This is a genomic window from Hymenobacter terricola (genome assembly GCF_017921975.2).
Classification (GTDB): Bacteria; Bacteroidota; Bacteroidia; order Cytophagales; family Hymenobacteraceae; genus Hymenobacter; species Hymenobacter terricola.
In genome coordinates this window covers 745,500-802,505 of the sequence record NZ_JAGEMO020000001.1, presented here as the reverse complement: position 1 = coordinate 802,505, position 57,006 = coordinate 745,500, and the positions used below count along the sequence as shown (strand labels likewise).

The following is a 57,006-nucleotide window of genomic DNA, read 5'->3' as shown; positions in this document are numbered from 1 at the left end:
GCCTGGGTAGGGGCCGCCCGGCAGCCGGCATTTGAGCAGCTGACCAACGTGCGCTTCAGCCGAAAAACCAGAACGAGCCAGCCCGAGGCGGAAATAGCTTTTTTGGAGCGCCCGCGCGGGTTCACGCAAAATATTGCCGACCCCGTGTACCAGCTGGAAGGGCCCGGCATTGAAAACGATAAAGTGGCGTTCCGGGCGTTTTTTGACCAGCGCAACGGCAAGGACGTGTACGGCAAAATCCGGCCGGCCCCGGTTCTGGAGCAGGTGGGCGTCATCGGCAGCTGGCACACGCTGCAACCCTGGGGCATGGACATTCTGCACACCGGCAGCTCGCTGGGGGCCGGGGCCCTGGCCGTGCGGGACGCCCACGGCCTGCACCGCCTGGCTGATGCCGACAAAACCACTTTCCAGGCCCTGTACGAGGGCCCGTTGCGGGCGGCGTTTGCCCTGCGCTTCACCAACCGGGACGGGGCCGGCGCTTCCCAGAACGGCCGCGAAACCATCGCCCTGGAAAAAGGGAACTACTACTACGCCAACCGCATCACTCTGAACCTGACCGAACGCCAGCAGCTGGTTTCCGGCCTGGCCAATTTCGACACGCTGCGGGTGGTCTACCAAAACCACAACGCACAGCTCAGCTCCATTTCTACCTACGGGGGCCAGGCCGAGGGCGACAAGGCGAAGCTGGGGCTGGCCATTCTGTTTCCGGCCCGGCAGTACGCGGCCTACGCCACGACCCGGGCCACCGCGGCCATTCCGAACACCTCCTACGTGGCCCTGAAGCCCGAAAAAAGCGGCGCGTACACGGTCTGGTTTTTTGCCTGCTGGGAAAAAACCGACGCGCGCTTTTCCACCCAGGCCGGCTTTGCGGCTTATGTACAGCAAGCGGCTGACCAGCTGGCCAATCCCATAACGGCCACTGTCGTTTACCCCAATTCGAAATAAGATGGAAAGAAGAGAATTTACCGGGTTGGTAGCGGCGTTGGCGGCCGGCAATCTGCTCGCACCGTTCGCGGGGGCGGCCGCGCCGGCGGTGGTCCCGGCGATGCCGGGGCCACCGCCGACCGGCGGGCTGCCCGATAAGCTGCCCGCCAACCTCAAGCAGCTGGTGAAAAACGTGCTGAAAGCAGAATTTCAAACCGTGAACACCGACTGGGACGGCACCATCCAAATCGAGGGCCTGCTGCGCTTTGCCCACCGGGGCTACCGGGAAGGGCTGGAATACGCCAAAAAGTGGTTTGCCTACCACGTCGAGCACGATGCCAGGCTGACCGACGAACAATACTACAAACAGTACGACGGCCCCAAGGCCCGGATACTGCGCGACGGCCCGCTGGCCTTCGTCATCTACTCGGCCAACCTGGGCGTGGCGTTTCCGGTGCACGAGCTGTACCGGCAAACCCACGACGCCACGGCCCGGCGGGTGTGCTTCGACGTGGCCGACGCCATTTTGCACTACGCCGCCCGCGACCGGTTCGGGATGCTGGGCCACGACGACTACAATTTCACGGCCTTTTCCATCCCGGACACCGCCTACTGGGCCACCCGCGCCAACGCCATTGCCGCTGCCCTGAGCCCCGACAAAGCCGTGGCCGACGTGTACTGGAAGCAAGCCATTTACCAGTTGAACCAAGGCATCCGGTATTTTCTGGACCGGGACAAAGGCCTGGTGCACACCGGCTTGTTCAAGGGCGAGCCGTCGCAAACCTACTGGTGCCGCTCGCAGGGCTGGCTGGCCTGGGCCATCAGCGGCTTGCTGCGCTACCTGCCCAAAACGCACCCGCAGTTCAAAATCGCCACGGGGGCCCTGGCGGTCATTGCCGACGGTGCCACCAAGTACCAAAGCAAAAACGGCGGCCTGCACGTGCTGGTCAACGACCCCACCACCCCCGAAGAAGTGACGGGCATCGCGATGGTGGTGGCTTCGGTAAAGGAAGCCATGCGCAACGGCTGGCTGCCGCCCACCTACCACGCGCTGTGCGACAAGGGCTGGGCGTTTATCCAAAAAAGCGTCGATGCCGACGGCAAAGTGCGCAACGCCTACACGGGCTGGGCCGTGACGGCGGAGGAGAAAAAAACTGACCTGATGGACCAGAATTTCCGGGGTTTCGTGCCGGGCATCCTCCTGCTGGCGGCCGACGAAATGACCCGCTAACCCCCTGACTTCATGCCCCTCCCCCTCCTTTCCCGCCCGCTGGCCGAGGCCCGGCACGTCGTCGGCCATCTCCTCGACCAGGCCCAGTGACCATGCGCGACGCCCTGAAAAAAGCCCCCTTGGCGGCCGCGCTGCTGGCGTTGGGCGCGGCCGGCTACTGGTTTGCCAGCGGCCGCCCGGTGGCCGGCGGCCTGGCGCTCACCGGCGGCTGGCTGCTGCTGGCCGCCGGCATGATGCAGCGGCCCCGGCTCCAAAGCTTCGCCTACCCGGTCGCCATCCTGGCCTCGGTCACGGTGGCGCTCACGTTCCCGCAGTACTTCGACCATGTGGGTAGCTTCCCGGTCAAGAACCTGATTGTGCCCCTGTTGCAGCTCATCACCTTCGGGGTGGGCTGCACCATGAGCTGGCGCGATTTGGCGGGCGTACTGAAAATGCCGCGGGCGGTGCTCATCGGGGTGCTGTGCCACTACACCATCATGCCCTTCGTGGGGTTCACCATCGCCAAAGTGTTCGGGTTTCCGCCCGAAATTGCGGCCGGCGTGGTGTTGGTGGGGTGCATGCCGAGCGGGCTGGCCAGCAACGTCATCGCCTTCATTGCCAAAGCCAACCTGGCGCTATCGGTTACCGTCACGGCGGTTTCTACCCTGCTGGCCCCGGTGATGACGCCCCTGCTGATGAACTACCTGGGCGGTCAGTTCGTCCCGGTGAGCTTCAGCGCCATGTTTGTCGACATCCTGAAGCTGGTCATTATCCCCATTTTCTTAGGGGTGTTTTTCCATCAATTCTTTCACCACAAGGCGAAGTGGCTGGACGTGGTGATGCCCAAGCTCTCGATGGTCGGCATTGCCGGCATCATCGTCATCATCACCGCCGCCGGGCGCGACAACTTGCTGCACGTGGGCCCGGCGCTGGTGGCGGCCATGTTTCTGCACATGACGGTGGGTGTGTTGCTGGGCTACTGGGGCGGGCGCCTGTTTGGCTTATCCAGGCTCAATAGCCGCACCATCGCCATTGAAGTAGGGATGCAAAATGGCGGCCTCGCCTCGGGCATCGCCGCTCAAATGGGCCTGATTGCCACCGTGGGCCTTGCCCCGGCCGTCAACGGCCCCATCATGAACACCACGTTCTCCCTGCTGGCCACCTGGTGGGGCCGCCGGGCTCCGGAAGGCGATACTCTTCCCGTAGGCAACCCGCTGCAAAAGGTGACCTAGGGGGTGTTCTCCACCTCAGTTTCCACCAATCTACGATTAGCCGGACAACTTCGTGGGTCCGAGCCGGCGAGCTACCCCTGGCCGTGGAACGGAACGGGGAACGGTAACTGCAACAGCGCCTCGCGCATCTGACCCAGCAAGAGGCGCTTTTGCCCTGCTTATTGCCGTTGGGATGGAAGCACATCAACCTGACGGGCGATTATTCGTGGCGCACAAAACGGGCACCCGGCAAATTTCAGCCCCTGCGGCCCCTTTCCAGGCCTTAACATGCTATATTTTCCGTTTTCTGAGAGGACCCCAATAAACGCATTCTCAACCCCAAAAAGTCAATGCACCCCAGGCTGTACCCTATTGATTAAAAAAGACCCTCCACAATACCGTAGAGGGCCTTTATTGTACCAGAGACGGGACTCGAACCCGTACGTCCGTGAAGACAAGGGATTTTAAGTCCCTCGTGGCTACCATTACACCACTCTGGCTCAGGAATTTAGCTTGCTTCTACCCCGATAAGAATTTGTCTGTGCGTGGCAATTGGGGCAAAGTAACTGCAAATTTATCAAGCGATGGTCATTGTTGACGCCGTTGCAGTGATGCAATTCTAATGGAATAAGCAAGCCGCGCCATTCGTTCAGGCCGCACTCCTCGCAACGATGCTCTTTCGCTTGCTCTTTTATCAGGCGTTTTTTCAACCCATGCGTGAAGTTATAGGTCGAGTTTTCAACCAGGATTTCCGCCAATGGCGCGCATTTACCGAACGCCTGATAACGCGGCCCTTTATTCCAGGCCGCCCCCGTAAAATGGCCGGTATCCAACCCGAGCTTAGCAATACGGCCGGGCACCGTTTTGTAATTACCACCGGCTGGCACCAGGCCAATGCGACCCAAAACCTGCCGCACCGACAGACTTGCCGCTACAGCTGCCCGGAATTCGTCGTCGGTACTTAGGCATTTGCGCAGAGCGGCCATTAGTAATGACTAATAAACAAAAAACGCTGCCCGAAGACAGCGTTTTTTTATTTTTGGAGCGGGAGACGAGGTTCGAACTCGCGACCTCGACCTTGGCAAGGTCGCGCTCTACCAACTGAGCTACTCTCGCGGGAGGTTCATTGCTACGGCGTATTATTCTGTAGCGCTGAATGGTTCGACAAAGGTAAGGGCCTTTTTTGGCGAAGCAAGTACCGGGCGTGGAAATTTTCACTGCCGGGGGCTTTTTGCTTCATTTTCAGGCCCAAAAATTTACATTTTACCCAGCGTCAGCTTCAGTTCGTTCAGCTTCATCAGCGCTTCGATGGGCGTCAGCGTATTTATATCGAGGTGCTGAAGCAGCTCGCGGATGCGTTCCAGGGCCGGGTCGGAAGGTTCGAACATGCTCAGCTGCACGGTGGGGCGCGGGGCAGTGGCCACGGCCGTGGTGGCGCGCGGTCGGGGCTGGGCCGGCTCGCGGGGCGGCGGCACGGCAACGCCCAGGCGCGTGCCATTCGGCTCAATGCCGGCCAGCACGTCGTCGAACTCGGTGGGCCCGTTGTCCTCGGCCCCGGCGCTGGTGCGTTCCACTTCGAGGTGGTGCATGATTTCATTGGCCCGCAGCACTACGCTGGTGGGCATGCCGGCCAGCCGCGCTACGTGGATGCCAAAGCTGTGCTCGGAGCCGCCGGGCTGCAGCTTGCGCAGGAACAGGATGCGGCCGTCGGCCTCCTTCACGGCCACGTTGTAGTTGCGCACGCGGGGGCAGTCGTCAGCTAGTTGGTTAAGCTCGTGGTAGTGGGTGGCGAAGAGGGTTTTGGCCTTGGCTTTGGGGTTGTTGTGCAGGTGCTCCACAATGGCCCAGGCGATGCTGATGCCGTCGTAGGTGCTGGTGCCGCGCCCGATTTCGTCCATCAGCACCAGGCTTCTATCCGAGAGATTATTCAGGATGGAAGCCGTTTCGGTCATCTCCACCATGAAGGTGCTTTCGCCCTTGCTCAGGTTGTCGGAGGCGCCCACACGGGTAAAAATCTTGTCGATAATGCCTACCGTGGCGGCATCAGCAGGCACGAATGACCCTATTTGGGCCAGCAGCACGATGAGGGCCGTCTGGCGCAGCAGGGCCGATTTGCCGGCCATGTTGGGGCCGGTTATCACCACAATCTGCTGCTCGTCCTGGTTCAGGCAGATGTCGTTCGGGATGTAGCTTTCGCCGGGTGGCAGCTGCCGCTCGATGACGGGGTGGCGGCCGGCGCGGATGTCGAGCACCGTGCCATCGTTCACGTCGGGCATCACGTAGCGCTGCTGCCGGGCGGTGAGCGCGAAGCTGGCCAGGCAGTCCATGATGCCAATGGCGCGGGCATTTTGCTGGATGTGGGGCACGAAATCGAGCGCGGCCAGCACCAGGTCGCTGTAAATCCGCTGCTCAATCACGAACAGCAGCTCCTCGGCGTTGAGGATTTTTTCCTCGTAGGTTTTCAGCTCCTCGGTCACGTAGCGCTCGGCGTTCACCAGCGTCTGCTTGCGAATCCACTCGGCGGGCACCTTGGTTTTGTGGGCGTTGCTGACCTCCAGGTAATAGCCAAAAACCTTGTTGTAGGCCACTTTCAGCGAGGTAATGCCGGTGTTGCGCTGTTCGCGCTGCTGGAGCTGCAACAGGTAGTCTTTGCCCGAGAAGGCCAGAGCGCGCAGTTCGTCCAGCTCGGGGTCGATGCCGGGGTTCAGCACGCCGCCCTGGTTGGTGAGCAGGGGCGCGTCGGGCTTGATTTTGGCGAAGATTTCCTGGCGCAGGTTGGTGCAGGGGTTGAGCTGGTCGGCCAGCTTCACGAGGGCCTTCACGCCGGACGCGGCCAGCCGCTCGCGCATCGGCGCAATGGCTTCGAGGGCGCGGGCCAGCTGGAGCAGCTCGCGCGGATTCACGCGGCGCACGGCCACCTTGGAAATCAGGCGCTCCAGGTCGTTAATCTGGCGCAGGTGCTGGGTGAGGTCGGCCAGCAGCTCTTCATCGGCCACAAGGGCGGCCACGGTATCCAGCCGGCGCTGAATCTGGCTTACTTCCTTGAGGGGCAGCACTATCCACTTGCGCAGCAGGCGGGCGCCCATGGGCGTCAGGGTCTGGTCGAGCACGTCGATGAGGGGCACGCCGCCGGGGTGCTGGGCGTGCACCAGCTCCAGGTTGCGCACCGTGAACCGGTCTAGCCAGACGTATTTGTCCTCCTCCAACCGGCCGAGGCTGGCCACGTGGCCCAGGTCGGAATGCTTGGTTTCGGCGAGGTAGTGCAGGATGCAGCCGGCGGCCACGATGCCGTCTTTCAGGCCATCGACCCCAAAGCCTTTCAGGGAGTTGGTTTTGAAGTGGCGGGTGAGGGTGTCGTAGGCGTAGTCGTTGCCAAAAACCCACTCATCGAGCGCGTAGGTGCAGTAATCGGGGCCAAAGTTCTGCTCGAATTCACCCCGGCTTTTCTTGCAGAAGAGCACCTCGGCGGGGCTGAAATTCTGGAGCAGCTTGCCCAGATAGTCCAGCGTGCCCTGGGCCACCAGGAACTCGCCGGTGCTGATGTCGAGGAACGAAATGCCGGCTTCGGTTTTGCCGAAATGAATGGCGGCGAGGTAGTTGTTGGCGCGGCGTTCGAGCACGTTGTCGTGCATGCTCACGCCGGGCGTCACCAGCTCCGTGATGCCGCGTTTCACGAGGCCTTTGGCCGCTTTGGGGTCTTCGAGCTGGTCGCAGATGGCCACGCGCTGGCCGGCGCGCACCAGCTTGGGCAGGTAGTTGTCGAGGGCGTGGTGGGGGAAGCCGGCCAGCGGAATCTCGTTGGGCGTGCCGCCGCCGCGCTTGGTGAGCGTGATGTCGAGAATGCGGCTGGCCGTGACGGCGTCCTCCCCAAACGTCTCGTAGAAGTCGCCCACCCGAAACAGCAGCACCGCGCCGGGATGCTGCTGCTTGAGCAGGTAGTACTGCTTCATCAGGGGCGTGTCGACGGGCGAACCGGGGGTGATGTGGTCGGGCCCGACGGACTTGATGACGAATTCTTTTTTGGCGGTGGTGGTCAAGGCAAGTAGCGCGAACTTTGCAGTTCGCGTTTGAGGCGAGTGAATTAACAAGAGAACCCGTGCGCCGACCGGTTGCGGGCAGCTGCGAACAGAACTAAACCAACCACGCGAACCACAAAGTTCGCGCTACTTACCATGCGAAAACTCACAATGGCCGAGCTTAATCGGGCCTCGTTGGCGGACTTCAAAAGTACGCCCAAAAGCCCGGTGGTTTTGGTGCTCGACAACGTGCGGAGCATGCACAATGTGGGCGCCATCTTCCGCACGGCCGATGCCTTCGCGCTGGAGAAAATCTGGCTCTGCGGCATCACGCCGCGCCCGCCGCACCGCGAAATCACCAAAACGGCCCTCGGCAGCGAAGAGTCCATGAGCTGGGAATACGCGGCCGAAACCGTGGCCGCCGTGGCCGCCCTCAAGCAGGCCGGCTACCAGGTAGTGGCCGTGGAGCAAACCACGGGCAGCGTCGCGCTGCCGGAATTTCAGCCCGAACCGGGCCGGCCGCTGGCGCTGGTGCTGGGCAACGAGGTGTTCGGGGTGGAAGACGCCGTGCTGGCCCTCTGCGACCTGGCGGTGGAAATCCCACAGTTCGGCACCAAGCACTCGCTGAACGTGGGCGTGGCGGCCGGCGTGGTGCTCTGGGATGCGCTGGTGAAGCTGGGCGTGGTGTAGCGCAACCAATGGCGCGCCACCCGGTTCCGTTGCTATGCTTTCAGAATCTATTGCCCGGCCCGATGCGGCCCTCGTTACCCTGCGTCCACTTGTGCCCGTTGCCCCCACCGAAACCGAAGCCCCGGCCACGGTCGGCGGATTTCTGCACGCCACGCTGCGTCCGGTGTTGAAGCTGCAAAACGACTTCCTGCTGGCCGTCGTGGCCGATTTCGTCCTCGACCACCACATTGCGCTGCTGCCCACCGACCAGCACCACCAACTGGCGGAACTCCTGAGCCGCAACACCAAACTGCGCTACACCGTGGTGGGCCTGATAACCGGCCTCTTCACTGCCGCTGAATACACCTTCTACCGCCAGCACCGCCCCGAGCTGAACCGCCGCCTGCTGGAACTGGCCCAGCGCCGCGTGCTCGACCAAACCGATAAGGTTGTTTCGCTGGCGGCCATCTAGCCCCTTATGCAAGAACGCCCCGCTGAGCGCGGCTCAGCAAGGCGTATTGTCCCTTCCCCCGCTCCCCGCGACAGAGCTTAGTCATATTTCGAGTCGCGCAAATGCACCGGCTTGACTTTTTTGCGCAGTCGCAGGTTCAGGATTTCCACGGTTAGCGAAAAGGCCATGGCGAAGTAGAGGTAGCCTTTTTCCACTTCCTTGTGGGCGGCTTCCATCACCAGCATGAAGCCAATCATGATGAGGAAGGACAGCGCCAGCATCTTGATGGTGGGGTTGTTGTTCACAAAATTGGCCACCACGCCGCTGAAGGCCAGCATGATGCACATGGCACAAATCACGGCCGCAATCATCACCAGCACGTTATCCACGAGGCCCACGGCGGTCAGAATCGAGTCGAAGCTGAACACGATGTCGATAACGACAATCTGCGCGATAATGCTCATCATCGACGCATTGCCGCCGCCCATGCTCTCGTCATCTTCCTCGCCCTGCAGCTTGGTATGAATCTCGGTGGTGCTCTTGTACATTAGAAACAAGCCGCCGGCCAGCAGAATCAGGTCGCGGCCGGTCACCCCAAAGTTGTTCACCATGTCCGGAATATTGATGGTGAACAACGGCGTGCGCAGGCTCGCAATCCAGGAAATACTCAGCAGCAGGCCGATGCGAAACAGCAGCGCCAGCAGCAGCCCGATGGTGCGCCCGCGGGCCTGCGACTCCTTGGCCAGCCGGTTGACGACGATGGAAATAAAAATGATGTTGTCAATCCCCAGCACGATTTCCATGAACGTGAGGGTCAGCAAGCTAACCCAGGTGGCAGCGTGGGCAAAGGCAGAAAAATCGTACACTACGGTGAGGTGCTAATTAGGAGATTGGTTGATGAGCTGATTAATGAAACGTATGAAACGCGCAGACTTGATAATCATTACAATCAGCACATCGGCACATCGGCACATCAATCAGCACATTAGCTTTTCATGTTCACAAATTGCAGCGGCAGGCCGATATCAGCCCGGCGCAGCACGGCGATGGCGGCCTGCAAATCGTCGATTTTCTTGGCCGTTACGCGCACCTGGTCGTCCTGCATCTGGGCTTCCACCTTCACCTTGGCGTCTTTGATGGCTTTGATGATTTTGCGGCCGAACTCCTTGTCCACCCCAGCGCGCACCTTGATGGTTTTCTTCACCAGGCTGCCGCTGGCCTGCTCCTCGGCCGAGAAGTCGAGGCTGGTGCCGTCGATGCCCTGCTTCACCACGCGGCCCAGCAGAATGTCCTCCAGCGCCTTCACGCGCATGGAATTTTCGGAGGACAACAAAATGGTGTTTTCCTTTTTATTCAGCTCGATGCCGCCTTTGGTGTCGCGCAGGTCGTAGCGGGTCTGGAGTTCTTTTTGGGCCGTGTTCACCGCGTTTTCCAGGGTTTGCGGGTCAACTTTGCTCACGATGTCGAAGGATGCCATAGCGGGGTGGGACGTAATTTTGAAGAGAGAAACCGGCTGCAGCCGGACCGTAAAGGTAACAGCCCGAACCGGCCGTAGTTGCGCTCCCACCTCCATCGCCCCGCTTATGCCTGACACGGCCCCCATCCACCCACCCCGCACGCCCGCCGAATGGGCTGCTTATTACCAGCTGCGCTACGCCGTGCTGCGCCAGCCCTGGCAGCAGCCCCTGGGCTCGGAGCGCAGCCCCGCCGATGAGGAACCCGGCACCATCCACGCCCTGCTGCTAGCCGATGAAGCCGGAGAAATTCCCACCGCCCTGGCCGTGGGCATGCTGCACCCTTCGGGCGCCCACCAGGGGCAAGTGCGCTTTATGGCCGTGGCACCGGCGGCCGCGGGCACGGGCCTGGGCCGCCAGATAATGGCGTATTTAGAAGCCCAGGCCCGAGCGGCCGGCCTCACCGAAATCATTCTGCATTCCCGTGAGGCGGCGGTGGGCTTTTATCAACGCCTCGGCTACGAAGTGGTAGAGCCGTCGCACCTGCTCTTTGGGGTGATTCCGCACTTTTTAATGCGAAAGCAGCTTTAGAATTTCTCCCGGCCGCGCCACAAATCGGCGTAAAGGCGGAAGTCGCCGAGCAGCGAAAACCACGGGTGCTGGAACGTGGCCGGCCGGTTGTGCTCCACGAAAAAATGGCCCACCCAGGCAAAGCCATACGCCGCCACAATGCCCGCCAGCAGCCACTGCCAGTTCCCCGTGGCGCTCAGCATCACCAGGCAGCCCAAAAACAGCGTTGTGCCCACAAAGTGCAGGACCCGCGTGCCCCGGCGGCTGTGCTCACGCAAGTAGCGCGGGTAAAATTCGGCAAAAGTGAGGGGCTGCAGAGTCATAGTAAGTCACGAAAACTGTGAAAATTGATGCTCCCTCCTACCGCTGACCGCCCGACCCTGGCAAATGAAGCAAATTTTTCCTCAAACTTGCCGCTGCAAACCCGCTTATTCTTGCTCACTTCCAATTCCCGCTCCGTGTCTGATACTCCCGCTGCCGCCCGCGCCCTCCCCGACCTCGCTACCATGGTGGCCGCCTACAACCACATGAACCACTACGGCCGCGCCAACGGCATGGCCCTCACCGTGCCCACGCCTGGCCAGGCCGAATACCGCATGACCGTCCGCGACGAGCATCTTTCTTCGCCCAATACCTGCCACGGCGGCGTGCTGGCCGGCCTGATGGATGCAGCATTGGGTGCCGCCGCGCTTTCCCTGGCCTTCACCAGCCTGGAATTTGTTTCCACCGTCGAGTTCAAGATGAACTACCTGCACGCCGTGCAGTTGCACGACGTATTGGTGGCCAAAGGCGTGGTCGACCACGCCGGCAACACCCTGGTGGTGAGTAGCTGCGTGATTTACCGGGTGGTGGCGGGCAAAGAAGATGTGGCCGTAGCCCGCGGCCTAGGCACATTCAACCGCTATCCGGCCAACAAGCGGGACTTCGCGCAGCTGGTGATGCAGTAGGGCACCACAAGCAAAAAGCCTCGACTCTGAACAGAGCCGGGGCTTTTCACATTGCTAAGTTAGCCGCGTTGAGTGGGAGGATTGCCGCGTTCCGCGGCGCTCTCCTCGCAATGACGGCGGGGTTGCTACAGCTCGGCCGTGGCGGCGTGCACGCCAACGGGCTCGTACTCGTCCTCGCCGTCGCTCATTTGCGGAGCGGGCACTTTGCGCACGTTGCGGGCGCAATCCTCGTCGCGGTGGTTGCGGCCCACGGTGAACTCCACCCAGTCGCCTTCGCGCAGGTCGTTGAAGTCGCCTTCAGTGAGGTCGGCGTAGCTGAAGAACAGGTTGTTGGGCGGCATCACGACGAAGCCAAAGCCGTTTTTCAGGTTTTTGATGGTGCTCATGCCCAGCGTGCCCACGGGGCCGGCGGCGGTGGGGCCGGTGGGGCGCACCAGCTTGGGCGCCGAGGCCGTGCTGGGAGCGAAAGCAGCCGGCTCGGATTGGCTCACGAACAGGGCTTCCACCACTTCGTCCTGCTGCTGCAGGCCGCGGTCAATCACGTCGTGCATGGCCACCGGGTAGGTAACCTGCTCCAGCAGCTGCTGCGAGGCGCGCGTCACGCGGGTTTCGCCCTTGAAATCTTCGTATTTGAAATCCCAGTTCAGCAGCATCACGCGGGTGCCCACGGTGTTGAGCTTGCGGATGAGGGGCACGTAATCCGAATCGCCAGCGATGAGCACCACCACGTCGAGGGTTTTGTGCAGGGCCAGTTCCAGGGCTTCGAGAGAGAGCCACACGTCGATACCTTTTTCCTGCAGGCGGCCGTCGCGGGTTTTTAGGGCCATGTAGTGCGTTTGCACGCCCAGGTTCATCAAAATGTCGTCGAGCAGGCGGTCGTGAAACAGCCGGTCTTTGTCGCGGGCTTCGGTGGCCGACAGGCGACCACGGAAAAAATGGGCGTCCGTGATTTGCGCCAGACGCACGTCTACATCTTCTTCCTCAGCTACTTGGTGGCGGATATATTCGTGCAATCCTTCCAGGCTAATGCGGGCCTTGCGCTCGTGCTGGAAATAATAATAGTCACTGATTTTTAAAAAATAGTTGCCGTCATAGAAGACACCAACCCGAATCAAGGGGCTGTTCATCTGGTTCATGGTAATGTGGTTAAGTAAAGTTAGAGAAGAGTGTCAGGTGGGATTAAGGTGCGGGATGAGGTAGAAGTGTCACGAAACTAAGGAATAATTGTACCCCGTGCAAATTCGTGACAGGTAGTATAGTGCTATTTAAGAAACAAAACCCGACGACGTAGCCCAGAGCGTAGCTAACCCCAAATGAAGTTGTCGTTAGTTAATTGATGTTAAGTTGAATACGGGAATTGCACAAACGATTGAAACCGCGGAATAATAATGCGAATCAATACCTTTTTTGCCCTATTTCCCCGGCATATCTGCTGCGAAGCTAGTGGTCTTGCCTGACTTATGCAACACACGGCCTCGCCGATACCGGCGCTGCTGGCACTTTGGCAGTTGGCAAGCGTGCCGAATGGGCTGTTAAAAGCCCATTCGGCCCACCACCAGGCCCAGCACCAGCAGTGCGTAGCCGACGCAAATGGCCACTTCCAGCATATTGCCGGACGCCGAACCAGTGCTGATAAGCGGGATTTTAAACGAGTAATCGGAGACCGGCAAAAACCATCTGACGCCGGCTTTGGTCAAACTATCGGCCACGTTATGAGAAGCATACCCAGCACCCGCGAACAGGGCCACCCCGTGCCAGCCAAGGTGCTGGTCGGCCAAATGGCCGATGTACGTCCAGAGGGCAGTGGCCCAGATGGTATGCGTCCAGGAACGGTGCGAAGTGAAGGGGGCCAGCGCCACAAACGTTCCCAGTAAACTAAGCCACAATTGTTCGGTGTAAAGGCCCGCTACTACGGTGGCCAACCCGGTGAACAGCAGCGCCAGCCGCCGCGCCGACCCACCCTGCATACCCACCCCAATCAGCCCAAACGCCAGCGCCACCGTGTAGTAGAGCCGTTGCTCGGAGCCGGGCGGCAATTGCAGGTAAGAATAGGCTGCGATGGCCAGGGCCCCGGCGGCAAAGGCCCAGCGCACGTAGTTCTGGGTGAAGCCCAGGCGCTTGCTCAGGCGGCTTTCGGGGTGGTCGAGGTCGGGGGCGAGGCTGGAAAAGCCGGCCAGGGCAATACCGGGCAGCGAAAATGGGATGCCGGGCACCAGCCCGGCAATGGCCACGCCGGTGATGAGGCCAATGGCCAGGTGAGAGGAGCCGCGCATTTTTTAGTTGTCAGTTATTCGTTGTCAGTTGTTAGTTTGCTGGCGGGCCGCGAACAGAGTCTTCTGACAACTGACAACGAGCAACTGACAACTAAAAACCGCCCACGAAGCTACGGGCGGCCCCGGAAACCTTCGCTCCCGTTCCCGTGTATTCACCCCGCAGCCCGACCGGAATTCCATCCGGCCGGGCTACTTCATTTGCCCTGTCCTAGCCTAATCATCTGTGCAAGTAGCCGATTTCCTTCGTTTATACCGCCTATCCCCGGAGCTGCAAACCCTGGCCGCCCGCCTGCGCGGCGCCGCCAAACCCAATCCCGGCAGCCTGCGCCTGCACCTGCGCGGCCTGGTAGGCAGCCAGGATGCCGTGGTGGCGGCCGCAACGGCCCACGCCCAGCACCCGCACGTTTTTATTCTGCACGACAAGGATGAAGCGGCGTATTTCCTGTCCGATTTGCAGCATTTGCTGCCCGAAGGGCCGGAGGTGCTGCTATTTCCCAGCTCGTATAAGCGGCCCTACCAGTTTGATGAAACGGAAAATGCCAACGTGTTGATGCGCGCCGAGGCACTGAATCGAATTAACACCACGCGGGCAGCTACTTCCGGCAATAGCGTATTTATCGTCACGTATCCCGAAGCGCTGACGGAGAAAGTAATTAACCGGCAAAGCCTGGTGAAGAATACGTTTAACGCGAAGGTGGGCGACAAGCTGGACGTGAATTTCCTGGGTGAATTACTGGGAGAATACGACTTTGAGAAAACGGATTTTGTATACGAAGCGGGCCAGTACGCGGTGCGCGGCGGCATTGTGGACGTGTTCAGCTACGCCAATGAATTGCCGTTTCGCCTGGAGTTATTTGGCAATGAAATAGAGAGTATTCGCACGTTCAATCCCGAGACGCAATTGTCGGTGGAAGCGCGGCCCGGCATCAGCATTATCCCGAATGTGCAGACCAAGATGCTGACCGAAACCCGAGAGGCTTTCTTCGATTTTCTGCCCCGCACGGCCTGTATTTGGGCCAAAGACGTGCGCCAGACGCTGGACGTGGTGACGGAATTATTCGAGAAAGCTGAAGCGAATTTTCAGCAGATGCTGAGCGAAGCCGGCGGCATGCAAATTGTGAGCAAGCCGGCTGATTTGTTTGAATCGGGCAGGAATTTCAAGAAGCTGCTCGATGAATTCGCGGTGGTGGAATTCGGTAAGCGGTTTCATTTTAAAACGGCCGAAACATTTCAATTTACCGCTAAGCCGCAGCCGAGTTTCAACAAGGAATTTGAGCGGATGGTGAAGAATTTACAGGAAAATCAACACCGCAATTTCACCACGATAATTACGGCGGATACCGTGCGGCAAGCCGACCGGCTGCGAACGATATTTGACGAGTTGGACAACAACGTGCAATTCCAGCATTTGCTGCTGGCGCTGCGCGAAGGCTTTATAGATGAGCAGCTTGAGCTGGCTGTTTATACCGACCACCAATTGTTTGAGCGGTATTACCGGGCGCAGGAAGCCCGGAAATTCTCGAAGAAAAAAGCACTGACGCTGCGCGAATTGAAAACGCTGCAACCGGGTGATTACGTCACGCACCAGGATTATGGAATTGCGCGGTTTGCGGGCCTGACGCAGGTGGAGATAAACGGGCAGATTCAGGAGGCTATTCGGTTGGTTTATCGGGACGATGACTTGCTGACGGTCAGCATTCACTCGCTGCACAAGATTGCGAAATACAGCGGCGCAGAAGGCTCGCCGCCCACGATGAGCAAGCTGGGCTCGCCGGAGTGGGAGAACAAGAAACGGTCGGTAAAGAAGAAAGTAAAGGACATTGCGGCCGACCTTATCCGGCTGTATGCCAAGCGGAAAACGGCACCGGGCTTTGCTTTTTCGGTCGATGGTTTCTTGCAGGCGGAACTGGAATCATCGTTTATTTACGAGGATACGCCCGACCAGGCCAAGGCCGTGGAAGACGTGAAGCAGGACATGCAGCAGCCCCACCCGATGGACCGGCTGATTTGCGGCGACGTGGGCTTTGGCAAGACGGAAGTGGCTATCCGGGCGGCGTTTAAGGCCGTGGTGGATGGCAAGCAGGCGGCCGTGCTGGTGCCCACCACCATCCTGGCAATGCAGCATTACAAGACGTTTCGGGACCGGCTGGCCACCATGCCGGTGACGGTGGAATACATCAACCGCTTCAAGTCGACGAAGCAGATAAAGGACACCTTGCAGCGCGTGGCGGAGGGCAAAACCGATATTTTAATTGGCACGCACCGACTCACGAATAAAGACATTAAATTCAAGGACCTTGGGCTGTTAATTATTGACGAAGAACAGAAATTCGGCGTCAAGACCAAGGACAAGCTCAAGGAGTTGAAGGTGAACGTGGACACGCTCACGCTCTCGGCCACGCCGATACCGCGCACGCTGCACTTCTCGCTGATGGGCGCCCGCGATTTGAGCGTGATTGCCACGCCGCCGCCCAACCGGCAGCCGGTGAGCACGGAGCTGCACGTGTATGATGAAATCCTGATTCGGGACGCGGTGGCGCGGGAATTGAAGCGCGGCGGGCAAGTATTTTTCGTGCACAACCGGGTGAAGGACATTGAGGAAATGGCCGCCACGATTCTGCGGCTGGTACCGGATGCGAAAATCACCTTCGCCCACGGACAGATGGACGGCGAGATGCTGGAAAAGCGGATGATGAAATTCGTGGAGGGCGAGTACGATGTGCTGGTTTCGACCAATATCATTGAGTCCGGACTTGACATTCCGAACGCTAACACCATCATTATCAACCGCGCCCACCTGGCAGGCCTGAGCGACCTGCACCAGATGCGGGGCCGCGTGGGCCGCTCTAATCGTAAGGCGTACTGCTACCTGTTAACGCCGCCGGTGGCGCAATTGCCGGCCGATGCGCGCAAGCGCCTGAGCACGCTGGAGGAGTTTTCGGACCTGGGGGCGGGCTTTAATGTGGCTATGCGTGACCTGGACATTCGTGGCGCGGGCAACCTGCTGGGCGGCGAACAAAGCGGCTTTATCAACGACCTCGGCTACGAGACTTACCACCAGATTCTGGACGAGGCGGTGACGGAATTGAAGGAAACGGAATTCCGCGACTTGTTTCTGGGCGACTCGAACCAGCGGCTGCAACTGGCGGCCGGCGCGGGCCGCAACCAGGAATGCAACGTGGAAACCGACCAGCAGGTGCTGATACCGGAGAAGTACGTGAGCAACGTGTCGGAGCGCCTGCAGCTCTACGCCAAGCTCGACCGCGCCCAAAAGCCGGAAGAGCTGCGCAAGCTGCTGGCCGGCATGGTGGACCGGTTCGGCCCGCTGCCGCCTGAAGTGGAGCAGCTGGCCGACATTGTGCGGCTGCGCTGGCAAGCCTGCAAGGTGGGGTTCACCAAAATCACGCTGAAGCGCGACACGCTGAAGGGCTTTTTACCCGCCGATGACGACCACAAGGCCTATTTCCAGGGCGAGCAGTTCGGCACCATCCTCAACTACGTGCAGACGCACTCGCGCACGGCCAACCTGAAGGAACGCAAGGAACAGCTGATTGTGACGTTTGAGGAGGTACGCTCCATTCAGCAGGCCAAGCGCGTGCTGAGTGAGCTGGGCAGCGAAGAGGCCGTGGCCGTGTAACTTGCCTGCATGAAATTCCTGTTTTTTGGCTTGCTGCTGGGGTTGCTGGCGCGGCCGGCAGCGGCTCAGACTACGCTCAACCAGCGCCTCAAGCAGGAGCTGGACAGCATTTACACCGTTGACCAGCGGTGGCGGAGCATGCTGTTTGACCCGCGCATCGCGCGCCGGCCTGACTCGCTGGCCCGGGCGCTGGGCGTGACCCGGGAGAGCTTACCCACCTACATTCCGCGCCGGATGATGCAGACCGACTCGGCCAATCAGGTGCGGCTGCGCGTGCTTCTGAAGCAGTACGGCTACCCCGGCAAGTCCTTGGTGGGCGAGCCCACGAACGAGGCCGCCTGGTACGTCATCCAGCATTCCGACGACATCAACCAGTACCTGCCGCTCGTCAAAAAAGCCGCCGACAAGCACGAATTGCCTTACCATCTCTACGCCCAGATGCTGGACCGCCAGCTGATGCGCGAGGGCCGGGAGCAGCGCTACGGCACGCAAGCCATGGGCTACAATGTGCTGAACCCCGCCACCGGCCGGCGCGAAGCGCAGCGCCCCTTCGTGTGGCCCATCAGGGATGCGGCGGGGGTAAACGAGCGCCGAAAAAAGGCCGGCTTTCCCACCACCGTGGAGCAGAATGCTGCTAATTTGGGCGTTCAATACCGCGTGCTGACGTTGCAAGACGTCGAAAAAATGCCCAAATAGCCCCCGTTTATGACCATTCGCTGGCATTGCATTCCCTTCGAATCTTTCCCGCCCCTGATTCTTTACGACGTGCTGCGCCTGCGCTCCGAAGTGTTTGTGGTGGAGCAAAACTGTGCTTTCCAGGACATCGACCGCCAGGATGTGGACGCCTATCACCTGCTGGGCTACAACGAGGCCGGCGAGCTGGTGGCCTACGCCCGCCTCTTCGGAGCTGGCAAGTGCTACGCGGAGGCCAGCATTGGGCGCGTCATCGTGGCGCAGCAGTTCCGGCAGTACGGGCTGGGACGCGAGCTGATGCGGCAGGCCCTGGCGCACTCCGATGCGCTGTTTGGTCCTCAGCCCAATAAGATTGGGGCCCAGCAGCACCTGGAGCCATTTTACAACACCTTCGGCTACGAGCAGTGCGGGCCGATGTACGTGGAGGACGGCATCCCGCACATTCCGATGCTACGAAACCTCACCCCCTGACCCCCTCTCCAAAGAAGATGGGGTCAGGTTTCGGTGCGTTATTCACAGCCTTCCGGGCCGCAGGCGGGGCCGTCGGCTACCATAGTGAGGGCCGGTTTGGCGGGCTTGAACTCGTCCCACACTTTCTCCAGCACTTCGGAGAACAGCTCGCTGGGCTGGGCACCGGACACGGCGTACTTGTCTTCAAACACGAAAAAGGGCACGCCGCGCACGCCGATTTGCTGGGCGTGGTATTCGTCGAGGCGCACGGCTTCGGCGTAGGTGCCGGCGGTGAGGGCGGTACGGATTTCGGCGGCATCAAGGCCTACTTCGGCTCCGAGCTTTACGAGCGTGTCGAGGTCGCCGATGTTCTGACCTTCGGTGTAATAGGCGGCCATGAGGCGCTCCTTGGTGGCGTCCTGGCGGCCGTGGTGGGCGCCGAGATGAATGAGCTGGTGCGCCAGAAAGGTGTTGGCCGGCACGGCGCGGTCGAAGTCGTAGGCCAGGCCCACTTCCCTGGCGGCGTTGGTCATGTAGTCGTTCATTTTCCGGCCTTCTTCGGCCGAAACGCCTTTTTTCTTGGCCAGCGACTCGTGGATGCTTTCGCCGGGAACGGGCTCAAAGTCGGGCGTCAGCTGGAAGCTGTGCCATACCACTTCCACGTCGTCGCGGTGAGCAAATTTTTGGAGCGCATTTTCAAATTTGCGCTTGCCGATGTAGCAGAACGGGCACACCACATCGGACCAGATTTCAACTTTCATATCGTTGGGGTTTTGAAGCTACGGAAGTGGCTACAAGAAGCTGGGGCGAGGAAAAGTTTCTGAGGCTGATACAACGGGAGCTGTTGAACGTCATGCTGAGCGCAGTCGAAGCATCTCGCCCGCATCATTGAACGGTTGGATTGCTACCCCACGCGAGATGCTTCGACTGCGCTCAGCATGACGGCCTGATAGCCGATGTTCTAAACTACCCCCGCCGCAACCTTCGCCCCCAAAGCCCGGTTAACAAACCCGGCCCCAGCCGGCCACTTTCCCCTAAACCAACCCTTCTCATGGAATACCAAAAACTAGGCTCCTCCGACGTTTCCGTTTCGCGCATCACCTTTGGCAGCTGGGCGGCGGGCGGCTGGATGTGGGGCGGCACCGAACAGAACGACGCCGTGGGCGCCATCCACGCCAGCTACGATTTGGGCGTGACCAGCATCGACACGGCCCCGGTGTACGGGATGGGCTTCAGCGAAAAAATAGTGGGCGAAGCCATCAAAACCCTGCCCCGCGACAAGGTGCAACTCCTCACCAAATTCGGCATGCGCTGGGATGTGGCCCAGGGCGATTTCGCCATGAAAACCAAGGACAACGACGGCCACGACCTCGACGTGTACAAGTACGCCAGCCGCGACAGCATCATCAAGGAGTGCGAGGACAGCCTGCGCCGCCTTGGCACCGACTACATCGACCTCTACCAGCAGCACTGGCCCGACGTGACCACGCCGATTGACGAGACGATGGAGGCCGTAGCCCGGCTCATCGAACAGGGAAAAGTGCGGGCGGGCGGCGTCAGCAACTACTCGGTGGCCCAAATGCAGGAAGCCGAAAAAACCGTGAAATTGGCTTCCAACCAGGTGCCCTACAGCATGCTGCGCCGCGATATTGAGAAGGACGTGGTGCCGTATTGCCTCGAAAACGATAAGGCCATTCTGGTCTACAGCCCCTTGCAACTGGGCCTGCTCACTGGCAAAATGAAGCCCGGCCAGCACTTCGATGACGGCGACCTGCGCAACGGCCACCGCCTGTTCACGCCCGAAAACGTGAGCCGCGTGAATGCCGTGCTGAACAAAATCCGCCCGCTGGCCGAAACCAAAAATGCCACCCTCGGCCAGCTGGTGCTGCGCTGGACACTGGCGCAGCCCGGCATCTCGGTGACGCTGGTGGGGGCCCGCAACCCCGAGCAAGCCGTGCAGAATGCCCGGGCCATGGATTTCCAGCTCACGTTTGAGGAAGTGGATTTCATCAACAAGCAGCTGAAGACGCTGGAGCCGGCGGCGGTGTAATTGGGGGACAGTTAGGCCGAAAGACCGTCGTGCTCGGCTGGCGTCCGCGCAGCCGAGCACGACGGTCTATTAATTTTGCCCAAAACCCAACAGGCGCTGCTAGCTTTGGCAGCGCCTTTTTTGCGCCCGTTCCGCTATGCCTCTCCCCTATCGCCGAATCGTCGTCAAAATCGGCTCCAACGTGCTCACCCAGGACAACGGCCTGCCCGACCTGACCCGCATGGCTCAGCTAGTCGACCAGATTGTCGCCCTCAAAGCCCAGGGCCGGGAAGTCATTGTCGTATCATCGGGCGCGGTGGCGGCGGGACGCAGCCTCATCACCATGCCCGCCCAGGCTGATGCCGTGCGCAGCCGCCAGCTCCTGGCCGCCGTGGGCCAGGTAAAGCTGCTGAGCACCTACGCCGAGCTGCTGGGCCGCCACGGCCTGCTCTGCGCCCAGGTGCTGGTGACCAAGGAAGATTTCCGCGACCGCCAGCACTACCTGAACATGAAAAACTGCTTCCAGGAATTGCTCCAGCAAGACGTGATTCCCATTGTGAATGAGAACGATGTGATTTCCGTCACGGAGCTGATGTTCACGGACAACGACGAGCTGGCCAGCCTCATTGCCGCCCAGCTCGATGCCGATGCGCTGATTATTCTCACCAACGTGGACGGCATTTTCACCGGCGACCCGCGCCTGCCGGAGTCGGAGCTGATTCGGGAAATTGCCCCGACCGATACGGGCTTCGACTCCTTCATCACGGCGCAACGCTCGCAGTTTGGGCGGGGCGGCATGCTCACCAAGTGCCACATGGCGCACAAGGTGGCCAAGCTGGGCATCAGCGTGCACATTGCCAACGGCAAAACGGCCGATATTCTGCCCGCCGTGGTGGCCGAAACGGCGGTAAATACCTGGTTCCGGCCCAGCAAAACGGCTTCGGGCAAGAAGAAGTGGCTGGCCCACGCCCAAGCGGCCGCCAAGGCCGTGGTGCGGGTGAACGCGGGGGCGCGGGCGGCCCTCAGCACGCCGGGCAAGGCCATCAGTTTGCTGCCCGTGGGCATTCTGAGCATTGAAGGCCAATTCCAAAAAGGCGATATTGTGCAGATTATCGACGAAGCCGGCCAGCCGCTGGGCCTCGGCATTGCCGAATACGGTGCCGATAAGGCCCTGGAGCGGCTGGGCCAGCAGCACCAGCGCCCGCTGGTGCACTACGATTACCTGTTCCTGAACCCTGACCTCGCCTAACGTGGACCTGCAAACCGTTTTTGAAGCCACCCGGCAAGCCAGCCGCGAGCTGGCCGCCGTGGCCCCCGCCGCCATCGATGCCCTGCTGCGCGACCTGGCCGACGCCACCGTGGCCGAAACCCCTTTCCTGCTGGCCGAAAATGCCCGGGACCTGGCCCTGATGCCGGAAACCAACCCCAACCACGACCGCCTGCGCCTCACCGCCGAGCGCCTCACAGGCATGGCCAACGACCTGCGCAACATAGCCGGCCTGCCCTCCCCGCTGGGCGAAATCCTTAGCCAGAAAGGCCTGCCGAACGGCCTGCACCTGAGCAAGGTGCGGGTGCCGCTGGGCGTCATCGGCATCATTTACGAAGCCCGGCCCAACGTGACGTTCGATAGCCTGGCGCTGTGCCTGAAAACCGGCAACGCCTGCCTGCTGAAGGGCGGCTCCGATGCCGCATTCTCCAACGCCGCGCTGCTGGCCGTGGCCGCGCCCGTACTGGCCCGCCACGAGCTGAACCCGGCCGTGGCCACGCTCCTGCCGCCCGACCGCGCCGCCACGGCGGCCCTGCTCGCGGCCGTGGGCTGCGTGGATGTGCTGATTCCGCGCGGCAGCCAGGCGCTCATCAACTACGTGCGGGAGAATGCCCGCGTGCCAGTCATCGAAACCGGAGCCGGCGTGGTGCATACGTTTTTTGACGAAACCGGGGATTTAGCGCAGGGCGCGGCTATCATTGCCAACGCCAAAACCCGGCGTGTGAGCGTGTGCAACTCACTGGACTGCCTGCTTATTCACGAAAGCCGGCTGGCCGATTTGCCCGCGCTGCTGGCCCCACTGGCCGAGGCAGAGGTGCAGCTTTTTGCCGATGCCCCGGCCCACGCCGCGCTGATGGGCCACTACCCGCCCCCGCTGCTGGCCCACGCCACGGAGGAGCATTTCGGCACCGAGTTTCTGTCGCTGCGCATGGCCGTGAAAACCGTGGCCTCGCTGCACGAAGCGCTGGAGCACATTGCGCAGTTCGGCTCCAGGCACAGCGAAGCCATTATTTCGGAGGATGCCGACCACCTCGAAACCTTCCTCAATGCGGTGGATGCTGCCGCTGTGTACGCCAACGCTTCCACCGCTTTCACCGATGGCGCGCAGTTTGGATTGGGAGCCGAAATCGGCATCAGCACCCAAAAGCTACACGCCCGCGGGCCCATGGGCCTGGAGGAGCTGACGAGCTACAAGTGGCTGGTGCGCGGCACTGGGCAAATCAGAACTTCGTGAACGAGGTAGAGACGCCTATTTGCGTCTCGGCGTCCGCCTTATTTGCCCGTCATCGTTCACCGATATGACGCAATTATGCGTCTCTACACCATGCCTCACCTCATTCATTTCCGCGCCGTGCTGGAGCCGGGCGGGCCCAGCTTCATGCCCACGCAAACCGTGGTGGTGCCGGCTGAGGTGCTGGCGGCGCTGGGCGGCAAAGCCACGAAGCGCGTTATCGTCACCATTCGGGGCCACGCGCTGCGGCTGGGCCTGCTGCTGCTGGAAGGTGGCGGGCGCTACCTGATGCTAAACAAGGACGTGTGCCGCGAGGCTGGCATTGAGCTGGGCCAGGAGCTGGAAATCGCCATCGAGCCCGACCCGAATCCCGACCACGTCGACCTGCCCGACGAGCTGGCCGAAGCCCTGGCCGCCTGGCCCGAAGCCGAAACGGCCTTCAACAACTACAGCGGCTCGCACCGCCGCTCCATGGCCCGCCTTGTGGCCGAGGGCAAGCAGCACGAAACCCGCGCCCGGCGCGCCGTGACGCTGGTGGAGCGGCTGGCGCGCGGCCTGCACCCGTTTCGCGGCGACTGACCGATTGGTCGGCTAACAATAAAAAAAGAACCTCATGCTTCGGCTCCGCTCAGCATGAGGTTCTTGTTACTTGACTGTTCTGAATCGGGCCGTTAGTCCTTCAGCACGATGCTCACGACTTTGCCGGGGCCGTCGACCATGAATTTGCACTCGTTGAAATCGGGCGCGGCAATGGTGGGACGAACGTTGTTGGAGAAAGCGTAGGGCTCGGTGGGAATGCCGAGGAAGTTCTTGTCAATTTTGTCGTTGTTGTTCATGTCCTGGGTGATGGCCACGGCCCATTCGCCCTTTGGCAAATCGACGGGCAGCGAAAATTCGCTCTTGCCCTCGGGCTTCACCGACTTCGAAAACGCCCACTGGCCGTGCTTCAGGAACCCGGCGCGGGTGTTGTAGAAATAGAGTTTGACGGTGGATGTGGTGGACACCAGCGCCGAGACCACGACCGTTACGGAAGCCGTTTCGGCGGGGGGCGGGGCCGGCGCGGCGGCGGCCAACACACTACTGCCAATCAACAACGGGCAAAGCGACAACACGTTCATAAGCGAAATTATTGATTACATGACGGATAGTGCAAGGTAGGAGCCCAACGCCTGCACTTACGGAAAGAGTTCGACAGTCACCGGTTTTGCCGGCCCCTCCATGCTTAAAGCGCCGCTTTTTGCGGGCCCATTCCGCCACCGGAATATTTCGCGGGCCGCCCTATATCCATTGTTTACCCCAAAGTGTTTGTACCGCGAGCGAGCTGCTTCGGCTGCGCGAACGCCAGATGAGCAGGACGTTTTTTAATTGGCTGAACGCCTTCGCATTTTCTTCTTATCATTACGTTCTCTACGCTCAACCGCTGTCCGATGAAACCCTGGCGCTTCCTGCTGCTGGCCCTGTTAGCCGTTATTTCCCTGGCTAGCTGCGAAAAAGAGAACGTGGCCTCTCCCACCGCCGCGCTGCTGGAAAACCGCTGGCTGCTGGCCCGCATCGATGACGCGCCGGTGGCGGTAGCCGGCTATTCGGGTGCCAGCAAGCCCTACCTCGAATTCGTGGACCTTGGCAAATGCACCGTGGGCCTGGGGCCGTGCAACAATTTCAGCGGGCGCTTCCGGCTCGGTGGCAACGGGCAGCTGCTCAGCATTTCGCCCCAGATTCCGACCCGCGTGGCCTGCCCCGTGCAAACGCTGGAAACCCGGTTCCTCGATAACCTGGCCCTGACTACTCGCTACGAAATCAGCGGCGAGGAGCTGCGGCTGTACGACGCCACGGCGGCCACTCCGCGGCTGGTGTTCCGGCGCGCCGGGAAGTAGGGCGCATCAATTCGGGGCGGTTTTTCGCAACCGGAACCGGCTTGTTGCAACTTCAGGCAACTCCCTGCCCCAAAACCCGGTAAGGAGCACAGTGGCAGGCCGCGCTTCAGGTGGCCCCGATATTTACTCCATGGAAGGCTTAGCAAAAATTGACGACCTCGGCAAACCGCGCGTGGTGATAGTAGGCGGCGGCTTCGGCGGCCTGGAACTGGCCAAATCCCTGGCCAATGCCCCGGTGCAGGTGGTGCTGATTGACAAGCAGAACTACCACACTTTCCAGCCGCTGCTGTACCAGGTGGCCACGGCCGGGCTGGACGAGGGCAACATTGTGTCGCCGTTCCGCAAAATTCTTAGCGAGCAGGCAAACTTTTATTTCCGGCTGGCCGAGGTCACGAGCGTCAATTCCACCGAGCAGGTGGTGGAAACGTCGATTGGCCTGCTGCGCTACGATTTCCTGGTGCTGGCCACCGGCGCCGAGCCCAACTACTTCGGCGATGCCGCGATGGCCAAGAACTCCATCGCCATCAAGAGCGTGGAAGAGGCCCTGGAGCTGCGCAACACCGTGCTTTCGAACTTTGAGCAGGCCCTGCAGCTCGGCGACTACGAGCAAATCAACAGCCTGCTGGATTTCGTGATTGTGGGCGGCGGCCCCACCGGCGTCGAAATCGCGGGCGCGCTCAGCGAGCTGCGCACCCACGTTTTCCCCAAGGACTACCGCGAGCTGGATTTCAAGGAAATGGACATCCACCTGATACAAAGCGGGCCGGCGCTGCTCAAGGGCATGTCGGCCAATGCCTCGCAAAAGGCGCTGGATTACCTGCACCAGCTCGGCGTGCAGGTGTGGCTCGAAGCGCGGGTGAAGTCCTACGACGGCTACACCGTGACGCTCAACTCGGGCCAGCAGTTCATCACCCGCACCCTGATTTGGGCGGCGGGCGTCACGGGCGCGCCCATTGCCGGCCTCGCCCCCGACTGCCTGCTGCCCGGCAACCGCTACGCCGTGGACGAGCAAAACCGCATTCAGGGCTACGACAACGTTTTTGCCCTCGGCGACATTGCCCTGATGAAGTGCCAGGCCTACCCCGAAGGCCACCCCATGGTGGCCCAGCCGGCCTTGCAGCAGGGCCGCCAGCTCGGCCAGAACATCACCCGCCAGCTGGCCGGCCAGGCCATGCAGCCTTTTGTGTACCACGACAAGGGCGCGATGGCCACCATCGGCCGCAACCACGCCGTGGCCGACATCAAGCTTTTTGGCCGCGAGTACCACCTCAGCGGCTTCATTGCCTGGCTGGCCTGGAGCTTCATTCACGTCATATCCTTGGTGGGCTTCCGCAACCGCATCGCGGTGTTCCTCACCTGGGGCTGGAATTATTTCACCCAGGACAAAGGCCTGCGCTACATCATCGGACAAGTAAAAAAACCGATGCTGGAAGCGGAGGTGGCCGAAAAAGCCATTGTGTGACGGGTAGATGCGGGAAATTCACCGGATGCCCCAAACAACCGGCACGCTGAGCACCGCCAACGCGCGTCAGTCATCGTGCAAACCAGTGCCATGCCGAACCTCTCCGACACGCTGACCATTCTTTCGGCCATGTTCACGCCGGCGGTGCTGGTGTCGGCCTGCGGCTCGCTGATTCTGACTACCTCGCAGCGCCTGAGCCGCAGCATTGAGCGGCAGCGCGACGTGGCCAAGCAGCTGCGCCACCAGCAGCGCCACGCCGCCGCGCCCGACCCCGCCGAGCACACCCACCTGCGGCTCCAGCTCTCGTTCGCCGCCCGCCGGGCCCGCCTGCTTCAGCAGTCCATGACCATCCTGCACCTCACGTTGGCGGTGTTCATCGCCAGCATCTGCACCATCGGCATCTTCGAGCTGGTGAACAGCTCGGCCACCTGGATAATTGCCGTGCTCAGTGTGCTCGGCTCCGGCCTGCTGCTCTACGCCAGCGTGCTGCTGATACGGGAATCGCGCCTTGCACTGTCCGACGTAGCCGAGGAAACCACGTATTTGACGAAGCCGGAGTAGCGGGTAGCGCGGACTACACCGTCCGCGCTACGGTACATAAACCAGCGAACCGCTCTAAATACCTCCCTACCGCAACGCCACCAGCCCCTGGCAGAAATACCGGAAACTGGCCGACTCGTTGCCATCCGGCCGCAAGTTCAGATGTTGGGCAATGTTCTCCGACCACTCCACCTTGGCTTTGCTGGCCGGGTAATAGCCGCCCTTTCGCAGCACCCGGTGCAGGGTTTCCCAGGTGTCCGGTACCGCGTCGGGGTCGCGGGGCAGGCCTTTGAAATGGTGGGCGCGCACCCGTGGGTAGGCGGCCTGAATAGCGGCCCGGTCGCCCAGAAACCAGGCTTCCAATTCCGAAACGGCCAGCCGTGTGAGCACCCGAAAGGGCTGGCCCGCCGGGGCCATGGCTTTGGTGAGCAGCTGCGCGGCAGCTACCAACGTTTCCAGCTGCTGCTTGGCTTTCCGGCAATCGGCGTCGGCGTCCATCAGCACCACTACCCGCAGGTTGGGTTCGTGAGCCATGCGCCGGGCATAGGTTTTCAGCAGGGCCGGCAGACGTAGGAACAAGGCGGCTTTGCCTTGGTGCGGCACACAATGCCAGGTATCATCGGGCAGCAAGCGGGGCAATAGTTGCGTGAGCGCCGCTTCGGCCGAAGGCTCTTCCAGCAAAAACTCAACGTGCATCGGGAGCCGCGTTACGGGGCGCCAGCGGGTTGCCGACGGTGAAGAAATTACTCGTCCACAGGTAGCCCAGCGGCGAGCCGTCTTCCACCAGCTGCGGCACGTTCGGAATATCGGCCGTGCGCGTGGCCTGGGTGTAGCCATCGGCCCCGCGATGCAGCACCCAGACCTGCTCCGGGGCCAGGGCATCGAGCAGCAGCGGCGAATGGGTAGCCACCAGCAGCTGCCGCGTCTCGCTGGCTTTGCCCAGCTCTTCGGCCAGCCGGTACAGCAGCTGCGGGTGCAGCTCGTTTTCGGGTTCCTCCAGGCCCAGCAGCCCCGTCGCATCCGGCTCGTAGAGCAGCGTGAGCAGCGCCGCCAGCCGCATGGTGCCGTCCGACATGTACTGGGCCGGCAGCGGCTTCTCAAACGGCGCATCCCGGAAGCGCAGCAGCAGCCGCTCATCCGAGGTTATTTCCGTCACGATATCGGCCAGCCCCGGCACCCAGCGCCGCATTTGGGCCGTGATGTTGGCCAGCACTTCCGGGTGCTTGATGTGCAGGTAATAGAGCACGTTGGGCAGGTTGTCGCCGTTGGGCGAAAGCTTTTCGCGCGGCCCGGCGTCGGAATAGCCTTTCAGGTGGTCGTCGGTGAGGTGGACGTAGCGGTAGGAGGCTATATGATTAGCTATTCTAGACCCTAAAGATTCTGGACCTGAGAAATCGTTGGCAAGTTTATTTATAGATGAAATTATGGCTTGTTCTGCTGGATACCAATGATTGTATGGTATCGTGTTGCTAAAATAACCATTCACTCTGGTACCTTCCCTCCTCTCTATCTGATTAAAAGACTCACTTTTCGACAAGCTCTTATCCAAATAAAATATTCTATTTGGTAAATCTGTTGAATGCGAATTCTTCAACGCTAATTCTTCATTCTCGACGAAGCATCTTCCATCTATTTCCTCAAGCGAAATGCTATAGATTAAAGCTTCACTATTCGGAAAATCAACTTCTACTTCAAACTCTATATTCCCCTCACTCCCCCGCGTCCGCATTCCCGCAAACCGGTTCCGCTTTTCCCACGCCCCCGTCAGACTCCCCCGCACCGCTTCCGCCAGAAAATCCAGCGCATCCAGCACCGTGGATTTGCCGCTGCCATTCGGCCCAATGAGTACTGTGAGCGGCGTGAGGTCGCGAAATTCCACGTCGCGCAGGGCGCGGTAGTTTTTGATGCGCAGGTAAGTGAGGCGGGGCACGGCCGGAGCCTGGGCACTGGTGGGCATATTCAGCGGGGTTTTCTGCAAAGTAAACCGGTTTCGAACACGAAAAAGGCGGCCTCGTCTGAGGCCGCCTTTTCTGGAAGTTTGGGCTTGAGCCAGCGGGCACTATTAAGCCAGCTGGGCCGTGCGCCGGTGATACGTCACGTAAGACACCACCAGCAGCACCAGAAACACGGACGGCGCGGCGCGCACGCCCACCGGGTCGCCCGAGGCGGTGTGCGCGATAACCGCCGACACGAAGACAAAGGCGAAGCCCGCGTAGGCCCACTCCTTCAGGCGCGGGGCCATCGGGGCCAGCAGCAGCACCACGCCGAGGAGCTTGGCCACGGCCAGCTCCACCCGGAAATAGTCGGGAAAGCCCAGGTGATGGAATGCCTGCTGCATGGCCGGCGCGGTCAGGTAAGCATAGGCCGAATAGGTCATCATCAGCCCGATGAGGCCCGTGGTGGCCCAATAAAGAATGTTCGTGGCTTTCATAAAACGGCAAAAAAGAGCGGAATAAATGCTGGCCGGCCACCCGGCACGGCCAAGGGCAGAGGGCTCTACGCCGCCACGGCGTGAATTTGCTGAATGGCGGCGCGGGCGGCCATCAGCGGCACTTCGCCCAGCAGGCTCAGCTGGCCGGCGCCGATGATTTCGACATCCGTGATGCCGAGGAAGCCCAGCAGCTGCCGCAGGTAGGGCGTGGCCAGGTCGTAGCTGCTGCCCACCTCCGTGCCGCCTGAAGTCACCACCAAATAGGCCTTCTTGCCCACCAGCAGGCCCTTGGGCCCGGCTTCGGAGTAGGAAAACGTAAGGCCGGCCCGGCATATCAGGTCCACGTAGGATTTCAGCGCGGCCGGAATGCCGAAGTTGTAGATGGGCACCCCGATGATGAGCACGTCGGCAGCCTGCAGCTCGGCCACCAGCTGGTTGGAAAAGGCCAGCGCCTGCTGCTGCTCGGGGGTGCGCCGGGCCTCGGGAATGTAGAAGCCGCCAATCATCAGGTCGTTCACGAAGGGCAGGCTCGTCGACACGTCGCGTTGCGTTACGTGCAGGCTGGGGTGGTTGAGCGTGAGCTGGTGCACCAGCTCGGCCGTCAGTTTGCGGCTCACCGAAAGCTCGGTGCGGCCGCTGGAGTTCACTACAAGGGCATTCATTGTAAGGGGGTTGAAGATGATAAGAACAAAGCTACAACCACTCCTTACTTTTTGTTAGTGGTTACCTCCGTGTATACCACTTACCTTTGCATACCACCTCTTGATACATAGCCATATGTCCGTTCAAAAAAAATTTCCGCACCTCTGCCCTATCCGCCACACCCTCACCCTGATTGGCGGCAAATGGAAGCTGCCCGTCATTGCCCTGCTCCTGGACGGCAGCAAGCGCTTCACCGAAATCGAGCGCGCCATTCCCGGCATCAGCGCCCGCATGCTGATTAAGGAGCTCAAAGACCTCGAAACCAACACGCTGCTCACCCGCACCGTTTTCGCCACCGTTCCCTCCCGCGTCGAGTACCACCTCACCGACGCTGGCCGCAGCCTCGGCCCCATGCTTCACACCATGCACCTCTGGGGCGCCGAACGGCTGGCCGCCCAGGGCAAAGCAGTGCCGCCCCTGCCCGCCTCCTGCGTCGAAGTCCTGCAACCCGTGGACGCCTGAAGCGGAGTCCCGCCCCTTCCCCAACCCCACCAACGCCCGGCTAAACTAGCCGGGCGTTGTGCGTAGTGGCCTTAGTCTGATAACCTAGTCGCTGGCAAGTAGCGCGGGCGTTGCAGTCCGCGCTACATCAACCTGACCCGAGAACTGCTCTAATAAGCCGTTCGGACGCGCCGGGCCGCCGGCTGCGAACGGGATAGTTATAAAAGCACTAGCTATTTCATTAGCCCGGCAGCCCAGCCATACTGCCAGCTAAAGAGCTGATTTCTTTTTATAAATAAAACAATATCAGGCAAATCAATCAAAGCTCGTCAGTTATATTAATCATTCATTGAATCCATATTAACAAATTCCGCTGTAAGTTTCGCCCTCCATTAACCCCCTCTTACTCAATAGCCTTTGCATGGATATATTATCTACCACTTTTCTGGAACGTAGCAACGTCATTATTTCGGGCGCATCCGGCCCCGGCGTGCAGGCCATTGTCTTTCTGCACGGCCTCGGCGGCGACCAGTACGATTGGCGCCTCGTGGCCCCTGCCTTCGAAAGCCGGTACCAGGTGGTGCTGATGGACCTGATTGGCGCCGGCAAATCGGACCTGACCGCTCGTAAGCCCACTATTGCCCATCGCACGCTTCATGGCCACGCCACCGACCTGCTGGGCGTGCTCAGCGCCCTGGCCCTGCACGACGTCGTGTTCGTGGGCCATTCCGTGGCGGCCATGATTGGGGTGATTGCGGCCGTGCGCGAGCCCCAGCGCTTCGCCAAAATGGTGCTGGTGTCGCCCGCGCCGCGCTTCATCAACGGCGCCGGCTACGCGGGGGGCTTCGAGCAAAAGGACATCAACGAGCTGCTGGCCGCCATGGAAGGAGACTACCAGGGCCGGTCGCACGGCTTTGCCCCCGTGATGATGGGCCAGCACGAGCGCCCCGAGCTGGTGATGGAGCTTACTAACAGCTTCGTGCGCACCAATCCCGAAATCGCCAAGCACTTCGCCCGCGTCACGCTCTTCTCCGACACCCGCGCCGAGCTGGATTTCCTCACCATCCCCACCCTGATTGTGCAGTCGGCGCACGACACCATCGCGCCGCTGGCCGTGGGCCACTACATCAACGAGCAGCTGGCCGACAGCCGCATGGTGGTGGTGGAAACCGGCGGCCACTGCCCCCACCTCAGCGCCCCGCAGGCCACCCTCCAGGCCATGGACAATTTCCTGCACCGCGAGTTGGTGCTGCGGTAGGGTGGCGCAGGCAACACAGAACGGCATGCTTAAGCTGGAGTCCGCCTTTCCTCCTCCGACCGGTTTGCTCACAGCCGCAGGCTGAACGCCAGCGGCTCGACCACCCAGGCCCCCACGGCTCCCCGGTACACCACCCGCACCCCCGCCTCGATGGGCGTGCGCAGCCGCAGCACGTTGAAGAGCACCAGCGCATCTACGCCCGCGTTGCGGTAGTTCAGTTGGGCGGCGGCGCCCCGGAAATCATTGCCTTGGGCCACGTCGCCGAATACATCGGCCCGCAGCCGCTGCACGTAGAGCAGCCGGCCCAGCTCCCAGTGCGTGAAAGCCAGCGGCAGGTTATAGTCGAAGCTGGCTACACTGAGGTGGTCGAAGCTGGTGTAGCCCTCGCCGCGCGGAAACGATACGGCGGGCGCGAATTGGTACTGCAGCTGGTCCTGCCACTGGTAGCCGGCGCGCAACCGGATGGCGTGGTTACGGGCCAGCCCCGGCAGGTACACGCCGGCCTGCGCCGCCCACTGCCGCGCCTCCAGTCCGGTGCCGAAGGGCGTGGTGCGCCAGGTTCCCAGGAAGGTACCGCCCCACTTCGGAGCCACGCTGCGGGCGCTACGCTTGAGCTGCGTGGCGTAGCTTAAAGTCGTTTGCAAGCCGTTGAGCGGCGTATTGGGACCGGTTTCGGAGAGCTTGCGGGCGGGCAGGTCGTAGTTGTACACCTGCTCGTGCAGGAAATACGTGCCGAGTGAAAGCGCCTGCAAATACCTGGAATGCGTGAGGGTGAGCGGCAGCCGCAGCCCAGCCGTGAAGCGGGTGTACTGCCACTGGTCGCGGTAGGTAGTGCCTTTGTAAATGATGGCCGCGTCGCGCCCGCCGTAGGTCACGTCGGCATCCAGCACGGGGTAGCGGCCCTGGTAGCTCAGGGCCCCCGTGGCGCTGAAGGTGCGCTCCACCTGGTCGTAGCCCACGCCGGCAAATACCTGCGTGGTATTCAGCAAATCCTGGGAGCGCAGGCCCACGCTCACCGCGTTGCCGCTCGGGCTTTGCACCACCCCGTAGCTGAACAGGTTGAAAGCATGCCGCAGGGGCGAATACCGCTGCACGCCATAGCGCGGGGCCGCCGAATCGGGCCGCGTCAGCAGCAGGCGCGGCACCAGCTGCCCGGATGGCTCCTGCGCCGTGAGGGCGGCTGCATACGGACCGGGCACGTCCACCGTAGGGGTGGGCACCGGCACCCAAGTGGCCGTATCAAGGGTCATTTCGACTATCCGCGCGCCGGTGGCCCGGTAGTCGTAAAAAGCCAGGGTGCGGCCATTCGGGGCCACGGTGGCGTGGTAGGCCCCCAGCAGGCGCGCCGCCACCCGAAAGATTTTCCCTTGGCCATCAACCGCATAGATGTTGTCAATACCGGACTGCGACGAATTATAAAGCACGTAATTGCGCCAGCACTGAGGGTTGGCCAGGTTCACATTGGCCACGGGCAGCAGGTTGCTGCCGCCGCCGGTATCGGCATTTAGCTCCTGAATGGTTTTGCCGGCCGCCGTCAGCGTCACGGTGACAATGGCTTCGCCGCTGGGCGTCCAGCGGGGCTGCTGGTAGAAGTCGTTGTGCGGGTTGGGCAGCGTCCGGATAACCTGCCCGGTTTCCGCATCGAGGACGACCAACGCATGATGGTAGGCTTCATCGGTGCTGACGGCCAACACCCGCCGGCCATCGGGCGAGAGGTCGGCGGTTGAGTAGCGCCCGCCCCGGCCGATGCGCGTGAGTTGGCCGGTTTTCAAGTCCAGTACTTTCAATTCCGACGCAATGCGCTGTCCCCAGCGCGCATCCTGCTGGAACTCGGGCCACACGGCCTTGCCGCCGCTCACCGACAGCATTTCGGGGATATTGAGCTGGCCGGGCGTAAACACTTTTTGTTCCGCGCCGTGGCGGCTCAGCAGCACCAGCTGCGGGATGTCGTCGAGGCCGGTTTTGAGGGCCAGTACCGTGCTGTCGGTCACGTACTGCGGGTATTGGTACTGCGTGAACACCTTCTCCGAGGCCGAAACCACCAACTCCTTCGCTGGCGTAGCGGCCGGCTGCGCCACCTGCTGCGCCCGCCAGGCCGAGTCGATTTCGGCCATGCTGCGGCCATACAGCTGCTCCACCGTGAGGCCGGTGCTGCGCCGGATGCCGTTGGAAAACGAGAACGGGTAAAAGGGAAACCGGTAGTACTTATCCAGCGCTTTCGACCACACGGCCGGTCCGTAGTGCGTTTTCAGGTACGACGTCATGAAATAGCCCAGCACGTACCAATCGGGCACATTGTCGCGCAGTGAGCCGTTCACGGCCTTCTGGTAGGAGTAGTCACGGCCGGCCAGCAGGTTGGCCCGCAGCCCCACGTTGAAGCTCGGAATGCGCCCGCGCCCGCTGCGCGTGAGGGCGGTTTCGGTGCCCACGGCGTCGCCCTCAAAAAACCACTGCGGCACGCCCACCGCCGCAATGCCCAGCGCGCCATCGCCAAACAGCGGCCCCAGCGCCTTGCCGATGCCCTGCCGGGCTTTCTCAAATTGCCCTACGTGCCGAAACTCGTGCACCACCAGCCCATCGAGCCAGTCCACAGTGCCCAGCCCGAAGCCCTGCTGCGGCGTGGTGAAAAACTCGGCGTGCCGGGGCAAAAACGTCACGAAGCCGTTCGGCACCGTGGTCTGGTTCTGCATCACCACCGCAATGGGCCGGGGGCTCACACCGAGCGTGGCCACGTCCGGCCCGTGCAGCTGCTCCAGCCGCGCCGCCGTGCGCCGCGCCGCCGAGTCGATTCCGCCCGCATACAGCACCCGGAAATGCGGCGTGTTTACAGTACGCCAGCGCAGGGCCGGCGGGTTTTGGCTGAGAATGGGCAGGCTTTGGGCGCGGGCCGGAGCGGTAAAGAACAGGCTCAGTAGCCCCGGCAGCAGCAAACGACGCATCGGTGGCGGGTGGGTGTTGGAAATCGAGTGGTTGAACGGGCCGCTAAAGAACGTCATGCCGGGCGGAGCACAGCGCTGGAACCGCGGCTCGTTGCGGGTGCACAAAGCCCCGCCCCACTTCGATTTGTTGGCCCGATGGCATCGCCGACCGCCGCGGCATCAGCAGCAGTAAACGCATCAAGGTCGCGGAGTTGACCACGCGGCAGCCTTCCCTACGCGCGGGATGTGAACTTTCTTTAGCGGCACGCGTTAAGGCTGAAAATATAATCAATGTAGATACATATTATGTAGGAACATTGATTATATTTGCATCGTCAATTCACCTTTTCAACCCCCAACGTCATGTCCGAAACCACCACCGCCACCAAATGGGTACTTGACCCCATGCACTCCGAAGTGCAATTCAAAATCAAGCACTTGGTTATTTCCACCGTCACCGGCTCCTTCAAAACCTTCCAGGGTTCGATGGAATCGGAAGGCGACAACTTCGAAAACGCCAAAGTTGAGTTCTCGCTCGACGTCGAGAGCGTCGACACCAACCAGGAGCAACGCGACGGCCACCTGAAAAGCGAAGAGTTTTTCGACACCGCCAATTTCCCACACATCAAATTTGAGTCGACTTCCTTCGTGAAAGAAAGCGGCGACAATTACAAGCTGACCGGCAACCTCACGATGAAAGACGTGACCAAGGCCGTGACCCTGGAAGCCGAATATGGCGGCTCGGCCGTCGATTTCTACGGCAACCACAAGGCCGGCTTCGAAGTAACCGGCAAAGTGAACCGCAAAGATTTCGGCCTCACCTGGGGCGGCATCACCGAAACCGGCTCTATCGTGCTGGGCGACGACGTGAAGCTGATTATCAACGTGCAGTTCGCCAAGCAGGCGTAATTGCCGCATACGCGCGTCGTTTCGCTATTGCAAAGGCAGCTGCTCCGATTGGGGCAGCTGCCTTTTTTTTGTAGCCCACGCAACGCGTACCGGTCAGGAGAATAAGGCTGGAGGTTCCAGCGCTGTATTTCCCTTCTTATGCCCCGTTTCTCCTACTTTTTGGGCCTGTCTGCTTTGGCCATCAGCAGCTTAGCAAGCTGCGATAAATCCCACGCCCCTGGCCCGACTCCTACTACATGTTTTCCCGGCCCGCTGCCGACCGGCTTCTCGGGCGTGGTGCTGAGTGACCGGTGCTGGGATGGCATCCTGATTCAGGTAGACAGCCCGTTTCCCATCGGGCAATCCATCCAGTCGTACACCTCGCCCGACAGTTTGGGCAATACCAACGTCATCGCCGCCACCAATTCGGCCGATTTCGGGGTTCTCAACCGGCGGGGCCAACGCATCTACTTCACCTACAACACCGACCCAAACCGCAAAGCCACTCCGCGCGTCTGCACCGCCAACCAGGCTCCGTTTGCTATTCCGCACATGGTGCTGGACACCATTTCGGCCATACCGGGCACTCCTGCTAATCACTAATTGGGACCATCCGGCCGGATTCAGCCAACGAAAAAGGCGACCCATTGAGGTCGCCTTTTTCGTTGAAACGGGGTTGCGCGAGGCGCTAGGCCGACAGCAGCTCCTTGTCCGGCACGCTCTGGTCTTTCAGCGTGGCGGTGCCGCGCTCCTTGCGCGTGATGCGCGAGTAGAGGCTGATTTCCTGGTCGAAGAGGAACATGAGGAACAGCTTGGTGTAGCTGGTGTGGGCCAGCAGCGGCTCGTAGAACTCGGGCGCGATGGCCTTGATTTTGGGCAGGTTGTTCCACGGAATGCTGGGCATGTCGTGGTGCTCGTTGTGGAAGCCCACGTTGAGGTTGATGCCGTTGAGGCGGCCGTAGTAGGAATAGGTTTCCTGGGTGTCGCTCAGGGTGAGGTAGTGCTCCTGAATCCAGCGGGCGCCCAGCGGGTGCAGGCCGACGGAGAACCAGAAGCTGAGGAACAGGTAGAGCAGGGCCGTCCAGCCGAAGAAGTAGACGATGGCCACATCGAAGGCAATCTGGGCTGCGATGTTGGCAAAAACATACTTATCGACGGTAGCGATTTCGCGGCAGCGAATGGTGCGAATGAGCTGGAAAACCGGGAAGAAAAACAGCCAGATGGCTTTGCCGATGCTGTAGTTGTTAATCAGCTTGGCCTCGTACCAGTCGGGCAAATCCGCGTCCAGCTCGTGCACGCCCTGAAAAACGTGGTGCTTGATGTGGAAATTCTTGAAGCTGATGGCCGTGGGGAAAATCGACGGGAAATTGGCCACGATGCCGGTGGCCACGTTCTGCCACAGCTTGCGGAATACCAGGTTGTGGGCCGCTTCGTGAATAACCACGAACAGCGTGTGCGAGAAAAACGCGCCCACCAGGTAGGCCACCGGAATGGTCCAGTACCAGGCCTGGTTGCGCAGGAAATACGCCAGGGCCACCTGGGCCACCACGCAGCCCATGCCGATGAGGAACGTGGTGGGGTTGCGGGTCATCAATTGCTTCACCTCGGGGTGGGCCTTGATGATTTGGCGGGTGCGCACGCGGTGCGGCTCGGGGGCTGTGGCAACGGTGAAGGCAGTGGGGGCTTGGGCCATAAAGAGCAGAAAGCGGGCGCGGCAAGTGGTAGCGCGCCTGGGCTTTCAGACAAAAATACGGCAAATAGGTTCAGGTTGCTCCCGGCGGCGGCCCTACGGCAGGCGGCGCAGCCAGGCCTGGGCATCTTCCAGCTGGCCGAACATCTTTAGCTCAAACCGGTCGCTGATGCGCTGGTGCAGGTCCTCCATCGACAGCTGGCCGAACACGCCGGGCGCCAGCACCTGGGCAAAATAGCGCAGGCCGGCCTGCATGATGCGCGGCGTCCAGACCTGCGCAATCCACTCATTGGCGTTCACAAACCGGCCCACCAGCTCGCGGTGGTCGTTGAGGAGCTTGGCGCACGGCTCGGCCCGCAGCATATCGATGTACGCCAGGCCGCCGGCCTGAATGGTTTCGAGGGATTGCACGCCCGACCATTGCGCATGAATCCAGTGGTTTACCCGGTCGCGGGTGGCCGAGAGGTAGATATGGCCATCGGGCCGCCGGAAGGTGAGCGTATCAGCAGATTGCACGGGAAACGGGTAGTTAAAGCGCAAAATCAGGTTATCAGGTTCTTCAAGCTAATCATCAAGCTACATTTGCTTCAGCCAGGCCTTGGCGGTTTCGAGGTCGTCGAAGGTGGCCACCACCGGGTTGCCCGCCGTGAATTGCAGCGTCAGGTCCGTCGACAGACGACTGTAAAGGTTGGGCGAATACACCCAGGCAAAATAGTGCAGGCCGCCGGCCGTCATGGCCGGAAACCACTCCTTGCCGCCCCACTCAGCCGCCTCGCTCCACATGCTGGTCACGCCGGTGTTGTCGTTCAGCACCTTGTGGCAGCGTTGCAGTTGCAGCAGCCGCAGCATTTCCAAGGCTCCGTGCTGCACGCTGGCCAGGTCCTGGTCGCCGTGCCAGTCCGCGTATAGCCATTCGTTGATATGGTCGTAAGCAATGGTGATGTGTGCTGCTTCAAGTAAAATTTGTAGGGCCATAGTGGAAAAAGGCAAGGGCAATTCGCCTTGCTACGGCTAATACGTAGCAAAAGATGCGGGCTTTCCCCCGCTTTCCAACAGATTTATTTTGAATTTTATCACTTGCCGGCCGTATTGACGGGCTTAGGCTTTTTACGTATAAATACTTACGCCAGAATTAAGGACCAACAATTGGCGAAATAAACCTGTTTAGCACGGGCCGGCTGTGTCCCAATCAGCGACGCTTCACACTTCAGCGGTGCCGGCGGCGGCGTTTTACCGCCAGCCGCAAGCCGGACCGGCCTTGCGTTTCGTATAGTGCTACGGCGGCACGGGCCCGGCGTAAGGTTTGTCGCCCGGCCGCGTCTATCGCTGCAAACGGGCCGGTTGCGGCATCATTTCTGTCTTACTCACCCCATGAAAAACCAATTGAAATCCCTGGCTAGTCTGAGCGTGCTGGCGTTCACGTTCGCGTGCGGCTCGCAGCAGCCCGCCGATGCCCAGAACCCGCCGCGCTCCACGGCCGGCTTCGCCCCGGCCAACCTCACCGGCCTGGCCCAGGCCACCTTTGCCGGCGGCTGCTTCTGGGCGCAGGAAGAGGCTTTTGAGCAAATAAAAGGCGTGAAGCAGGTGGTGAGCGGCTACGCCGGCGGCACCAAAGCCAACCCGACGTACGAGCAGGTGGCCGACCAAAACACCGGCCACACCGAAACGGTGCAGATTTACTACGACCCCAAAACCATCAGCTACCAGGAGCTGACCAATATCTTCTTCACCGCCTCGCACGACCCCACCCAGCTCAACCGCCAGGGCCCCGATACCGGCCCCGAGTACCGCTCGGCCGCGTTCTACCGCACGCCGGAGGAGAAGCAAATCCTGGAAGCCACCATCGCCAAAGTCAACGCCTCGAAAGAGTACGACGGCAAAATCGTGACCCAGGTGATGCCGTTCCAGAAATTCTGGCCCGCCGAGGACTACCACCAGGGCTACTACCGCTTGCACCCCGAAAACCCGTACATCGCCAACGTATCGGCCCACAAAGTGGAGCACGTGCAGAAGCTGTTTCCTAAGGATTTGAAGAATCCGCTCTAATGCCCGTGCTGCGTTGCAGCTACTTGCGTAGAAGCCCCGACCAGTCTGGCCGGGGCTTTTGTTTTCTGCCTTGAACCCGCCCAAGCAAGGGCCTATCTTTGGAATCGAAAAGGCACCCACAGCCGGCCGGTTTTTGTTGAACGCTTCGTTTATGCCTCCCTCCGCCCTGCCTGCTCTCGACTTTGAGCTGCTGTTTTCGTCGGCTCCGGCCCCGCACGGCGTGCTGGCTCCGGATGGCACGGTGCTGACCCTGAACTTGGCTATGACTGCCCTGCTGTCGCCTGGCGTGGCGGCTACGCTGCCGGGGCTGCCCGTGGCCGCCCTGCGCGCGGCCGCCGAAACCACCGGCGCCACACTGGCCGATGCCGCCGCGTGGGAAGCCGGCACAGCGGCTGCCTTTGCAGGTGTGCCCCAGGTGCTTACCCCCAAAGTAGCCGCTGCAGACGCTGCCGGTGCAGCCCCGCGGCAGTACTGGCAGGCCACCCTGCAGCCCGTGCCCCTTGCGCAGCCCCGCTATGTGCTGGTGCGCCTCCTGGACGTGAGCGTGCAGCTGCTGAGCGAGGAGGCCGAAGCGCTGGCCACCGCCCGGGCTGAGCAGGAGCGGGAGCAGTTCAACTTCCTGGCCGAAAGCCTGCCCCAGCTGGTGTGGGCCGCCAACGCCCAGGGCCAGGTCGACTACACCAACCGGCGCTTCATCGACTACACGGGCCACGATGTGCTGCGAATGGATGAGGACGCGAAACAGGCGCTGTGGCAGCAGCTCATTCATCCCGATGACCTGGCCGGAATGTACAGCCGCTGGGCCGAGGCTTTGGGCGCGGGCCAGCCTTTCGAGCTGGAGTTTCGGATGCGCGGGGGCAATGAGGAGTACCGGTGGTTTCTGGTGCATGTGGTGGCGCAGCGGGGGCCCGCCGGGCAAGTGCAGCGCTGGTTTGGCCTGTGCACCGACGTGGATGCCCACCACCGCACCCAGCAGCTAGTGGACGACCAGCAACGCCACATGCAGCGCATTCTCGACCAGCTGCCCCTCACCATCAGCACCATGGAGGGGCCGGATATGGCCTTTACGTTTCTCTCGGCCCGCGCCCGGGAAGCCATGGGTGCGCGGGCCGCAGTGGGGCGTACGGTGGCCGAAAGCCTGCCCGAAATTGCCGCTCAGGGCTACCTGCAATTGCTGCGGCAAGTGCTGGAAACCAACCAGCCCGTGCTGGGCCACGAGGAGCGCAGCACCCTGGCCGACGCCGCCACGGGCGAGCTGCGCGAGCACTACAATAACTTTGGCTACCTGCCAATGGCCGGCGAAAGCGGTGCTGCGCCGGGCGTGCTCGCCTATAGCCTCGACGTGACCGAGCAGGTGCTGGCCCGGCAGCGCAGCGAGGCCCTGACGGCCGAAGCCCAGGCCGCCGACCAGCGCCTGCGCCGCGTGACCGAAAGCCTGCCGTCCATCACCTTCATCAGCGACCAGGAGGGGCGGGTGCTGTACCTCAGCCCCCAGTGGTACGCCTACACCGGCACCGACCCGGCCGACGACCTCTCCCACTCGTGGATGGCCTGCCTGCACCCGGACGATAACGCCCGGATAGCGCGCCAGTACGCCGCCGCCCTGGCCAACGGCACGCCGTGGCAATACGAGCTGCGCCTGCGCCGGCACGACGGCAAATACCGCTGGTTTGTGAGCCAGGGCGTGCCCGAGCCGCTGGAAGAAGCCCAGGCGGCGGGCCGCTCCCGCCAGTGGTTCGGCTCCGACCTCGACATCCACGAGCTGCACGAGGCCCGGCACCGGCTGGAGGTGAAGGACCGGCAGCTCAGCCAGATTCTGAGCCAGGCCCCGGCCCTGATTGCCACCATGGCAGGCCCCGAGCACCGCTTCACTTTCACCAACGCCGGTTTCGATGCCCTGGTGGGAAACCGCGCCCAGTTGGGCCAGCCCGCCGCCCAGCACATTGCCGAAGCGGAAGCCCAGGGCTTCCTTGAGCTGCTGGACAATGTGTACCGTACCGGCGCGCCCTTTGTGGGCCAGGAAATGCCCGCCATGTTGCTGGACCCGGCCACGGGCCAGACGCAGCAGTCCTACCTCGACTTCACTTATCAAGCCCTGCGCGATGAGCAAGGCCGGATAACCGGCATCCTGGCGTTTGCGGTGGACGTGACCCGGCGCGTGCTGGCCCGCCGCGACGCCGAAGCACTGGCCGCAGAGGTGAGCCAACGCGACGAGCAGATTCGGGCCATCACGGCTTCGGTACCGGTTTTCATTTTCAATTTCGACGCCAGCGGGGTTATCACCTACACCAACCCGTACTTCTACGAGTACACCGGCCGGGCTCGCACCGCGTCGCCCGATGATGCCTGGGAGGCCCTGCCGCCCGCCGACCGGGCGGCCGTGAGCGCCGTGGCCCGGGCGGCCATGGCCGCCGGCGAGGCCTGGCAGGCCACGTTCCGGTGCCGCCGCCACGACGGCGAACTGCGCTGGTTTCAGACCAAGGTGCAGCCCTATACCGATGCGGCCGGGCAGCTGGCCGGGTTCAGTGCGGCCACGGTGGAAATCCACGAGCTGCTCGCGCGCACCGAGGAGCTGGTGCGCAGCCGCGAAGACTTTGCCGCCCTGGCCGACAACATCGCCCAGCTGGCCTGGATGGCCGATGCCACGGGCCACATCTTCTGGTACAACCAGCAGTGGTACGACTACACGGGTTCAACCGAAGCAGACATGCAGGGCCGGGGCTGGACGCAGGTGCACGACCCCGCCCTGGTGGCCGGCGTGAACGAGCGCTACCTGGCCAGCATTCGGGCCGGGCAACCCTGGGAGGACACGTTCCCGCTGCGGCGGCACGACGGGCAATACCGCTGGTTTCTGAGCCGCGCCCGGCCCATCCGCGACGCGGCCACGGGCGAAGTGCGGCGCTGGTTTGGCACCAACACCGACGTGACCGAGCTGCGCCAGCTGCAGCAGCAGCTGAGCGAGAGCGAGGAGGAGCTGCGCATTCAGGCCGAGAGCATTCCGCAGCAGGTGTGGACGGCCCGGCCCGACGGCACGGTGGACTTCTATAACCACCGCACCGCTGCTTACGTGGGCGAATCGATGGAGAAGAACGGGGCCGCGCACTGGCTCAGCTTCGTGCACCCCGACGACCGCGCCCTCATGCAGCAGCGCTGGGAGCAGGCCATTGCCACCCAGCGCTACTACGAGGCCGAGTTCCGCCTGCGCCGCTACGATGGGCACTACCGCTGGTTCCTGGGCCAGGCCCAGGCCCGCCGCGCGCCCGGCGGCCAGGTGCTGAAATGGTACGGCACCAACACCGACGTGCACCAGCAGCGCCAGCTCACGGAGGAGTTGAGCCGCCGCGAGGAGCAGTTCCGCTTCCTGGCCGAAAGCCTGCCCCAGATGGTGTGGACCAGCACCGGCGTGGGCGGCAACGACTACATCAACCAACGCTGGTTCGACTACACGGGCCTGGTGCCGGCCGAAACCGGCGACCGCGCCAACTGGCCGGCCGTCATTCACCCCGACGACCTGACCCTGACCAACCAGCGCTGGCAGCGCAGCGTGGAAACCGGGGAGTTCTTCGAAATCGAATACCGGTTCCGCCGCCACGACGGGGCGTACCGCTGGTTTCTGGGGCAGGGCCGGCCCCAGCGCCAGGCCGACGGCCGCATCCTCAAATGGTTTGGCACCTGCACCGACATCGACGACCAGAAGCGGGCGCAGCAGCAGCTCGAAGTCCAGAACGCCCGCCTGGTGCGCACCAACGAGGACCTGGACAACTTCGTGTACACGGCCTCGCACGACCTCAAGCAGCCCATCAACAACATGGCCGGCATCTTTGAGGAGCTCACCCGCACGGCCTACTTCCGCGACCCCGACGCCGTGAAGCTCATCAGCTACTTTGAGCGGGCCCTGGCCCAGATTTTTGCCACGATTGACGACCTCAGCGCCATCGTGCAGGTGCAGCGCCAGCAGCAGGAACGGCCCGCCGAGGCCGTGGCTCTGGCCCCGCTCGTGGCCGACGTCATCGGCAGCCTGCAGGACCAGGTGACGCAGACGGGGGCCACGTTTGAGCTGGACTTTGCCACCTGCCCGGTCATTCCTTTCGTGCGGCCCAACCTGCAGAGCGTCATTTTCAACCTTCTCAGCAACTCGCTCCGGTACGCCGCGCCGGGCCGCCCGCCCGTCATCCGCCTCAGCAGCACCCCCGACGTGGTGACTGGCCGCCCCATCCTCACGGTGCAGGACAACGGCCTGGGCATCGACCTGGAGCGGTTTGGGCCGCAGCTCTTCCAGCTGTTCCGCCGCTTCCACACCCATGTGGGCGGCACCGGCATGGGCCTCTACCTGGTCAATCGCATCGTGCAGAACCACGGCGGCCGGCTCGAAGTGAGCAGCACGGTGGGCGAAGGCACCACGTTCCAGATTTTCCTGTAGCCCGCCGGGCTGCCCACATGCGCGGCCGGCGTCCTCGACCGTGGGGACGCCGGCCGCGACCGTGAGGACGGGGCGCACGGCCATGGGCAGCAACGGCCCGATTGCGGGGAAAGCACGGGCGGCTTTGGGTTGTTAGATTTCCACTGGCTTTCTTTGCCCACGACAGTTTTTATCTCCGCTCGCATGAGTATTCGCCTTCCCAACGCCGCCTCGGTGCTGCAGTCCAAGCTGCCGGATGTGGGCGTCAGCATCTTCACCCAAATGACCCTGCTGGCCCAGGAAACGGGCGCCATCAACCTCGCCCAGGGCTTCCCCGACTACGACCCGCCGCAGGAGCTGCTGGAGGCCCTGGCCCGCCACGCCCGCACGCCCGGCCACCACCAGTACGCGCCCATGCCGGGCCTGCTCCGGCTGCGCGAGGCCATTGCCGCCCAGGTGGCCCGCCTCCACGCCGACGCCCCCGCGCCGGATGCGGCCACCGAAATCACCATCACGGCCGGGGCCACCGAGGCGCTGTACGCCGTGCTGGCCGCCGTGGTGCGCCCCGGCGATGAGGTGGTGGTGTTCGAGCCGGCGTATGATTTGTACGGCCCGGCCATTCGGCTGCAGGGCGGCGTGCCGCGCTACGTGCGCCTGCCCGCCCCGCACTTCCGGCCCGACTGGGACGCCGTGCGCCGGGTGGTGTCGCCCCGCACCCGCCTCGTGCTGGTGAACACGCCCCACAACCCCAGCGGGGCCGTTTTCACGGCCGACGACTGGCACGAGCTGGCCCGCCTGCTGGCCGGCACCGATGCCCTCGTGCTCAGCGACGAAGTGTACGAGCACCTCGTGTTCGACGGGGCGCCCCGCATGAGCGCCCGCCAGCACCCGGCCCTGCGCGAGCGCAGCTTCGTGCTTTCGTCCTTTGGCAAAACCTACCACGCCACCGGCTGGAAGGTGGGCTACTGCATTGCCCCGCCCGCCCTCACCACCGAGGTGCGGCGCGTGCACCAGTTCCTCACCTTTGCCGTGAACACGCCCACCCAGCACGCCCTGGCCGACGCCCTCGAAAACGACCCCGCCGACACCCACGCCCACGGCCTGGCCGCCTTCTACCAGGCGAAGCGCGACCAGTTCCGCGCCCTGCTGGCCGATGGCGGCTGGGACCTGCTGCCCGTGCCCGGCGGCTACTTCCAGCTGGCCCGCTACGACGCTCTTTCGCCCGCCACCGACCTGGCCTTTGCCCAGTACCTGGCCCGCGACAAGGGCGTGGCCGTGGTGCCGGTTTCAGCCTTTTACCACGACGGGTTTGATGATGGGTTGATTCGGTTTTGCTTTGCCAAGGAAGCGGCGACGCTGGATGCCGCGGCGGAGCGCCTGCGGTAACGTGATGCGTTGATTAATCGATGTGCGGATGTGCTGGGAGAATGTTGCCTTGGCAAAGGATTCCAGCCCTTCCGAAATCGTCGGCTAATCGGTCCATCAACAAATCAGCACATCGATTACTCAACACATCTTCTCATGTCCGACCTCACTGTTTCCTTCGTGCAGACGGAGCTGCACTGGCACGATGCCGCCGCCAACCGTGCCGCCATCGCCCAGCACCTCGGCCACCTCACCGGGCCCACCGACCTCATTGTGCTGCCCGAGATGTTCACCACCGGCTTCAGCATGGACGCTCCCGGCCAGGCCGAAACCATGGCCGGCCCCACCGTGGCGTGGCTGCGCGCCCAGGCCGCCGCGCACAACGCCGTGGTCACCGGCAGCGTCATCATCGAAGAAGACGGGGCCTACTTCAACCGCCTGCTCTGGGTGCGCCCCGACGGCAGCCTGAGCGCCTACGACAAGCGCCACCTCTTCACGCTGGCCGGCGAGCAGCACACCTACACGCCCGGCCGCACCCGCCTGGTGGAGGAGTGGCGCGGCTGGCGCATCTGCCCGCTGGTGTGCTACGACCTGCGCTTCCCCGTCTGGAGCCGCAACCAGCCCATCGAGCCCTACGACCTGCTGCTGTACGTGGCCAACTGGCCCGCCGTGCGCCGCACCGCCTGGATGACTTTGCTCCGCGCCCGCGCCATCGAAAACGTGGCCTGCGCCCTGGGCGTGAACCGCGTGGGCCGCGACGGCCTTGGCCACGACTACGCCGGCGATTCCGCCCTCATCGACGCCAGGGGCAACTATCTGGTGGAGGCCCACGCCCAGGCCGGCATCTTCACCCACACCCTGAACCGGGAAGAGCTGGAGGATTTCCGCGCCAGGTTCACGGCCCTGAACGACGGCGAAGCCTTTGAGCTGCGCGGTACAGCAGGCATCAACGTGTAGCCCCGATAGGGCGGCAGGCCGGTAGCTACCGCCACGGAATGGAACGAGAAAGCCCCAGCGGGGCGACCCTTGCGTGGTACAAGGGTCGCCCCGCTGGGGCTCTTGATTACCGGGAAGCGCCCGATATTGCCGGCCTGCCGCCCAGAAAGGGCTGCTATCCTACCGCACCAGCAGGCGCTGCACGGCGGCCGCGCCATCGGCGCTTTGGGCGCGCACCAGGTACACGCCGGGAGCCAGGCCGCTCAGACTCAGGGTGTGCTGGCGCTGGGGCGTTGCCACCGTTTGCACCACGCGGCCGGTGAGGTCGAGCACGGTGAGGCGGGTGGGCAGGGCGGTTTCGACGGTGGCCGTGGCGGTGGCGGGGTTGGGGTAAATGCTGAGGGCCAGGGCATGAGTAGCTTCGGTGTGGGTGGCGGTGACCACGCGGTTGCGGGTGCCGTAGCTGAGAATGCCGCCCGCCTCAATGCCCGCGAACACCTCGGGGGCACTGTCGGCGTTCAGGTCGGCGGCCGCCAGACCGTAGTGCGAGTAGATGTCTTTGCCCAGGCGGGTGAGCTCATACACGCCGCTGAGGGCGTTGTACAGCAGGTCGGTGCGGCCCGAAAAGATGCCGCGCTGGGCGCGGAAGTTGGTGTAGAGGCTCAGCAGGCCGGTGGCATCGGCCGTGAGCAGGTCGGGCAGGCCGTCGCCGTCGAAGTCGGCCACCGTGGGGCTCAGGTTGTAGGGGCGCAGGCCGGTGGCCTCGCGCAGGTGGCCAAAGTCGTTGTCCACCAGCACAAACGCGCTGTCGAGCGGCCCCCGGCCCCGGTTGCGGAAGTAGCGCAGGCTCATGCCGGGCTCGCGCACTTCGTTGGTGCCGATGAGCAGGTCGACGTAGCCGTCGTTGTCCACGTCGGTGAAGCAGGGCATGTCCTGCTTGCTGTAGGGCAGCACGCCCGTAGTGGGCGTGTAGGTGGTGGGCGGCGCAGTGGTGGCCGGTCCCTGCGGCTTGAAATTAACGGCGCGGGCCGCATCGAAAGCCACGGCCTGGCCGGCCCGGGCCGTGTTCAGGATGTAGTAGATGACGTTGGTGCCCCGGTCGTAGCAGGAGTAAGCGAGGTCGATGGCGCCGTCGCGGTTCAGGTCGACCAGCACCGGCTTGATGCCGAGCAGGCTCTGGGCGGACAGGCCCAGGTAGTCGCTGCTCATCAGCTGGAAGATGGGCCGGGTGCGGGTGCCCACGTTGCGGTAGTACGTGAGGTTGGCGCGGTACACGTTGCCGACGCGGTCGGCCTGGTTGCCGACGAGCATGTCGGTGAGGCCGTCGCCGTCGATGTCGCCGAAGGTGGGCGCGGCGCCTTCGCTCACGTCAATCATCTCGTTTTGCAGGAAGCCGGCGGCCTGGTTGGTGTACACGGGCGCGCCGCTGGCCGCCGAGTTGGTGAACAGCTGCACGTTGCCGCGCATGCTCACCAGGTCCGACACGTTGTTGAGCATGTTGGACGCCACCACCAGGTCGGCTTTGCCATCGAAATTGGCATCGAAGGAATACCCCGCCGGAAAGACCGGCACCCGCGCCGGCGTGGCCGCCGAGGGAAAGCTGGCCGCGATGCCCGCCTGCGTGAGCACCGGCACCGCCGTCGTGCCCAGGTTGAGCAGGCGCGTGAGCTCGGGGCAGTTGTCGCGGCCGTCGAGCAAGTCCTGGTCGCCGTCGCCGTCGAGGTCGAGGAGCAGCAGGCTGTGGCCGCCGGTGTGCGTGGTGCGCGCGGCCGTGAAGCACTGCTGGCCGTTGAACATGAACTCGGCGCAGCCCCCGCAGGCCTGGATGCCGCCCCAGTTATCGGTGTTCAGGCTGAAGGTGAGGGCGCTGCCGCAGGTGCCGGGGCTGGTGTTGAGGTATTGCTCGATGAAGGACGCGCTGACGAAATCATAGGTCATGATGTCGAGCTTGCCGTCGCCGTTCACGTCCTGGATAGCCGGCAGGTTGTAGCCGCCAATGGTGAGGTTGGCCGTGCCCGAAAACGTGCCGCTGAAACGAATCTGGTTGGTGGTGAGCGTGAAGCTGGGCCGGCCGTTCACCAGCACGTTGCGGAACACCCGGATTTCGCCGCCGTTGATGTAGGTGAACAAGTCGGGGCGGCCGTCGCAGTCGTAATCGCGCAGCAGGGCCCAGCCTTGCAGGTCGGCGGGGAAAATATTCTCGTACTGCGGGGCGTACTGCCAGCGGCGGCCGGCGGCGGTGCCCGGCGCGGCCACGCTCAGAAAGGTGTAGCAGCGGCTGCTTTCGTGGTCGAAGGCAAACAGGTCGTTTTGCCCGTCGTTGTTCAGGTCGATGGTGCTGAACTGCGGCGTGTTGAGGCCCCCGCCCCAGGCGTTGCGCAGGGTATCGGTGCCCTGCACCACGGCGGCGGCGGGCCGGTATTCAAAGCCAAAGCCCGCGCCTGACTGGGCCTGCGCGGCCGTAGCAACAGCCAGCAGCGCCAGCAGGAAAGTGTAAAATCGAAGCATGAGCAAAAGTGCAGATGAGAGGTGGACGTAGGACGACGGGCCGCGATACAAAAATCACGCCCACCTTTGCAGAAAGTTACATCCAGCCCGTAATTTCAGTTCATGCCCACGCCGCTCTATTCGCATTACCTGGCCGCCGGCGGCCACGTCAGCACCGATTCGCGCCAGCCCCAGGCCGGCACGCTCTTCTTCGCTCTGAACGGCCCCAGCTTCCGGGGCGCGGCCTTCGCGGCCCAGGCGCTGGAAAAAGGCGCTCGTCACGCCGTGGTCGATGACATTCTCCTGGCCACGGCCGACCCCGCCCGCTACACCTACGCCCCCGACCCGTTGGTGGCCCTGCAGAACCTGGCCCGGCACCACCGCCAGCAGTTCCGCATCCCGGTGCTGGCCGTGACGGGCTCGAACGGCAAAACCACCACCAAGGAGCTGCTCACGGCCGTGCTGGCCCGGAAATTCAAGGTTCTGGCCACCATCGGCAACCTCAACAACCACATCGGCGTGCCCCTCACCTTGCTGCGCCTGCGCACCGGCGAGCACGACTTTGCCGTGATTGAGATGGGGGCCAACCACCGGGGCGAAATCGCGCAGCTGTGCGAAATCGCGCAGCCCACCCACGGCCTCATCACCAACATCGGCAAGGCCCACCTCGAGGGCTTTGGCGGGGCCGAGGGCGTGGCATTGGGCAAGGGCGAGCTGTTCGACTACCTCACCCGCACCGGCGGCACGGCCTTCGTGAACACGCTGGATGCGCGCCTGCCCTCCCTGGCCGCCCAGGTGCCCGTCATCCTCAGCTACCCCCGCCTGATGGATAACTACCCCGCCACGCTGCTTTCCGCCACGCCCGCCGTGGTGCTGCGCCTGGCCGATGGCACCGACGTAGCCGCCCAGCTCACCGGCGACTACAACTTCCCCAACCTGGCCGCCGCCGCCGCCGTGGGACTGCACTTCGATATTCCGACTGCTAAAGTGGCCGCCGCTCTGGCCGGCTACAACCCGCAAAACAACCGTTCGCAACTGCTGCGCACCGCCGCCGGCAATGAGCTGGTGCTGGACGCCTACAACGCCAACCCCAGCAGCATGGCCGTGGCCCTGCGGAGCTTCGCGGCCCGCCCCGTGGCGGCCGGGCAAACCAAGCTGGTCATCCTCGGCGACATGTTTGAGCTGGGCGAGGACAGTGCCGCCGAGCACCGCGCCCTGGGCCGGCTACTGGCCGAGCTATACTTGCCCCAGATACTGCTCATCGGCCCGGAAATGGCTGGCGCAGCCGCCGCGGCTACCACCATTCAACATTTCACCACCAAAGCCGAAGCCGCCGAATGGCTGCGCCAGCACCCCGTGCGCAGCCGGCAAGTGCTGGTGAAAGGCAGCCGCGGCATGGCCCTGGAAACCCTGGTGGAGCTGCTCTGATTTCATTTACCAGGTATCAGTTAGCAGTTAACAGCCGTTCTAATGGGCCATAAAGCACCACCAGAACGGCTGTTAACTGCTAACTGATACCTGGTAAATGACTTAAAACGGGCTGTCCAGGTTGGCCAGCGTGGGCAGAATGGCATCTTTGGGCGATACCAGCGGGCTTTCAATATTCCAATTAATTCCCAGCGCGGGGTCGTTCCAGAGCAGGCCGCCCTCGGTGGGCGGGGCGTAGTAGTTCGAGCATTTGTAGAGGAAAAGCGTGTCGTCCTCCAGCGCCACGAAGCCGTGGGCGAAACCGATGGGCACGTACAGGATGTTGCCCAGCGCGGCGCTCAGCTCCACGGTGGCGTGCTGGCCGTAGGTGGGCGAGGCGAGGCGGATATCCACCACCACGTCGAGGACGCGGCCCTGGGCCACGCGCACCAGCTTGGCCTGCGCGTGCGGCGGGCGCTGGAAATGCAGGCCGCGCAACACGCCGGGCTGCGACTTGCTCTGGTTGTCCTGCACCCAGTCGAGGTCGGCGGGCACGCCACCCTCGTTCATCAGGCGGGCGCTGTAGGTTTCGTAGAAAACCCCGCGCGGGTCACCAAACAAGCGGGGAATGAATTCGACCAAACCGGCCAGGGCGTGTTGTTTTACTTGCATCGGGCACAAAAATACGTTGGCATGCGGCGGGCTACCGCATTGGGGGCTGGCATTTATTGCACCGCCGCCACCGCCTGTAAATATTGCTCCAGCACCAGCTTCTCGTCAAATTTGGTTTCGGCGAGGTAGCGGCTGTTCTGGCCCATGCCCTGCAAATCGGCATCGGAGAGGCGCAAAACCTGAATCATTTTGGCGGCCAGGTCTTCGCCGCTGCGCACCTGGCAGAGGTAGCCGTTGCGGCCGTCGACTACGGTTTCGCGGCAGCCGGGCACGTCGGTAGTCACGAGGGGCTTGCCCACGGCGGCGGCTTCGAGCAGGGTTTTGGGGGTGCCTTCGCGGTAGCTGGGCAGCACCACGCAGTCGGCCTGGTGCAGGTGGGCGGGCACGTCGTCGGAGCGGCCCAGGTACTCAATGTCGCCGGTTGTCAGCCATTCTTCGAACGTGGCGCGGGGCACGCCCACGCCGCCGGCCTCATCGAGCCCGCCCAGCAGCTGAATGCGCGTGCCGGGCACGGCCTGCCGGATGATTTTGGCCGCTTCGAAGTACTCGACCACGCCCTTCTCATAGAGCACCCGCGCCACCATCAGGAACACGAACGGGGTTTGGCGGGTGAACTGCGCGGCGGGCCGGAACCGGGCCGTATCAACGCCGGAGCCGGGCAGCAGGCCGGTGATTTCCTTGCGCACCAGGCCGTGGTCGAGGAAGAGCTGCCGGTCGTCGCCGTTCTGGAAAAACACTTTGTGCGGGAAGCGGAAGGCGAAGCGGTAGAGCCCCAGCGCCACCTTGCTCACAAAGTTTTTGATGATGAACACCGTGCCCAGCCCGCTCACATTGTTGATGCTGGGGATGCCTGCCAGCCGGGCCGCGATGCTGCCGTAGATGTTGGGCTTGATGGTGTAGTGCAGCACCACGTCGGGCTTTTCGCGCCGGTAAATCTGGTAGAAGCGGCGGGTGAGGGCGGCGTCTTTCACCGGGTTGGTGCCCTTGTTCTCCATCAGAATCGGGACGAAGCGGCAACCCAGCTCGGTTTCGAGGCGCGCCGAATAGTCGTCGGGCGGGGCAATGGCCAGCACCTCGTGGCCCGCAGCCTGCAAGGCCCGCACGAGGCTGGCGCGAAAATTCCAAATATTCCAGCTGGTGTTGATAACTAAAGCGACGCGCAAAACGGGGAGTTGGTGAGGGGTGAAATCCTGAATTAAAAGCAAAGGTCGGCCTTACGGATTTTACCTCCACCGGTTTGCGCAGCAGCTCACAATTTCTTCAACTCCCCATTTCACCGATTGTGCCGGTACTTTATAGGCCCAATACGTGTTACCCCAGCCATGAAACTTCCGATTTCGATACTGCTGCTGGCGCCGCTGCCGCTGCTGGCCCAGGCCAGGCCCCCGCTGCTGCCCGGCCAGGCCATCTTCCAGAAAAACTGCGTGCGCTGCCACGGCGCCAACGGCAAGCGTGGCCTCAACGGCGCCCACGACCTCACCAAGAGTAACCTCAACGAGTTCGGGCGCACCTACCTCGTCACGACCGGCATGGGCAAGATGCCGGCTTTTGGCAAAACCCTCACCCCGGCGCAGGTGCAGCAGGTGGTGGCCTATTCACTCACGCTGAAATAGCATCGGCGCTTTTTATTGATTGATAGCCAGCCGGCTCCGCAAGGGGCCGGCTTTTTTTTGGCCCAACGCAACCGTTGCGGCCTTCTCCTGAATCCCACAAGCTCAGTATCAAATTAAACCGTTTTATTAGCGTTTATCTAGGACAATATTCCGGTTCTCACCTTTTCACTTACCCTTTTTCAACATGCAGAAAACCTTTCCTTTCCGAAACTGGCTGTCGGCCGCCGCGCTGCTGGGGCTGAGCGCCGGCCCGGCCCGGGCCCAGACCACGGCCGCCCTGCCGGCGGGCGTCAGCCGCGTCACGTCCGTGGAGGGCATCACCGAATACCAGCTCAAAAACGGGCTGCGGGTGCTGCTTTTCCCCGACCAGTCGAAGGCTACGATGACGGTGAACGCCACCTATTTGGTGGGCTCGCGGCACGAGGGCTACGGCGAGTCGGGCATGGCCCACCTGCTGGAGCACATGGTCTTCAAGGGCTCGACCAAGCACCCCAACATTCCGCAGGAGCTGACCGAGCACGGCGCCTCGCCCAACGGCTCGACCTGGTACGACCGCACCAACTACTTCGAAACCTTCTCGGCCACGGATGAGAATTTGAAGTGGGCCCTGGACCTGGAATCCGACCGGATGGTGAATTCCTTCATCGCCAAAAAGGACCTCGACACCGAGTTCAGCGTGGTGCGCAACGAGTTTGAGAGCGGTGAGAACCGGCCCCAGAGTGTGCTGATGGAGCGCGTGCTGAGCGCGGCCTACCTGTGGCACAACTACGGCAAGTCCACCATCGGCTCGAAGGAAGACATTGAGCGCGTGCCGATTGACAACCTCAAGGCCTTCTACCAGAAATTCTACCAGCCCGACAACGCCGTGCTGCTCGTGGCCGGCAAGTTTGACGAAGGCAAGACCCTGACGCTGGTGAACCAGTATTTCGGGGCCATTCCGCGCCCGGCGCGCACCCTGCAAGCCACCTACACCACCGAGCCCGCCCAGGACGGCGAGCGCGAAGTGACCCTGCGCCGCACCGGCGACACCCAGGGCATTGGCGTGGCCTACCACACGCCCGCCGGCTCGCACCCCGACTACGCGGCCATGGACGTGCTGGTGGACGTGCTGACCAACCAGCCCTCCGGCCGCCTCTACAAAGCCCTGATTGAGAGCAAGCGCGCCGCCAGCCAGTGGGGCTTCACGCCCACGCTGCACGATGCCGGCTTTGCCTACTTCTACGCCGAAGTGCGCCAGGGCCGCTCCCTCGATTCGGCCCGCACGGTGATGATGACGGCGTTGGATAACGTCTCGAAGCAGGCGCCCACGGCCGAGGAAGTGGACCGTGCCAAAACCAAGCTGCTCAAGAACATCGAGCTGCTGTTCCAGAACACCGACCAAGTGGGCCTGGCCATGAGCGAGTATGAAGCCACCGGCGACTGGCGCCTCGTGTACCTCTACCGCGACGAGCTGCGCAAGGTGACGCCCGCCGATGTGCAGCGCGTGGCGGCCCTCTACCTCAAGCCCAGCAACCGCACCGTGGGCCTGTTCCGGCCCGATGCCAAGCCCGACCGCACCACCGTGCCCGCCGCCCCCGACATCGCCATGCTGGTGAAAGGCTACAAGGGCGAGGCCGCCATCGCGGCCGGCGAAGCCTTCGCCGCCACGCCCGCCAACATCGACGCCCGCACCAGGCGTGGCCAGGAAGGCGGCGTGAAATACGCCCTGCTGGCCAAGCAAACCCGCGGCAACTCAGTGAACGTGAACATGAAAATCCGCTACGGCGACGAGGCCAGCCTGACCAACAAATCCATCCTGGCCAGCCTGACGGCCGACATGCTGGAGCGCGGCACCAAAACCCGCACCTACCCGCAAATCCGCGACGCGTTTGACAAGGCCAAGGCCCAGGTGCGCATCTACGGCAGCGGCCAGAGCACCGGCATCAGCATCCAGACCGACAAGCCGAACCTGCCCGCCGTGCTGGCCGTGGTGATGGACTGCCTGCGCAACCCCACCTTCCCGGCCGCCGAGTTCGACAAGCTGAAGCAGGAGCGCCTGGCCCAGCTGGAATCCCAGAAGCAGGACCCGCAGGGCCTGGCTTTCAACCTGGCCACCCGCCTGAGCGAGCCCTATCCCAAAGGCCACCCGTTCGAAACGCTGACCTATGACGACGAAATTGCCGCCGTCAAAGCGCTGAAAGTGGAGGACGTGCGGGCGTTTTACAAGAATTTCTACGGTGGGCAGGCGGCCACGCTGGCCGTGGTGGGCGCTTTCGATGAAGCCAGCCTGCGCAAGACGGTGAAAAGCCAGCTCGGCAGCTGGAAAGCGCCCCAGGCCTACGCCCGCATTCCGCTGCGCATCTTCGAGAACACGGCCACGGCGAAGGCCCAGGCCATCCAGACCGACGACAAGGCCAACGCCATGTTCGTGACCTTCCTGAAGTACCCGGTGCGCGACGACGACCCCGACTATGCCTCGATTTACATGGCCAACTACATCCTCGGCGACGGCTTCCTGAACTCGCGGCTGGCCACCCGCATCCGCCAGAAAGAGGGCGTGAGCTACGGCGTGGGCTCCTACGTGTACGCTGATGACAACGACAAAATCGGCACGTTCGGCTCCTACGCCATCTACAACCCCGTGAATTCCTCCCGCCTGGAGGCCGCCTACCGCGAGGAAATGGAGCGCCTGAGCAAGGACGGCGTGACGGCCGATGAGCTGAAAGCCGCCAAGTCGGCCGCCCTGCAAAACTTTCAGGTGGAGCGCAGCCAGGACGACCAGCTGGCCCGTAAATGGGCCCAGTACCTGACCAAGCCCGAAGGCCGCACCTTCACCCACGACGCCGAGCTGGAGCAGCGCATTGCCGCCCTCACGCCCGAGCAGGTGAGCGCCGCCGCCAAGAAGTACCTCGATTATTCGAAGCTGACCATTGTGAAAGCCGGCGACTTCGCCAAGGCTGCCGCGTCGGTGCCGGTGAAGTAAGAGGGCCTGATTCCGGGAAGCATATTTCCTAAAGAACGTCATGCTGAGCGCAGCCGAAGCATCTCTACCGCAAGAGTAAATAATTACTACTGCGGTAGAGATGCTTCGGCTGCGCTCAGCATGACGTTTTATTTTGCGCTCAGCAGGACGTTCCTTTTTCCTGTGCTTCCGTTTACCCAAGCCGTACCTTTATACTACCGATTACCGATTACCCCAATTCCCATGGCCAATAAAGCATCCGGCGGCCGCAAGCCCGCTGCCAGCACCCGGCACTTCACCACCGACAACGCCAAGGCCGGCTACGTGGCCACCAAAACCGACGGCGCCTACGCCACCGCCAAAGAGCAGGAAACCGCCATTCTGGTGAGTGTGCCCCCACGCCGCCAGTCCGAGCACCAGACTACCGAATACCTGGACGAGCTGGCTTTTCTGATTGAAACGGCCGGCGCCACCGCCACCAAGCGCTTTGTGCAGCGGCTGGAAAAGCCCGACATCCGGACCTACGTGGGCGAAGGCAAGCTGGCCGAAATCAAGGCCTACGTGCAGCACGAGGGCACCAGCATGGTGGTGTTCGATGACGACCTGTCGCCTTCCCAGCTGCGCAACCTGGAAGCCGAGCTGCTGGTGAAAATCGTGGACCGCTCGCTGCTGATTCTGGATATTTTCGCCCTGCGGGCCAAGTCGGCCACCTCGCGCACGCAGGTGGAGCTGGCCCAGTACCAGTACTTATTGCCCCGCCTCACCGGCCTCTGGACTCACCTGGACAAGCAGCGCGGCGGCGTGGGCATGAAGGGCCCGGGCGAAACCGAAATTGAAACGGACCGTCGCATTGTGCGCGACCGGATTGCCTTCCTCAAAGAGAAGCTTGAAGACCTGGACCGCCAGAGCCACACCCAGCGCAAGTCGCGCGGCGGCCTGGTACGCGTGGCGCTGGTGGGCTACACCAACGTGGGCAAAAGCACCCTGATGAACGTGCTGGGCAAGGCCGACGTATTTGCCGAAAACAAGCTGTTTGCCACCGTGGACGCCACCACCCGCAAAATCGTGCTCGACCAGACCCCGTTTCTGCTCTCCGACACGGTTGGGTTTATCCGCAAGCTTCCCACCAAGCTCATTGAGAGCTTCAAAAGCACACTCGATGAGATTCGCGAAGCTGATTTACTGCTGCACGTCGTGGATATTTCGCACGCCGGCTTCGAGGAGCAGATTCAGGTGGTGAACGACACGCTGGTCGACATCGGTGCGGCCGACAAGCCGGTGCTGCTGGTGTTCAACAAAATAGACCAGTACAAGCCGGACGACGTGGAGCACGACCCCTTCGGCGAAGTGCTGGACGCGGAGGACGATGGCACGGCCCCGCGCCCGCCGCTGGCCCAGCTGCAAGCCACCTACATGGCCAAGCTGCACGACCCGGTGGTGTTCATCTCGGCCCAGCACCGCACCAACATGGAGGAGCTGCGCGAGCTGCTCGGCAAGCGCGTGGCGGCCCTGCACCAGCAGCGCTACCCCTACCAGGCACCCAACGACTGGGCCGGCGAGTAACCGGGCACAGGGCACGAAGCCAACGGCAAGCCGGCAACCCCATGTTACCAAATTGTTGTGGCCCTTGCTTGCCAATGAACGTTGAATGAATATTTTCGTAAGGTCGAAGGCCGTGCCATTCAGGCGCGGCCTTTTTTCTTATGCGTCAGCTCAGGTTGCTTCGGTTTAGTTTGTTGGTTCTTCTGCTGGGCATGGGCCGGGTGGCCACAGCCCAGGATATTCCCGTGTATCCGCCGCCAGCCCCGCTCGACACGGCCGGCCTGGGCAAATCTGACGCCCAAACCTTTGCCAATTCGCAGGTAGTAGGCATGGGGCCCAGCAAGGGCCTCATCGTGAAATAT

50 protein-coding genes and 2 tRNA genes (2 of these 52 running past the window's edge) are annotated in these 57,006 nt (G+C 62.4%); 30 read left to right on the top strand and 22 right to left on the bottom strand.

All coding sequences use genetic code 11. The annotated features are described in order from the left end of the window. From J4G38_RS03145 to J4G38_RS03135, 3 genes are all read left to right on the top strand, one after another. Positions 1-945 carry the 3' portion of a DUF4861 family protein gene (locus J4G38_RS03145; protein ID WP_210518413.1) on the top strand. 312 nt of this gene lie to the left of the window's left edge, so the window shows 945 of its 1,257 coding nt (coding positions 313-1,257); the start codon falls outside the window, past its left edge; its stop codon occupies positions 943-945. Position 946: 1 nt separating this feature from the next. Continuing rightward, positions 947-2,155, top strand: a complete 1,209-nt coding sequence (locus J4G38_RS03140; RefSeq protein ID WP_210518412.1) for a glycoside hydrolase family 88 protein — start codon at positions 947-949, stop codon at positions 2,153-2,155. A gap of 92 nt (positions 2,156-2,247) precedes the next feature. Beyond that, positions 2,248-3,366 (top strand): bile acid:sodium symporter family protein, encoded by a 1,119-nt coding sequence (locus J4G38_RS03135; RefSeq protein WP_226163088.1) that lies wholly within the window; start codon positions 2,248-2,250, stop codon positions 3,364-3,366. A gap of 396 nt (positions 3,367-3,762) precedes the next feature. Here the strand turns inward: J4G38_RS03135 and J4G38_RS03130 are convergent. From J4G38_RS03130 to mutS, 4 genes are all read right to left on the bottom strand, one after another. Then, positions 3,763-3,845, bottom strand: a tRNA-Leu gene (locus tag J4G38_RS03130). Next, the gene (locus tag J4G38_RS03125; protein ID WP_210518411.1) at positions 3,846-4,331 is read right to left on the bottom strand and encodes an HNH endonuclease signature motif containing protein; all 486 of its coding nucleotides are present in this window, start codon (positions 4,329-4,331) and stop codon (positions 3,846-3,848) included. 54 nt (positions 4,332-4,385) lie between these two features. Next, positions 4,386-4,461: transfer RNA gene (locus tag J4G38_RS03120), tRNA-Gly, on the bottom strand. Positions 4,462-4,601: 140 nt separating this feature from the next. Continuing rightward, positions 4,602-7,295, bottom strand: a complete 2,694-nt coding sequence (mutS, locus tag J4G38_RS03115) for a DNA mismatch repair protein MutS (RefSeq protein ID WP_210518451.1) — start codon at positions 7,293-7,295, stop codon at positions 4,602-4,604. A 222-nt stretch (positions 7,296-7,517) separates the two neighbouring features. Between mutS and J4G38_RS03110 the strand changes: the two genes are divergently transcribed. Further along, positions 7,518-8,051 carry an RNA methyltransferase gene (locus J4G38_RS03110; protein ID WP_210518410.1) on the top strand — a complete coding sequence of 178 codons (534 nt, stop codon included), beginning with the start codon at positions 7,518-7,520 and terminating at the stop codon, positions 8,049-8,051. 34 nt (positions 8,052-8,085) lie between these two features. Continuing rightward, entirely contained in the window at positions 8,086-8,502 is a 417-nt protein-coding gene (locus J4G38_RS03105; RefSeq protein ID WP_210518409.1) for a hypothetical protein, read from the top strand. 77 nt (positions 8,503-8,579) lie between these two features. Here the strand turns inward: J4G38_RS03105 and J4G38_RS03100 are convergent, their stop codons facing one another. Both J4G38_RS03100 and J4G38_RS03095 read right to left on the bottom strand, forming a co-directional pair. Further along, positions 8,580-9,347 (bottom strand): TerC family protein, encoded by a 768-nt coding sequence (locus J4G38_RS03100; RefSeq protein ID WP_226163086.1) that lies wholly within the window; start codon positions 9,345-9,347, stop codon positions 8,580-8,582. 119 nt (positions 9,348-9,466) lie between these two features. Beyond that, the gene (locus J4G38_RS03095; RefSeq protein ID WP_210518408.1) at positions 9,467-9,958 is read right to left on the bottom strand and encodes a YajQ family cyclic di-GMP-binding protein; all 492 of its coding nucleotides are present in this window, start codon (positions 9,956-9,958) and stop codon (positions 9,467-9,469) included. Positions 9,959-10,064: 106 nt separating this feature from the next. Between J4G38_RS03095 and J4G38_RS03090 the strand changes: the two genes are divergently transcribed. Further along, entirely contained in the window at positions 10,065-10,526 is a 462-nt protein-coding gene (locus J4G38_RS03090) for a GNAT family N-acetyltransferase (protein ID WP_210518407.1), read from the top strand. On the opposite strand, the gene J4G38_RS03085 is transcribed toward J4G38_RS03090, so the two are convergent. Further along, the gene (locus tag J4G38_RS03085) at positions 10,523-10,828 is read right to left on the bottom strand and encodes a DUF962 domain-containing protein (protein WP_210518406.1); all 306 of its coding nucleotides are present in this window, start codon (positions 10,826-10,828) and stop codon (positions 10,523-10,525) included. The genes J4G38_RS03090 and J4G38_RS03085 overlap by 4 nt on opposite strands. A gap of 135 nt (positions 10,829-10,963) precedes the next feature. Between J4G38_RS03085 and J4G38_RS03080 the strand changes: the two genes are divergently transcribed. Beyond that, positions 10,964-11,452, top strand: a complete 489-nt coding sequence (locus J4G38_RS03080) for a PaaI family thioesterase (protein ID WP_226163085.1) — start codon at positions 10,964-10,966, stop codon at positions 11,450-11,452. A gap of 125 nt (positions 11,453-11,577) precedes the next feature. Here J4G38_RS03080 and J4G38_RS03075 read toward each other — a convergent pair whose 3' ends face one another. Next, positions 11,578-12,588, bottom strand: a complete 1,011-nt coding sequence (locus J4G38_RS03075; protein ID WP_210518404.1) for an NYN domain-containing protein — start codon at positions 12,586-12,588, stop codon at positions 11,578-11,580. Positions 12,589-12,984: 396 nt separating this feature from the next. Continuing rightward, positions 12,985-13,725 (bottom strand): metal-dependent hydrolase, encoded by a 741-nt coding sequence (locus J4G38_RS03070; RefSeq protein WP_210518403.1) that lies wholly within the window; start codon positions 13,723-13,725, stop codon positions 12,985-12,987. A gap of 223 nt (positions 13,726-13,948) precedes the next feature. Between J4G38_RS03070 and mfd the strand changes: the two genes are divergently transcribed. Genes mfd through J4G38_RS03055 form a run of 3 tightly spaced genes read left to right on the top strand, consistent with a single transcriptional unit; the run spans position 13,949 to position 18,526 of the window. Next, on the top strand, positions 13,949-17,362 hold the full coding sequence (mfd, locus tag J4G38_RS03065; protein WP_210518401.1) for a transcription-repair coupling factor: 3,414 nt from the start codon (positions 13,949-13,951) through the stop codon (positions 17,360-17,362). Between the two features lie 9 nt (positions 17,363-17,371). Beyond that, entirely contained in the window at positions 17,372-18,058 is a 687-nt protein-coding gene (locus J4G38_RS03060) for a DUF6624 domain-containing protein (protein ID WP_210518400.1), read from the top strand. A 9-nt stretch (positions 18,059-18,067) separates the two neighbouring features. Beyond that, positions 18,068-18,526, top strand: a complete 459-nt coding sequence (locus J4G38_RS03055; protein ID WP_210518398.1) for a GNAT family N-acetyltransferase — start codon at positions 18,068-18,070, stop codon at positions 18,524-18,526. Between the two features lie 38 nt (positions 18,527-18,564). Here J4G38_RS03055 and J4G38_RS03050 read toward each other — a convergent pair whose 3' ends face one another. Then, on the bottom strand, positions 18,565-19,266 hold the full coding sequence (locus tag J4G38_RS03050) for a DsbA family oxidoreductase (RefSeq protein WP_210518396.1): 702 nt from the start codon (positions 19,264-19,266) through the stop codon (positions 18,565-18,567). 290 nt (positions 19,267-19,556) lie between these two features. Between J4G38_RS03050 and J4G38_RS03045 the strand changes: the two genes are divergently transcribed. The 4 genes from J4G38_RS03045 (at position 19,557) to J4G38_RS03030 (ending at position 23,611) form a co-directional block, all read left to right on the top strand. Continuing rightward, on the top strand, positions 19,557-20,555 hold the full coding sequence (locus J4G38_RS03045; protein ID WP_210518394.1) for an aldo/keto reductase: 999 nt from the start codon (positions 19,557-19,559) through the stop codon (positions 20,553-20,555). A 136-nt stretch (positions 20,556-20,691) separates the two neighbouring features. Beyond that, positions 20,692-21,783 (top strand): glutamate 5-kinase, encoded by a 1,092-nt coding sequence (proB, locus tag J4G38_RS03040; protein ID WP_210518392.1) that lies wholly within the window; start codon positions 20,692-20,694, stop codon positions 21,781-21,783. A 1-nt stretch (position 21,784) separates the two neighbouring features. Beyond that, positions 21,785-23,035 carry a glutamate-5-semialdehyde dehydrogenase gene (locus J4G38_RS03035; RefSeq protein ID WP_210518390.1) on the top strand — a complete coding sequence of 417 codons (1,251 nt, stop codon included), beginning with the start codon at positions 21,785-21,787 and terminating at the stop codon, positions 23,033-23,035. Between the two features lie 90 nt (positions 23,036-23,125). Further along, positions 23,126-23,611, top strand: coding sequence for a YdeI/OmpD-associated family protein (locus tag J4G38_RS03030; protein WP_210518387.1), 486 nt, complete (start codon positions 23,126-23,128; stop codon positions 23,609-23,611). 92 nt (positions 23,612-23,703) lie between these two features. Here the strand turns inward: J4G38_RS03030 and J4G38_RS03025 are convergent, their stop codons facing one another. Next, complete coding sequence (locus J4G38_RS03025; protein WP_210518385.1) at positions 23,704-24,150, bottom strand: DUF2141 domain-containing protein; 447 nt, start codon at positions 24,148-24,150, stop codon at positions 23,704-23,706. A 309-nt stretch (positions 24,151-24,459) separates the two neighbouring features. Between J4G38_RS03025 and J4G38_RS03020 the strand changes: the two genes are divergently transcribed. The 3 genes from J4G38_RS03020 to J4G38_RS03010 all read left to right on the top strand — a co-directional run bounded on the left by J4G38_RS03020 (position 24,460) and on the right by J4G38_RS03010 (position 26,929). After that, entirely contained in the window at positions 24,460-24,906 is a 447-nt protein-coding gene (locus tag J4G38_RS03020) for an META domain-containing protein (RefSeq protein WP_210518383.1), read from the top strand. Positions 24,907-25,036: 130 nt separating this feature from the next. Further along, on the top strand, positions 25,037-26,368 hold the full coding sequence (locus tag J4G38_RS03015; RefSeq protein ID WP_210518381.1) for an NAD(P)/FAD-dependent oxidoreductase: 1,332 nt from the start codon (positions 25,037-25,039) through the stop codon (positions 26,366-26,368). Positions 26,369-26,458: 90 nt separating this feature from the next. Further along, the gene (locus J4G38_RS03010; protein WP_210518379.1) at positions 26,459-26,929 is read left to right on the top strand and encodes a DUF2721 domain-containing protein; all 471 of its coding nucleotides are present in this window, start codon (positions 26,459-26,461) and stop codon (positions 26,927-26,929) included. Between the two features lie 66 nt (positions 26,930-26,995). On the opposite strand, the gene J4G38_RS03005 is transcribed toward J4G38_RS03010, so the two are convergent. The 4 genes from J4G38_RS03005 to J4G38_RS02990 all read right to left on the bottom strand — a co-directional run bounded on the left by J4G38_RS03005 (position 26,996) and on the right by J4G38_RS02990 (position 30,001). After that, the gene (locus J4G38_RS03005) at positions 26,996-27,604 is read right to left on the bottom strand and encodes a DUF4276 family protein (protein ID WP_210518377.1); all 609 of its coding nucleotides are present in this window, start codon (positions 27,602-27,604) and stop codon (positions 26,996-26,998) included. Further along, positions 27,594-28,865, bottom strand: coding sequence for an AAA family ATPase (locus tag J4G38_RS03000; protein ID WP_210518375.1), 1,272 nt, complete (start codon positions 28,863-28,865; stop codon positions 27,594-27,596). The genes J4G38_RS03005 and J4G38_RS03000 overlap by 11 nt, the downstream gene beginning before the upstream one ends. A 105-nt stretch (positions 28,866-28,970) precedes the next feature. Then, complete coding sequence (locus J4G38_RS02995) at positions 28,971-29,339, bottom strand: DoxX family protein (RefSeq protein ID WP_210518373.1); 369 nt, start codon at positions 29,337-29,339, stop codon at positions 28,971-28,973. Between the two features lie 65 nt (positions 29,340-29,404). Beyond that, positions 29,405-30,001 carry an FMN-dependent NADH-azoreductase gene (locus J4G38_RS02990; protein WP_210518372.1) on the bottom strand — a complete coding sequence of 199 codons (597 nt, stop codon included), beginning with the start codon at positions 29,999-30,001 and terminating at the stop codon, positions 29,405-29,407. Positions 30,002-30,116: 115 nt separating this feature from the next. On the opposite strand from J4G38_RS02990, the gene J4G38_RS02985 reads away from it, so the two are divergent. Both J4G38_RS02985 and J4G38_RS02980 read left to right on the top strand, forming a co-directional pair. After that, positions 30,117-30,503, top strand: coding sequence for a winged helix-turn-helix transcriptional regulator (locus J4G38_RS02985; protein ID WP_210518371.1), 387 nt, complete (start codon positions 30,117-30,119; stop codon positions 30,501-30,503). 400 nt (positions 30,504-30,903) lie between these two features. Next, a complete protein-coding gene (locus J4G38_RS02980; protein WP_210518370.1) occupies positions 30,904-31,740 on the top strand; it encodes an alpha/beta fold hydrolase in 837 nt (278 codons plus the stop codon). A gap of 68 nt (positions 31,741-31,808) precedes the next feature. Here J4G38_RS02980 and J4G38_RS02975 read toward each other — a convergent pair whose 3' ends face one another. Further along, entirely contained in the window at positions 31,809-34,679 is a 2,871-nt protein-coding gene (locus tag J4G38_RS02975) for a TolB family protein (protein WP_226163084.1), read from the bottom strand. Positions 34,680-35,021: 342 nt separating this feature from the next. Between J4G38_RS02975 and J4G38_RS02970 the strand changes: the two genes are divergently transcribed. Both J4G38_RS02970 and J4G38_RS02965 read left to right on the top strand, forming a co-directional pair. Beyond that, positions 35,022-35,567, top strand: a complete 546-nt coding sequence (locus J4G38_RS02970) for a YceI family protein (RefSeq protein WP_210518368.1) — start codon at positions 35,022-35,024, stop codon at positions 35,565-35,567. 138 nt (positions 35,568-35,705) lie between these two features. Then, on the top strand, positions 35,706-36,149 hold the full coding sequence (locus J4G38_RS02965; RefSeq protein WP_210518367.1) for a hypothetical protein: 444 nt from the start codon (positions 35,706-35,708) through the stop codon (positions 36,147-36,149). An 85-nt stretch (positions 36,150-36,234) separates the two neighbouring features. Here the strand turns inward: J4G38_RS02965 and J4G38_RS02960 are convergent, their stop codons facing one another. From J4G38_RS02960 to J4G38_RS02950, 3 genes are all read right to left on the bottom strand, one after another. Beyond that, positions 36,235-37,239 (bottom strand): fatty acid desaturase, encoded by a 1,005-nt coding sequence (locus tag J4G38_RS02960; protein WP_210518366.1) that lies wholly within the window; start codon positions 37,237-37,239, stop codon positions 36,235-36,237. Positions 37,240-37,332: 93 nt separating this feature from the next. Then, on the bottom strand, positions 37,333-37,752 hold the full coding sequence (locus J4G38_RS02955) for a hypothetical protein (RefSeq protein ID WP_210518364.1): 420 nt from the start codon (positions 37,750-37,752) through the stop codon (positions 37,333-37,335). 60 nt (positions 37,753-37,812) lie between these two features. After that, the gene (locus J4G38_RS02950; protein WP_210518361.1) at positions 37,813-38,211 is read right to left on the bottom strand and encodes a hypothetical protein; all 399 of its coding nucleotides are present in this window, start codon (positions 38,209-38,211) and stop codon (positions 37,813-37,815) included. Positions 38,212-38,607: 396 nt separating this feature from the next. Here J4G38_RS02950 and msrA point away from each other — a divergent pair, with 396 nt between their 5' ends. From msrA to J4G38_RS02930, 4 genes are all read left to right on the top strand, one after another. Further along, entirely contained in the window at positions 38,608-39,282 is a 675-nt protein-coding gene (msrA, locus tag J4G38_RS02945; protein WP_210518359.1) for a peptide-methionine (S)-S-oxide reductase MsrA, read from the top strand. Positions 39,283-39,433: 151 nt separating this feature from the next. Continuing rightward, complete coding sequence (locus J4G38_RS02940) at positions 39,434-43,702, top strand: PAS domain-containing sensor histidine kinase (protein ID WP_210518357.1); 4,269 nt, start codon at positions 39,434-39,436, stop codon at positions 43,700-43,702. 183 nt (positions 43,703-43,885) lie between these two features. Then, positions 43,886-45,067: a methionine aminotransferase gene (locus tag J4G38_RS02935; RefSeq protein WP_210518355.1), complete on the top strand. Its 1,182-nt coding sequence runs from the start codon at positions 43,886-43,888 to the stop codon at positions 45,065-45,067. Between the two features lie 135 nt (positions 45,068-45,202). Beyond that, a complete protein-coding gene (locus J4G38_RS02930; protein WP_210518353.1) occupies positions 45,203-46,003 on the top strand; it encodes an amidohydrolase in 801 nt (266 codons plus the stop codon). A 159-nt stretch (positions 46,004-46,162) separates the two neighbouring features. On the opposite strand, the gene J4G38_RS02925 is transcribed toward J4G38_RS02930, so the two are convergent. After that, positions 46,163-48,490: a T9SS type A sorting domain-containing protein gene (locus J4G38_RS02925; RefSeq protein ID WP_210518352.1), complete on the bottom strand. Its 2,328-nt coding sequence runs from the start codon at positions 48,488-48,490 to the stop codon at positions 46,163-46,165. 102 nt (positions 48,491-48,592) lie between these two features. Here J4G38_RS02925 and J4G38_RS02920 point away from each other — a divergent pair, with 102 nt between their 5' ends. Continuing rightward, positions 48,593-49,897, top strand: coding sequence for a UDP-N-acetylmuramoyl-tripeptide--D-alanyl-D-alanine ligase (locus tag J4G38_RS02920; RefSeq protein WP_210518351.1), 1,305 nt, complete (start codon positions 48,593-48,595; stop codon positions 49,895-49,897). A gap of 102 nt (positions 49,898-49,999) precedes the next feature. Here J4G38_RS02920 and rfbC read toward each other — a convergent pair whose 3' ends face one another. Together rfbC and J4G38_RS02910 are read right to left on the bottom strand one after the other, a co-directional pair. Continuing rightward, entirely contained in the window at positions 50,000-50,548 is a 549-nt protein-coding gene (gene rfbC, locus J4G38_RS02915; RefSeq protein WP_210518350.1) for a dTDP-4-dehydrorhamnose 3,5-epimerase, read from the bottom strand. A 53-nt stretch (positions 50,549-50,601) separates the two neighbouring features. After that, a complete protein-coding gene (locus J4G38_RS02910) occupies positions 50,602-51,711 on the bottom strand; it encodes a glycosyltransferase family 4 protein (protein WP_210518349.1) in 1,110 nt (369 codons plus the stop codon). Positions 51,712-51,870: 159 nt separating this feature from the next. Between J4G38_RS02910 and J4G38_RS02905 the strand changes: the two genes are divergently transcribed. The 4 genes from J4G38_RS02905 to J4G38_RS02890 all read left to right on the top strand — a co-directional run. After that, positions 51,871-52,161 carry a c-type cytochrome gene (locus tag J4G38_RS02905; RefSeq protein ID WP_210518348.1) on the top strand — a complete coding sequence of 97 codons (291 nt, stop codon included), beginning with the start codon at positions 51,871-51,873 and terminating at the stop codon, positions 52,159-52,161. A 184-nt stretch (positions 52,162-52,345) separates the two neighbouring features. Beyond that, positions 52,346-55,123 carry a M16 family metallopeptidase gene (locus J4G38_RS02900; protein ID WP_210518347.1) on the top strand — a complete coding sequence of 926 codons (2,778 nt, stop codon included), beginning with the start codon at positions 52,346-52,348 and terminating at the stop codon, positions 55,121-55,123. A gap of 222 nt (positions 55,124-55,345) precedes the next feature. Beyond that, on the top strand, positions 55,346-56,665 hold the full coding sequence (gene hflX, locus J4G38_RS02895) for a GTPase HflX (RefSeq protein WP_210518345.1): 1,320 nt from the start codon (positions 55,346-55,348) through the stop codon (positions 56,663-56,665). Positions 56,666-56,835: 170 nt separating this feature from the next. After that, on the top strand, positions 56,836-57,006 hold the 5' portion of the coding sequence (locus J4G38_RS02890) for a hypothetical protein (RefSeq protein WP_210518343.1). The gene runs 903 nt beyond the window's last position; only the first 171 of its 1,074 coding nucleotides appear in the window; it begins with the start codon at positions 56,836-56,838; the stop codon falls past the right edge of the window.

Coding starts and splice junctions, on each gene's coding strand:
- J4G38_RS02920 (WP_210518351.1), top strand. CDS start 48,593: ATGCCCACGCCGCTCTATTCGCATTACCTGGCCGCCGGCGGCCACGTC.
- J4G38_RS03000 (WP_210518375.1), bottom strand. CDS start 28,865: ATGCCCACCAGTGCCCAGGCTCCGGCCGTGCCCCGCCTCACTTACCTG.
- J4G38_RS02970 (WP_210518368.1), top strand. CDS start 35,022: ATGTCCGAAACCACCACCGCCACCAAATGGGTACTTGACCCCATGCAC.
- J4G38_RS03125 (WP_210518411.1), bottom strand. CDS start 4,331: ATGGCCGCTCTGCGCAAATGCCTAAGTACCGACGACGAATTCCGGGCA.
- J4G38_RS02950 (WP_210518361.1), bottom strand. CDS start 38,211: ATGGCCCTACAAATTTTACTTGAAGCAGCACACATCACCATTGCTTAC.
- J4G38_RS03030 (WP_210518387.1), top strand. CDS start 23,126: ATGCCTCACCTCATTCATTTCCGCGCCGTGCTGGAGCCGGGCGGGCCC.
- J4G38_RS02995 (WP_210518373.1), bottom strand. CDS start 29,339: ATGAAAGCCACGAACATTCTTTATTGGGCCACCACGGGCCTCATCGGG.
- J4G38_RS03050 (WP_210518396.1), bottom strand. CDS start 19,266: ATGAAAGTTGAAATCTGGTCCGATGTGGTGTGCCCGTTCTGCTACATC.
- J4G38_RS02905 (WP_210518348.1), top strand. CDS start 51,871: ATGAAACTTCCGATTTCGATACTGCTGCTGGCGCCGCTGCCGCTGCTG.
- J4G38_RS03060 (WP_210518400.1), top strand. CDS start 17,372: ATGAAATTCCTGTTTTTTGGCTTGCTGCTGGGGTTGCTGGCGCGGCCG.
- J4G38_RS03075 (WP_210518404.1), bottom strand. CDS start 12,588: ATGAACCAGATGAACAGCCCCTTGATTCGGGTTGGTGTCTTCTATGAC.
- J4G38_RS03110 (WP_210518410.1), top strand. CDS start 7,518: ATGCGAAAACTCACAATGGCCGAGCTTAATCGGGCCTCGTTGGCGGAC.
- msrA (WP_210518359.1), top strand. CDS start 38,608: ATGAAAAACCAATTGAAATCCCTGGCTAGTCTGAGCGTGCTGGCGTTC.
- proB (WP_210518392.1), top strand. CDS start 20,692: ATGCCTCTCCCCTATCGCCGAATCGTCGTCAAAATCGGCTCCAACGTG.
- J4G38_RS03105 (WP_210518409.1), top strand. CDS start 8,086: ATGCTTTCAGAATCTATTGCCCGGCCCGATGCGGCCCTCGTTACCCTG.
- J4G38_RS03045 (WP_210518394.1), top strand. CDS start 19,557: ATGGAATACCAAAAACTAGGCTCCTCCGACGTTTCCGTTTCGCGCATC.
- J4G38_RS03085 (WP_210518406.1), bottom strand. CDS start 10,828: ATGACTCTGCAGCCCCTCACTTTTGCCGAATTTTACCCGCGCTACTTG.
- J4G38_RS03140 (WP_210518412.1), top strand. CDS start 947: ATGGAAAGAAGAGAATTTACCGGGTTGGTAGCGGCGTTGGCGGCCGGC.
- J4G38_RS02935 (WP_210518355.1), top strand. CDS start 43,886: ATGAGTATTCGCCTTCCCAACGCCGCCTCGGTGCTGCAGTCCAAGCTG.
- J4G38_RS03055 (WP_210518398.1), top strand. CDS start 18,068: ATGACCATTCGCTGGCATTGCATTCCCTTCGAATCTTTCCCGCCCCTG.
- J4G38_RS03135 (WP_226163088.1), top strand. CDS start 2,248: ATGCGCGACGCCCTGAAAAAAGCCCCCTTGGCGGCCGCGCTGCTGGCG.
- J4G38_RS02900 (WP_210518347.1), top strand. CDS start 52,346: ATGCAGAAAACCTTTCCTTTCCGAAACTGGCTGTCGGCCGCCGCGCTG.
- J4G38_RS02990 (WP_210518372.1), bottom strand. CDS start 30,001: ATGAATGCCCTTGTAGTGAACTCCAGCGGCCGCACCGAGCTTTCGGTG.
- J4G38_RS03025 (WP_210518385.1), bottom strand. CDS start 24,150: ATGAACGTGTTGTCGCTTTGCCCGTTGTTGATTGGCAGTAGTGTGTTG.
- J4G38_RS02940 (WP_210518357.1), top strand. CDS start 39,434: ATGCCTCCCTCCGCCCTGCCTGCTCTCGACTTTGAGCTGCTGTTTTCG.
- J4G38_RS02930 (WP_210518353.1), top strand. CDS start 45,203: ATGTCCGACCTCACTGTTTCCTTCGTGCAGACGGAGCTGCACTGGCAC.
- J4G38_RS03095 (WP_210518408.1), bottom strand. CDS start 9,958: ATGGCATCCTTCGACATCGTGAGCAAAGTTGACCCGCAAACCCTGGAA.
- J4G38_RS03015 (WP_210518381.1), top strand. CDS start 25,037: ATGGAAGGCTTAGCAAAAATTGACGACCTCGGCAAACCGCGCGTGGTG.
- J4G38_RS03005 (WP_210518377.1), bottom strand. CDS start 27,604: ATGCACGTTGAGTTTTTGCTGGAAGAGCCTTCGGCCGAAGCGGCGCTC.
- hflX (WP_210518345.1), top strand. CDS start 55,346: ATGGCCAATAAAGCATCCGGCGGCCGCAAGCCCGCTGCCAGCACCCGG.
- J4G38_RS02925 (WP_210518352.1), bottom strand. CDS start 48,490: ATGCTTCGATTTTACACTTTCCTGCTGGCGCTGCTGGCTGTTGCTACG.
- rfbC (WP_210518350.1), bottom strand. CDS start 50,548: ATGCAAGTAAAACAACACGCCCTGGCCGGTTTGGTCGAATTCATTCCC.
- J4G38_RS02975 (WP_226163084.1), bottom strand. CDS start 34,679: ATGCGTCGTTTGCTGCTGCCGGGGCTACTGAGCCTGTTCTTTACCGCT.
- mutS (WP_210518451.1), bottom strand. CDS start 7,295: ATGAAGCAGTACTACCTGCTCAAGCAGCAGCATCCCGGCGCGGTGCTG.
- J4G38_RS03090 (WP_210518407.1), top strand. CDS start 10,065: ATGCCTGACACGGCCCCCATCCACCCACCCCGCACGCCCGCCGAATGG.
- J4G38_RS02980 (WP_210518370.1), top strand. CDS start 30,904: ATGGATATATTATCTACCACTTTTCTGGAACGTAGCAACGTCATTATT.
- J4G38_RS02965 (WP_210518367.1), top strand. CDS start 35,706: ATGCCCCGTTTCTCCTACTTTTTGGGCCTGTCTGCTTTGGCCATCAGC.
- J4G38_RS03070 (WP_210518403.1), bottom strand. CDS start 13,725: ATGCGCGGCTCCTCTCACCTGGCCATTGGCCTCATCACCGGCGTGGCC.
- J4G38_RS02960 (WP_210518366.1), bottom strand. CDS start 37,239: ATGGCCCAAGCCCCCACTGCCTTCACCGTTGCCACAGCCCCCGAGCCG.
- J4G38_RS03010 (WP_210518379.1), top strand. CDS start 26,459: ATGCCGAACCTCTCCGACACGCTGACCATTCTTTCGGCCATGTTCACG.
- J4G38_RS02985 (WP_210518371.1), top strand. CDS start 30,117: ATGTCCGTTCAAAAAAAATTTCCGCACCTCTGCCCTATCCGCCACACC.
- J4G38_RS03020 (WP_210518383.1), top strand. CDS start 24,460: ATGAAACCCTGGCGCTTCCTGCTGCTGGCCCTGTTAGCCGTTATTTCC.